The 56,671-nt window shown below is 57.0% G+C and carries 57 protein-coding genes, 1 tRNA gene and 1 pseudogene (1 of these 59 cut by a window edge); 33 read left to right on the forward strand and 26 right to left on the reverse strand.

Translation table 11 applies throughout. The features are described from left to right. From MHM86_RS10025 to urtE, 6 genes are all read left to right on the forward strand, one after another. Positions 1–285 (forward strand): hypothetical protein (locus MHM86_RS10025; RefSeq protein ID WP_239198690.1); only part of this gene is annotated, 285 nt, incomplete at its 5' end. A 419-nt stretch (positions 286–704) separates the two neighbouring features. Continuing rightward, positions 705–1,985 (forward strand): urea ABC transporter substrate-binding protein, encoded by a 1,281-nt coding sequence (gene urtA / locus MHM86_RS10030; RefSeq protein ID WP_239198693.1) that lies wholly within the window; start codon positions 705–707, stop codon positions 1,983–1,985. A 123-nt stretch (positions 1,986–2,108) separates the two neighbouring features. Then, the gene (gene urtB / locus MHM86_RS10035; protein WP_239198696.1) at positions 2,109–4,076 is read left to right on the forward strand and encodes an urea ABC transporter permease subunit UrtB; all 1,968 of its coding nucleotides are present in this window, start codon (positions 2,109–2,111) and stop codon (positions 4,074–4,076) included. 196 nt (positions 4,077–4,272) lie between these two features. Next, complete coding sequence (urtC, locus tag MHM86_RS10040; RefSeq protein WP_239198699.1) at positions 4,273–5,445, forward strand: urea ABC transporter permease subunit UrtC; 1,173 nt, start codon at positions 4,273–4,275, stop codon at positions 5,443–5,445. Next, on the forward strand, positions 5,442–6,182 hold the full coding sequence (gene urtD / locus MHM86_RS10045; protein WP_239198702.1) for an urea ABC transporter ATP-binding protein UrtD: 741 nt from the start codon (positions 5,442–5,444) through the stop codon (positions 6,180–6,182). Before urtC ends, urtD begins: the two co-directional genes overlap by 4 nt. Before the next feature lie 3 nt (positions 6,183–6,185). Continuing rightward, a complete protein-coding gene (gene urtE / locus MHM86_RS10050) occupies positions 6,186–6,881 on the forward strand; it encodes an urea ABC transporter ATP-binding subunit UrtE (RefSeq protein ID WP_239198705.1) in 696 nt (231 codons plus the stop codon). A gap of 6 nt (positions 6,882–6,887) precedes the next feature. Here the strand turns inward: urtE and MHM86_RS10055 are convergent, their stop codons facing one another. Together MHM86_RS10055 and MHM86_RS10060 are read right to left on the reverse strand one after the other, a co-directional pair. Beyond that, positions 6,888–7,499 carry a glutathione S-transferase family protein gene (locus tag MHM86_RS10055; RefSeq protein ID WP_239198708.1) on the reverse strand — a complete coding sequence of 204 codons (612 nt, stop codon included), beginning with the start codon at positions 7,497–7,499 and terminating at the stop codon, positions 6,888–6,890. 110 nt (positions 7,500–7,609) lie between these two features. Further along, positions 7,610–8,398, reverse strand: coding sequence for an enoyl-CoA hydratase (locus tag MHM86_RS10060; RefSeq protein WP_239198711.1), 789 nt, complete (start codon positions 8,396–8,398; stop codon positions 7,610–7,612). A gap of 382 nt (positions 8,399–8,780) precedes the next feature. On the opposite strand from MHM86_RS10060, the gene MHM86_RS10065 reads away from it, so the two are divergent. After that, positions 8,781–9,254, forward strand: a complete 474-nt coding sequence (locus MHM86_RS10065) for a helix-turn-helix domain-containing protein (protein ID WP_239198714.1) — start codon at positions 8,781–8,783, stop codon at positions 9,252–9,254. Between the two features lie 4 nt (positions 9,255–9,258). On the opposite strand, the gene MHM86_RS10070 is transcribed toward MHM86_RS10065, so the two are convergent. Continuing rightward, positions 9,259–10,164, reverse strand: coding sequence for a bestrophin family protein (locus MHM86_RS10070; RefSeq protein WP_239198717.1), 906 nt, complete (start codon positions 10,162–10,164; stop codon positions 9,259–9,261). Positions 10,165–10,662: 498 nt separating this feature from the next. Between MHM86_RS10070 and MHM86_RS10075 the strand changes: the two genes are divergently transcribed. Continuing rightward, positions 10,663–12,111, forward strand: coding sequence for a DNA cytosine methyltransferase (locus tag MHM86_RS10075; RefSeq protein WP_239198720.1), 1,449 nt, complete (start codon positions 10,663–10,665; stop codon positions 12,109–12,111). Here MHM86_RS10075 and MHM86_RS10080 read toward each other — a convergent pair. Beyond that, the gene (locus MHM86_RS10080; RefSeq protein WP_239198723.1) at positions 12,108–12,977 is read right to left on the reverse strand and encodes a hypothetical protein; all 870 of its coding nucleotides are present in this window, start codon (positions 12,975–12,977) and stop codon (positions 12,108–12,110) included. The genes MHM86_RS10075 and MHM86_RS10080 overlap by 4 nt on opposite strands. A gap of 624 nt (positions 12,978–13,601) precedes the next feature. Between MHM86_RS10080 and MHM86_RS10085 the strand changes: the two genes are divergently transcribed. Then, positions 13,602–13,910 carry a hypothetical protein gene (locus tag MHM86_RS10085; RefSeq protein WP_239198726.1) on the forward strand — a complete coding sequence of 103 codons (309 nt, stop codon included), beginning with the start codon at positions 13,602–13,604 and terminating at the stop codon, positions 13,908–13,910. Further along, positions 13,903–14,931, forward strand: a pseudogene (locus MHM86_RS17145) (recombinase family protein); the annotation flags it as partial. The gene MHM86_RS10085 and the pseudogene MHM86_RS17145, both read left to right, overlap by 8 nt. A 499-nt stretch (positions 14,932–15,430) precedes the next feature. Here MHM86_RS17145 and MHM86_RS10090 read toward each other — a convergent pair. From MHM86_RS10090 to MHM86_RS10105, 4 genes are all read right to left on the reverse strand, one after another. Then, positions 15,431–15,506 (reverse strand) — tRNA-Thr (locus tag MHM86_RS10090). Positions 15,507–15,552: 46 nt separating this feature from the next. Next, complete coding sequence (locus MHM86_RS10095) at positions 15,553–17,091, reverse strand: heme biosynthesis protein HemY (RefSeq protein ID WP_239198729.1); 1,539 nt, start codon at positions 17,089–17,091, stop codon at positions 15,553–15,555. A 10-nt stretch (positions 17,092–17,101) separates the two neighbouring features. Next, entirely contained in the window at positions 17,102–18,397 is a 1,296-nt protein-coding gene (locus MHM86_RS10100; RefSeq protein ID WP_239198732.1) for a COG4223 family protein, read from the reverse strand. A 59-nt stretch (positions 18,398–18,456) separates the two neighbouring features. Beyond that, positions 18,457–19,182 (reverse strand): uroporphyrinogen-III synthase, encoded by a 726-nt coding sequence (locus MHM86_RS10105; protein WP_239198735.1) that lies wholly within the window; start codon positions 19,180–19,182, stop codon positions 18,457–18,459. 81 nt (positions 19,183–19,263) lie between these two features. Here MHM86_RS10105 and tsaD point away from each other — a divergent pair, with 81 nt between their 5' ends. From tsaD to MHM86_RS10130, 5 genes are all read left to right on the forward strand, one after another. Beyond that, a complete protein-coding gene (gene tsaD, locus MHM86_RS10110) occupies positions 19,264–20,361 on the forward strand; it encodes a tRNA (adenosine(37)-N6)-threonylcarbamoyltransferase complex transferase subunit TsaD (RefSeq protein WP_239199644.1) in 1,098 nt (365 codons plus the stop codon). Continuing rightward, complete coding sequence (locus MHM86_RS10115; protein ID WP_239198738.1) at positions 20,358–21,320, forward strand: NAD(P)H-dependent glycerol-3-phosphate dehydrogenase; 963 nt, start codon at positions 20,358–20,360, stop codon at positions 21,318–21,320. The genes tsaD and MHM86_RS10115 overlap by 4 nt, the downstream gene beginning before the upstream one ends. A gap of 2 nt (positions 21,321–21,322) precedes the next feature. Beyond that, on the forward strand, positions 21,323–21,595 hold the full coding sequence (locus tag MHM86_RS10120; RefSeq protein ID WP_239198741.1) for a YciI family protein: 273 nt from the start codon (positions 21,323–21,325) through the stop codon (positions 21,593–21,595). Then, positions 21,595–22,023, forward strand: coding sequence for an EVE domain-containing protein (locus MHM86_RS10125; protein WP_239199646.1), 429 nt, complete (start codon positions 21,595–21,597; stop codon positions 22,021–22,023). Before MHM86_RS10120 ends, MHM86_RS10125 begins: the two co-directional genes overlap by 1 nt. Positions 22,024–22,126: 103 nt before the next feature. Beyond that, positions 22,127–22,522, forward strand: coding sequence for a DUF1761 domain-containing protein (locus MHM86_RS10130; protein ID WP_239198744.1), 396 nt, complete (start codon positions 22,127–22,129; stop codon positions 22,520–22,522). Here MHM86_RS10130 and glmM read toward each other — a convergent pair. From glmM to MHM86_RS10160, 6 genes are all read right to left on the reverse strand, one after another. Next, complete coding sequence (gene glmM / locus MHM86_RS10135; protein WP_239199648.1) at positions 22,519–23,805, reverse strand: phosphoglucosamine mutase; 1,287 nt, start codon at positions 23,803–23,805, stop codon at positions 22,519–22,521. The genes MHM86_RS10130 and glmM overlap by 4 nt on opposite strands. 218 nt (positions 23,806–24,023) lie before the next feature. Further along, positions 24,024–24,365 (reverse strand): DUF2853 family protein, encoded by a 342-nt coding sequence (locus MHM86_RS10140; protein ID WP_239198747.1) that lies wholly within the window; start codon positions 24,363–24,365, stop codon positions 24,024–24,026. A gap of 165 nt (positions 24,366–24,530) precedes the next feature. Beyond that, complete coding sequence (locus MHM86_RS10145; RefSeq protein WP_239198750.1) at positions 24,531–25,031, reverse strand: DUF922 domain-containing protein; 501 nt, start codon at positions 25,029–25,031, stop codon at positions 24,531–24,533. A 24-nt stretch (positions 25,032–25,055) separates the two neighbouring features. Then, positions 25,056–26,441, reverse strand: a complete 1,386-nt coding sequence (gene ahcY, locus MHM86_RS10150) for an adenosylhomocysteinase (protein ID WP_239198753.1) — start codon at positions 26,439–26,441, stop codon at positions 25,056–25,058. A gap of 92 nt (positions 26,442–26,533) precedes the next feature. Beyond that, positions 26,534–26,881 carry a hypothetical protein gene (locus MHM86_RS10155; RefSeq protein WP_239198756.1) on the reverse strand — a complete coding sequence of 116 codons (348 nt, stop codon included), beginning with the start codon at positions 26,879–26,881 and terminating at the stop codon, positions 26,534–26,536. A 341-nt stretch (positions 26,882–27,222) separates the two neighbouring features. Then, positions 27,223–27,537 (reverse strand): hypothetical protein, encoded by a 315-nt coding sequence (locus MHM86_RS10160; protein ID WP_239198759.1) that lies wholly within the window; start codon positions 27,535–27,537, stop codon positions 27,223–27,225. 222 nt (positions 27,538–27,759) lie between these two features. Between MHM86_RS10160 and MHM86_RS10165 the strand changes: the two genes are divergently transcribed. Both MHM86_RS10165 and MHM86_RS10170 read left to right on the forward strand, forming a co-directional pair. After that, the gene (locus MHM86_RS10165) at positions 27,760–28,356 is read left to right on the forward strand and encodes an HD family hydrolase (RefSeq protein ID WP_239198762.1); all 597 of its coding nucleotides are present in this window, start codon (positions 27,760–27,762) and stop codon (positions 28,354–28,356) included. Further along, positions 28,346–28,840, forward strand: coding sequence for a GNAT family N-acetyltransferase (locus MHM86_RS10170; protein WP_239198765.1), 495 nt, complete (start codon positions 28,346–28,348; stop codon positions 28,838–28,840). Before MHM86_RS10165 ends, MHM86_RS10170 begins: the two co-directional genes overlap by 11 nt. 125 nt (positions 28,841–28,965) lie before the next feature. On the opposite strand, the gene MHM86_RS10175 is transcribed toward MHM86_RS10170, so the two are convergent. After that, entirely contained in the window at positions 28,966–29,517 is a 552-nt protein-coding gene (locus tag MHM86_RS10175; RefSeq protein WP_239198768.1) for an ActR/PrrA/RegA family redox response regulator transcription factor, read from the reverse strand. Between the two features lie 84 nt (positions 29,518–29,601). Then, complete coding sequence (locus MHM86_RS10180) at positions 29,602–30,222, reverse strand: SCO family protein (RefSeq protein WP_239198771.1); 621 nt, start codon at positions 30,220–30,222, stop codon at positions 29,602–29,604. Between the two features lie 97 nt (positions 30,223–30,319). Between MHM86_RS10180 and regB the strand changes: the two genes are divergently transcribed. From regB to trxA, 8 genes are all read left to right on the forward strand, one after another. Next, positions 30,320–31,726 (forward strand): sensor histidine kinase RegB, encoded by a 1,407-nt coding sequence (gene regB, locus MHM86_RS10185; RefSeq protein ID WP_239198774.1) that lies wholly within the window; start codon positions 30,320–30,322, stop codon positions 31,724–31,726. Positions 31,727–32,082: 356 nt separating this feature from the next. Continuing rightward, the gene (locus tag MHM86_RS10190; protein ID WP_239198777.1) at positions 32,083–33,408 is read left to right on the forward strand and encodes a PAS-domain containing protein; all 1,326 of its coding nucleotides are present in this window, start codon (positions 32,083–32,085) and stop codon (positions 33,406–33,408) included. Between the two features lie 48 nt (positions 33,409–33,456). Beyond that, the gene (tsaE, locus tag MHM86_RS10195; RefSeq protein ID WP_239198780.1) at positions 33,457–33,930 is read left to right on the forward strand and encodes a tRNA (adenosine(37)-N6)-threonylcarbamoyltransferase complex ATPase subunit type 1 TsaE; all 474 of its coding nucleotides are present in this window, start codon (positions 33,457–33,459) and stop codon (positions 33,928–33,930) included. Continuing rightward, positions 33,927–34,934, forward strand: a complete 1,008-nt coding sequence (locus MHM86_RS10200; RefSeq protein WP_239198783.1) for a phosphotransferase — start codon at positions 33,927–33,929, stop codon at positions 34,932–34,934. Before tsaE ends, MHM86_RS10200 begins: the two co-directional genes overlap by 4 nt. After that, positions 34,919–35,614 (forward strand): nucleotidyltransferase family protein, encoded by a 696-nt coding sequence (locus MHM86_RS10205; protein ID WP_239198786.1) that lies wholly within the window; start codon positions 34,919–34,921, stop codon positions 35,612–35,614. Before MHM86_RS10200 ends, MHM86_RS10205 begins: the two co-directional genes overlap by 16 nt. Positions 35,615–35,618: 4 nt before the next feature. Continuing rightward, a complete protein-coding gene (gene addB, locus MHM86_RS10210) occupies positions 35,619–38,567 on the forward strand; it encodes a double-strand break repair protein AddB (protein WP_239199650.1) in 2,949 nt (982 codons plus the stop codon). Next, positions 38,564–41,959, forward strand: a complete 3,396-nt coding sequence (gene addA / locus MHM86_RS10215) for a double-strand break repair helicase AddA (protein WP_239198789.1) — start codon at positions 38,564–38,566, stop codon at positions 41,957–41,959. The genes addB and addA overlap by 4 nt, the downstream gene beginning before the upstream one ends. Positions 41,960–42,023: 64 nt before the next feature. Beyond that, a complete protein-coding gene (trxA, locus tag MHM86_RS10220; RefSeq protein ID WP_058319534.1) occupies positions 42,024–42,344 on the forward strand; it encodes a thioredoxin in 321 nt (106 codons plus the stop codon). Positions 42,345–42,407: 63 nt separating this feature from the next. On the opposite strand, the gene MHM86_RS10225 is transcribed toward trxA, so the two are convergent. Continuing rightward, entirely contained in the window at positions 42,408–43,325 is a 918-nt protein-coding gene (locus MHM86_RS10225) for a hypothetical protein (RefSeq protein WP_239198792.1), read from the reverse strand. 140 nt (positions 43,326–43,465) lie between these two features. Between MHM86_RS10225 and hslV the strand changes: the two genes are divergently transcribed. Then, positions 43,466–44,035, forward strand: a complete 570-nt coding sequence (gene hslV, locus MHM86_RS10230) for an ATP-dependent protease subunit HslV (protein WP_058319536.1) — start codon at positions 43,466–43,468, stop codon at positions 44,033–44,035. Positions 44,036–44,097: 62 nt separating this feature from the next. Continuing rightward, on the forward strand, positions 44,098–45,162 hold the full coding sequence (locus MHM86_RS10235) for a hypothetical protein (RefSeq protein ID WP_239198795.1): 1,065 nt from the start codon (positions 44,098–44,100) through the stop codon (positions 45,160–45,162). Between the two features lie 95 nt (positions 45,163–45,257). On the opposite strand, the gene MHM86_RS10240 is transcribed toward MHM86_RS10235, so the two are convergent. Further along, complete coding sequence (locus MHM86_RS10240; RefSeq protein ID WP_239198798.1) at positions 45,258–45,650, reverse strand: DM13 domain-containing protein; 393 nt, start codon at positions 45,648–45,650, stop codon at positions 45,258–45,260. A gap of 162 nt (positions 45,651–45,812) precedes the next feature. Here MHM86_RS10240 and hslU point away from each other — a divergent pair, with 162 nt between their 5' ends. Further along, positions 45,813–47,120: an ATP-dependent protease ATPase subunit HslU gene (gene hslU / locus MHM86_RS10245; protein WP_239198801.1), complete on the forward strand. Its 1,308-nt coding sequence runs from the start codon at positions 45,813–45,815 to the stop codon at positions 47,118–47,120. Positions 47,121–47,159: 39 nt separating this feature from the next. Here hslU and MHM86_RS10250 read toward each other — a convergent pair whose 3' ends face one another. Next, positions 47,160–47,390 carry a hypothetical protein gene (locus MHM86_RS10250; protein WP_239198804.1) on the reverse strand — a complete coding sequence of 77 codons (231 nt, stop codon included), beginning with the start codon at positions 47,388–47,390 and terminating at the stop codon, positions 47,160–47,162. A 12-nt stretch (positions 47,391–47,402) separates the two neighbouring features. Between MHM86_RS10250 and MHM86_RS10255 the strand changes: the two genes are divergently transcribed. Continuing rightward, entirely contained in the window at positions 47,403–48,344 is a 942-nt protein-coding gene (locus tag MHM86_RS10255; protein ID WP_239198807.1) for an alpha/beta hydrolase, read from the forward strand. 30 nt (positions 48,345–48,374) lie between these two features. Here the strand turns inward: MHM86_RS10255 and MHM86_RS10260 are convergent, their stop codons facing one another. From MHM86_RS10260 to MHM86_RS10270, 3 genes are read right to left on the reverse strand one after another with little or no spacing between them, the layout of a single operon-like run. Continuing rightward, positions 48,375–48,971, reverse strand: a complete 597-nt coding sequence (locus tag MHM86_RS10260; protein ID WP_239198810.1) for a Smr/MutS family protein — start codon at positions 48,969–48,971, stop codon at positions 48,375–48,377. After that, on the reverse strand, positions 48,968–50,002 hold the full coding sequence (locus MHM86_RS10265) for a murein transglycosylase A (protein ID WP_239198813.1): 1,035 nt from the start codon (positions 50,000–50,002) through the stop codon (positions 48,968–48,970). Before MHM86_RS10265 ends, MHM86_RS10260 begins: the two co-directional genes overlap by 4 nt. After that, the gene (locus MHM86_RS10270; protein WP_239198816.1) at positions 49,999–50,652 is read right to left on the reverse strand and encodes a Tim44/TimA family putative adaptor protein; all 654 of its coding nucleotides are present in this window, start codon (positions 50,650–50,652) and stop codon (positions 49,999–50,001) included. Before MHM86_RS10270 ends, MHM86_RS10265 begins: the two co-directional genes overlap by 4 nt. A 107-nt stretch (positions 50,653–50,759) precedes the next feature. On the opposite strand from MHM86_RS10270, the gene MHM86_RS10275 reads away from it, so the two are divergent. Together MHM86_RS10275 and secB are read left to right on the forward strand one after the other, a co-directional pair. Next, the gene (locus MHM86_RS10275) at positions 50,760–51,272 is read left to right on the forward strand and encodes an FxsA family protein (protein WP_239198819.1); all 513 of its coding nucleotides are present in this window, start codon (positions 50,760–50,762) and stop codon (positions 51,270–51,272) included. A 56-nt stretch (positions 51,273–51,328) separates the two neighbouring features. After that, positions 51,329–51,820: a protein-export chaperone SecB gene (gene secB, locus MHM86_RS10280; RefSeq protein ID WP_239198822.1), complete on the forward strand. Its 492-nt coding sequence runs from the start codon at positions 51,329–51,331 to the stop codon at positions 51,818–51,820. Between the two features lie 60 nt (positions 51,821–51,880). Here the strand turns inward: secB and dnaQ are convergent, their stop codons facing one another. From dnaQ to MHM86_RS10300, 4 genes are read right to left on the reverse strand one after another with little or no spacing between them, the layout of a single operon-like run. After that, complete coding sequence (gene dnaQ / locus MHM86_RS10285) at positions 51,881–52,621, reverse strand: DNA polymerase III subunit epsilon (protein WP_239198825.1); 741 nt, start codon at positions 52,619–52,621, stop codon at positions 51,881–51,883. A gap of 3 nt (positions 52,622–52,624) precedes the next feature. After that, complete coding sequence (gene coaE, locus MHM86_RS10290) at positions 52,625–53,224, reverse strand: dephospho-CoA kinase (protein ID WP_239198828.1); 600 nt, start codon at positions 53,222–53,224, stop codon at positions 52,625–52,627. A 10-nt stretch (positions 53,225–53,234) separates the two neighbouring features. Beyond that, positions 53,235–54,068, reverse strand: a complete 834-nt coding sequence (locus MHM86_RS10295; RefSeq protein WP_239198831.1) for a shikimate dehydrogenase — start codon at positions 54,066–54,068, stop codon at positions 53,235–53,237. Next, positions 54,065–54,664: a nucleoside triphosphate pyrophosphatase gene (locus MHM86_RS10300; protein WP_239198834.1), complete on the reverse strand. Its 600-nt coding sequence runs from the start codon at positions 54,662–54,664 to the stop codon at positions 54,065–54,067. The genes MHM86_RS10295 and MHM86_RS10300 overlap by 4 nt, the downstream gene beginning before the upstream one ends. 599 nt (positions 54,665–55,263) lie before the next feature. On the opposite strand from MHM86_RS10300, the gene rho reads away from it, so the two are divergent. After that, complete coding sequence (gene rho / locus MHM86_RS10305; RefSeq protein ID WP_239198837.1) at positions 55,264–56,535, forward strand: transcription termination factor Rho; 1,272 nt, start codon at positions 55,264–55,266, stop codon at positions 56,533–56,535. A 19-nt stretch (positions 56,536–56,554) separates the two neighbouring features. Continuing rightward, positions 56,555–56,671, forward strand: the beginning of a protein-coding gene (gene mnmE / locus MHM86_RS10310) for a tRNA uridine-5-carboxymethylaminomethyl(34) synthesis GTPase MnmE (RefSeq protein WP_239198840.1). Its footprint extends 1,170 nt past the window's final position; the window shows 117 of its 1,287 coding nt (coding positions 1–117); its start codon is at positions 56,555–56,557; its stop codon lies off the right edge, out of view.

The raw sequence follows: 56,671 nt of genomic DNA on the forward strand, positions 1-56,671 counted from the left end.
GTGCGCCTCAGCGCCGCCGGTGAAGGGGGTTCTAAGGTGATTGCAGAAGAGCCGCAAGCGGTTTTTAAAGAAAAAACAAAAAAACATGAAACTTTTTTAAAAAAACAACAAAATCAATGGGTTGAGGCTTATGTTGTCGCAAACAAAAACAGCTACCGAACCCCAAAAGTGCCCAAGATAGGCGCAGAACACCAGAATTGCTGCGACTCCTCCCATAAGTCTGGCAGAGACTCGGGAAAAAGGGGGCAGAATCCGACTCGGGCGCGTGTTGATTCCGCTGCTTAGACCGACTCGATTCCGCAAAACCTGCATCTAGGTCGCTGCATAAGCCGTCTTCATCCCAGAGATACGCGTGTTTTCATGGCAATTGCTGCGCTGCGGCGCCAATATCCATGTCATTTTAGCCGTATTATTGTTCAATTGTGATCTTTGCGCCCAAATTTCGCTCAACAGATCGGTAAATCCACGGAGTTCCCCCCCGACAAACTGCCCAAAACCTCAGCAAGAGGTTTGGCTGTGGCTGCCTGCGGGACAGTCAAACGGGACATCAGGGAACGCGGGTGTGTGGCGACCATACGATTTGGAACCTCGGTACAGCCGCCACACGGATCGCAACACAAGTTGCGGGGACAGGTAAGGCGAAAGGTCGACTGCACGCAAGTCGGGACGCGCCACCTTCTATATGAGCCCCGCAGGAGGACTGCATGACACTCTTGAAATCCACTCTGGCCAGCTCGCTTATCTTTGCCTCGCTCACTGGCGCAGCACTGGCAGCAGAAGACACCATTAAGGTTGGCGTATTACATTCGCTGTCCGGCACCATGGCGATTTCGGAAACCACTCTGAAAGACACCATGCTGATGCTGATCGACCAGCAGAACGCAAAGGGCGGCCTTTTGGGCAAACAGCTGGAAGCGGTTGTTGTTGATCCCGCATCGGATTGGCCGCTGTTTGCCGAAAAGGCACGTGAGCTGCTGACCGTGCATGAGGTGGACGTGATCTTTGGCAACTGGACCTCTGTATCGCGCAAATCCGTGCTGCCAGTGATCGAAGAGCTGAACGGCCTGCTGTTCTATCCGGTGCAATATGAAGGTGAGGAATCATCAAAGAACGTTTTCTACACCGGCGCCGCACCGAACCAGCAGGCAATCCCCGCCACCGACTACTTCCTTGAGGAGCTGGGCGTAGAGAAGTTTGCACTGCTGGGCACTGACTATGTTTACCCACGTACCACCAACAACATTCTGGAAAGCTACCTGAAGGGTAAAGGCATCGCCGAAGAGGACATCTTTGTGAACTATACGCCCTTTGGCCATTCCGACTGGTCGAAGATTGTGGCCGACGTCGTAGCGCTGGGTGCGGATGGTAAGAAGGTTGGCGTAATCTCTACCATCAACGGCGACGCCAACATCGGCTTCTATAAGGAACTGGCGGCTGCGGGCATTTCCGCAGATGACATTCCTGTTGTCGCCTTCTCGGTTGGTGAAGAGGAACTGGCGGGTCTGGATACTTCGAACCTCGTGGGCCATCTGGCGGCATGGAACTACTTCCAGTCCGCCGAGAGTGAAGTGAACGCCTCCTTCGTGGACACATGGAAAGCAACCATGGGCGATGAGCGTGTGACCAACGACCCGATGGAAGCGCATTACATCGGCTTTAACATGTGGGTGAACGCCGCGAGTGAGGCTGGAAGCACCGAAGTCGACGCCGTGCGCGCCAAGATGTACGGGCAGGAATACCCGAACCTGACCGGCGGCACCGCGGTCATGCTGCCAAACCACCACCTGGCGAAACCGGTTCTGATCGGTGAGATCCAGGAAGACGGTCAGTTCGACATCATCAGCCAAACCGCTGAGGTCGCAGGTGACGCATGGACCGATTTCCTGCCAGCCTCCGCCGTACTGAAATCAGATTGGAAAGATCTGGAATGCGGCATGTACAACACCGAAACCGGTACCTGCGTACAGCTTTTGTCGAACTACTAAGGTTGACTATATTATGTGCGGAGGGGGCTTTGGTCCCCTCTGCGCACCGCCCTCCTGCGACACCTCGCGGACAGGCGGGTGCCCCTCATATTATACCGGCCCAAGACTGACGGATCCCCGACAATGAGACAGATATATGCAGCGGCTCTGGCACTGCTCTTGTTTTGTGTGACTGCGCTAAGTGCTGCCTCGCAGGACACACAGGATGCGCGGGCCATTCAGCCCCTCTTGCAACAGCATCAGGCGGTGATTGCAAAATCCTCGCGCAAGACAATCGGCCCCGTAATCGACGCCATTGCCGCCAGCGGGCTGCCACAGGCACAACAGGTGCTGCAGGTCTGGGCGGCCAAGGATATGTGGATACGAAAATCCGACGGCCACTTCTTCATCGGGGAGAAGGTCGGGGGCAAAACCTACCGCCTGACTGATTTTGACAGCGGCGATGTGGTAGGAGAGTTTCAGAAGGGGGATCTGAAACAGCTGAAACCCAACAGCGGCATCCGGGCGCTGATCGCCACCGCGCTGGTACAATTCAAGCTCACCGATCCTGACCCCGCCGCCCGCGCCGATGCGCTGCAATCCGTAGCGCGCAATCCTTCCGCCGATCAGCTGGCGCCGCTGCGTGCATCAATCAACAGCGAAGCGAACGCCGCGCTTGCCACGCAAAAGCTGCGGCTGGAACGGCTGCTGACCATTCGCTTTGGCGCCAGTGACGCCGAACGTATCAGCGCAATTGAGGATATGGCGGGAGATCTGGGCGTTGATCTGCGCGCCACGCTTAATCCCGTTGTCACCACCGTGCGCGAAGCTACACCCACGTTGCCGGACGCAAACATCGCCAAAACGCTGACCGTTGGCGAAGACATCAGCACGAGTGAGGCCTACGCCCTGCTGGTCGCCGCCAAACTGGCCCCCGCGCCGGTCAGCGACGATGTGATCCGCACCGCCCTTGCCGACCATATAGATGGGGGCCGCGTCGGTGACGTGCCGGTTGCGCAGCTATCTGATCCCGCCCAGCGCACCCGTGCCTACGAGGCCTTGACCAACGCGGGCAAGGTCGCCCCGCTAGTGGGCGAGGCCGATATTGCACAGGCTCTGGCCAACCACGTTATATATGACCGCTATCTGGACCCATCCGCTGCCGTCACCGCAGCCGCCGCCAAGGCGCTGAAGGATATTGAGGTAAAGGTGGCCTTGAACCAGACGCTGGATCTGGGACTGGATGCGCTCTCGCTCGCCTCGATCTACTTCCTCGCCGCCATTGGACTGGCGATCACCTTTGGTGTGATGGGCGTCATTAACATGGCCCATGGCGAATTTATCATGATGGGCGCCTATACTGGGTATGTGGTGCAACAGATCGTGCCCGATCACACCCTGTCGATCCTGATCGCCATTCCCACGGCCTTTGCCGTGACCTTCGCCGCCGGCGTGGTGATGGAACGCCTGGTGATCCGCCATCTATATGCACGGCCCCTAGAAACACTGCTGGCGACCTTCGGAATTTCCATTGCACTGCAACAGCTGGCAAAGAACATCTTTGGCACGCAGGCCCGCCCGCTGACCGCGCCCGGCTGGCTGGATGGCGCGTGGATGATGAATGATGTGGTGTCGATCAGCTATATTCGCATCGCCATATTTGTACTGGCGTTGATCTTCCTTGCGGTGTTCCTGTTCATCATCAAACGCACCCGTCTTGGCCTTGAAACCCGTGCGGTGACCCAGAACCCGGCGATGGCGGCTCAGATGGGTATAAACCCCGGTCGGGTCAACATGCTGACCTTTGGCCTTGGCTCCGGCATTGCCGGTGTTGCGGGCGTCGCCATTGGATTGTTTGCCAAAGTCACATCTGAACTGGGCAGCGACTATATCGTTCAAAGCTTCATGACCGTGGTTGTCGGCGGTGTCGGCAACATATGGGGCACACTGGCCGGTGCGGCACTGATCGGCTTCCTCCAGAAAGGGATCGAGTGGCTCAACCCGTCGAACACACTGGCGGCACAGACCTACATGATCATCTTTATCATCATCTTCATACAATTCCGGCCACGAGGCATCATCGCTCTTAAGGGTCGCGCGGCGGGGGATTGAGCGATGTACGGATATCTAAAAGGCAGCCCACGAACCGCATGGGGCGGGTATGCCAAACAAACTGCCCGCTGTGCTTCGCACAACAGATCACAAACTCAATACCTAAAGACCGAAACCCCCGCCCCGTTGGGGGGCGGCGGTTCGGAAGCCGCCCGACCTGCCGGCTGGCATAACACTATTTTCGGAGGCACCGCACATGCAGCGTAGTTTCATTGCACGGAACCCTTCGGTTCTGATCTTCCTCTCCCTGTTGGCGCTTTTCACCCTTGTGGTCACGGTGCTGAGTGAAGGGGCTGGTGCAGGTTTCATCTCCACCTCTTTCATCAAAACATTGGGCAAAACGCTCTGCCTCTGCCTCATTGCAGTGGCGATGGATCTGATCTGGGGCTACGCGGGTATCCTCAGCCTTGGCCATTTCGCCTTCTTCGGGCTGGGCGGCTACATGATCGGCATGTGGCTGATGTATGAACGCACCCGTCTGATTGTAGTGGACTCCCTCAACCAGACCGAGATTCCCCCGACAGAGGCAGAGGTGATTGAGGCCATCGGCACGCAGATCTTCGGCGTTGTGGGATCGTCGGACTTTCCGATGATCTGGGCCTTTGCTGACAGTTTGATATTGCAACTGGCGCTCGTGGTGCTGGTGCCAGGCATGCTGGCGCTGATCTTTGGCTGGCTGGCGTTTCGCAGCCGTGTCACTGGCGTATACCTGTCAATCCTGACACAGGCGATGACACTGGCCCTCGCCCTCTACCTGTTTCAGAACGACAGCGGCTTGCGCGGCAACAACGGTCTGTCCGGCCTGCAAAACCTGCCGGGCGTCACCGCGTCACAGGATATCGTATCGCTGTGGTTTCTCTGGGCATCAGCCTTTGCTCTAGGCGCGGGCTACTTCCTTGCGGCATGGGTCGTATCGGGCAAGTTCGGCTCGGTCATCTGCGGCATTCGCGACAATGAGGCCCGCGTGCGCTTCCTTGGTTATTCGGTGGAGGCGTACAAACTCGCCCTCTTCACCCTGACCGCCTGCCTCGCGGCCATCGCGGGGGCGCTTTATTACCCGCAGGCCGGCATCATAAATCCAGCAGAGATTGCGCCGATTGCGTCCATCTATCTTGCAGTCTGGGTTGCCATTGGCGGGCGCGGGCGGCTTTATGGTGCGGTCATTGGTGCAGCTTTTGTCAGCCTTCTCAGCACATGGTTCACAGGCGGGCAGGCCCCGGATCTGCCCATGGGCGTCTATACAGTGAAATGGGTGGATTGGTGGCTGGTGCTGCTGGGCGTGTCTTTCGTCCTCGTAACACTCTTTGCGCCCAAAGGCATCGGCGGGCTATTTGACCTGATCCCAACAAAGAAAGGGTCAGAAGAATGAGTATGCTTCTGGAAGTGTCCGGCGTGTCGGTCAGCTTTGACGGATTCAAGGCGATCAACAACCTCAGCTTCAACATCGGTGAGGCCGAGCTGCGGGCGATCATCGGCCCTAATGGCGCGGGCAAGACGACGTTTATGGATATCGTCACCGGTAAAACCCGCCCGGATGAGGGGCGGGTGATCTGGGGCGAAAAATCGGTGTCGCTGCTGAAAATGTCTGAAGCGCAGATCGCGCAGGCGGGTGTGGGGCGCAAGTTCCAGAAACCCACCGTGTTTGAGGATCAGACCGTGCAAGAAAACCTGCTGGTGTCACTGAAAAACCCACGCAGCTGGCTGTCGGTTCTGACCTATCGCCCGACGGCCGAGGATCTGGGCCGCGTCGATGCACTGGCGGAGGAGATTGGCCTAAGCGATCAACTGACCCGTCTGGCGGGGGAGCTGAGCCATGGTCAGAAACAGTGGCTGGAAATCGGGATGCTGCTGGCGCAGGAACCGCGTCTGTTGCTGGTCGATGAACCAGCGGCGGGCATGACCGTCACCGAACGCCAGCACACCACCGACATTCTGGTGGAGGCCGCGAAGACCCGCGCCGTGGTGGTGGTGGAACACGATATGGAATTTGTCCGCCGCCTGAACTGCAAGGTCACCGTCCTGCACGAAGGCAGCGTTCTGGCCGAAGGATCACTGGACCACGTAACCGCAAATAAGGACGTGATCGACGTCTATCTAGGGCGCTAAGCGATGCTGACACTTGATAATTTGACGCTGCACTATGGCCATTCACAAATCCTGCACGGCGTGTCGATGGAGGCCGCGCAGGGCGAGGTCACCTGCCTGATGGGCACCAACGGTGTAGGCAAAACCAGCCTGATCAAGGCCATCGCTGGCACCCACGCGCGATCAGGTGGCAATATGACACTGGATGGCGAAGCGCTGCCAGTGCTGCCACCACATGCATTGGCCCGCAAGGGCATCGCCACGGTGCCACAGGGCCGCGATGTGTTTCCGCTACTGACGGTCACAGAAAACCTGCAAACAGGGTTTGCCTGTCTGCCCCGCGATCAGCATTTTATTCCAGATGAGATCTATGACCTGTTTCCGGTGCTGAAAAAGATGCAGAACCGCCGTGGCGGCGATCTGTCTGGCGGACAGCAGCAACAACTGGCGATTGCCCGTGCGCTGATCACCAAACCCAAGCTGTTGTTGCTGGATGAGCCAACAGAGGGCATTCAGCCCAACATCATCCAGCAAATCGGCGAAGTAATCCGCCATCTGCGCACCCAAGGCAGCATGGCGATTGTCCTGGTCGAACAGTATTTCGATTTCGCCTACGATCTTGCCGACCGTTTCAGCGTTCTTCGGCGCGGCGAGGTAATTCTGCAAGGCGACAAAAACAACGTCAGCCGTGACGAAGTGCTTGCGGGCGTATCAGTCTAAACTGGCTTAGTTCCCTCCGCCAGCCGCAACCGCCCGCTGATAGGCCGGGCGCGCCATCATCGCATGGGCAAAGGCGGCAAGGCGGGGAAATGCCTCCTCCCGGCCCATGCGCAGCACGCTCATCGCGGGGAAGCTCAGCATAATGTCCACCGCCGACAGCTGATCCAGCACAAAGTGGCCAGAGGGGCGCAGACTGTCCTCCATGAATTGCAGGTGGTTGGTCACCTCCGACTGAATACGCGGCTGCAGCGGTGCGCCAGCATCACCCAAAGTGCCAACGTAGATCTGCAACAACAGCGGAATCATCGCCGACCCTTCGGCGAAATGCATCATCTCCAGATGCGTCAGATAGGCAGCGGATCCTTTTTCCGGCACCATCTGAGGACCATTCAGTGCACAAAGGTGCTCCACAATCGCGCCGGATTCCGCCAGCCGCTGACCGTCAATCTCAACCACCGGTGATTTACCTAGGGGATGCACCTGCAACAGTTCCGGCGGGGCCAGAAAGGTCACCGCGTCCCGTTCATAGCGCTGCACATCGTAGGGCAAGCCCAACTCCTCCAACAGCCAAAGGATCCGCAAGGACCGAGACTGCGACAGATGGTGAACCTTGATCATGATGGGCCTGCTTTCTGAAAGGGCAACGGGTGAAACGACAAAGCGCCCCCAATTTGGGGACGCTTTTCATATGCTTACCAGCCCACCAAGGGGCAAGGTGACACGTTGGCTCATGCCACCGGAATGTTGGAGAAGTCCGGTTCACGCTTTTCAGCAAAAGCGCTGACGGCTTCGGCGAACTCAGGACCTTTCAGACCTTCGTAGAACTGTTTGAACTCCAGCTCGATCCGTTCGGCCAGACCTTCGCCGGCAACATCACGCATCAGGGCACGCGACCGCATCATCGCGTTTGGCGGCTGTTTGACCAGCATTGCTGCGGCCTTTTCAGCGGCAGCAGCCACCTCTTCCTGCGGCAGAACCGAGGAGACCAGGCCAAGGCTTTCTGCCTCAGCGGCAGAGAACATGCGGCCCAAGAGAACCAGCTCAGCCGCCTTGGCAGCGCCCATCAGACGCGGCAGCAGGAAGGATGACCCCGCCTCTGGCACAACGCCGAGGTTTACAAACGGCATGCGGAACTTGGTATCTTCGGCCGCATAGATAATGTCGCAATGCAGCAGCATGGTCACACCGATGCCCACGGCCAGACCTTCAACCTGTGCCACGATCGGTTTGTTGAAGCGGACGATTTCCTCGACAAACTGTACCGGCGCAGGCACCTGGCCTTTGGACGCGCTGAAACCATTTACGTCGTTACCGGATGAGAACACACCACCGGCACCGCGCAGCAGCACCGCGCGGATACTGCAATCAGTCGCCGCTTCGGCCAGGGCGTCTTTCATCTCCAGATACATTTCACGGGTGATGGCGTTTTTCTTGGTCGGATTATCCATGGTCAGACGCAGGATGCCGTCCTGACGTTCGATCCCAATCTTTGCCTCGGGCGCGGTGGCGTTGGTCATGTTATTTACTCCAATAGCGGTCCGCTGGAGCTGAGAGATCAGCGCGTGCGGGAACCGGTTCCTCCGGTGATGGGACGGTGATAACGGCTGGTGACAGGAAATTCTTCCTGTTCGTTGCGTCAATCACATGGTGCCGAAATTCAAACGGATACCGATGTTGAACACCGCACCAATGATCAGGCATACGCCCTTCTTCTGACATCTCTCCTCTTTGTTGTAGAAGTCGCCAGAACAGGCCCTGGTCCTCCCCGACGCTGCGCGCCTCGGCGCTAGAGCGCGAAAGATATGGTCATCAGGACTGGTTTGTATTTTAAACTCAAGTGAATTTGACGGATCGCCTCAACCGCATTACTGATCAATCAGGACATGACGTAGGGGCAAAATGGCCGGTCGACACAAACAAACCTGCTCGCTCGCTGGGTTCCTGAATGTTTTCGGGGACGCGTGGTCGCTGATGATCGTGCGCGAAGCGATCTATGGAACCACACGGTTTTCCGAGTTTCAGCGTAACACAGGTGCTGCCCGCAACCTGTTGTCGGAACGTCTGACTACATTGGTGAATCACGGCATTCTGAAAAAGGTGAACATCGCCAGTAAAGGCGAACGCTACGCCTATGAGCTGACGGAAAAGGGCCGCAGCCTGCAACCTCTGCTGGCAGGTATCATCCTGTGGAGCAATGAACATCTCTATCGTGAGGATAGCGCGCCCAATCGCGTGATCGACACCACCACAGGGGACGAACTGCACGGCATCACTCTCACCCATACCCCCACACAGATGCCCCACGACATCCGCGTGGTTGCCGGACCCGGCGCCAGCTCTGCCGCGCGCAAACGCTTGGCAGAGATCTACTGACCTATCAGCTCAGCACATGATTGCTGGCGGCCAGCCCGTCCGGCACCGGACGGCCCAGCGCCTCGGCCACAGAAATTTCCATCGTCCGGCACATTGCATCCAGCGGCAGCCCGTTCTGCACATTGCGGAAGGGCTGTTCCAACTCGTTCGTCACCGCCTGCAGGCCAAAGAAGACATAGGCCACAACAGCGGCAAAGACCGGGGCAAAGCCACCTGTCGCCTCGATCAACGCGAAGGGCAGCAGCCAGCAATACAGATAGGTCGTGCGTCGCACGAGCAGCGAATAGACAAACGGCAGCGGTGTTGCCGCGATCCTCTCACACCCCGCCTGCGCTAAGGCCAGCGAGGCCAGCGTCTGCGAAACGGTCATCTGGCCAAACCCGTCCAAATCACCCTGACCCGCCAGTTCACTGACCTGATCCGCCATATCCCGCAGCGCCGCATCCGCAGGATTGCGATGGGCCAAAAGCACCTCTGCCTCATTGACGCCGATCCAGCCCACAATCTCATCACGTACGACAACGCCGCGCAGAAACCCGCGATGCAGATGGGCAAAGGCGACAACATAGGACAACATCCGCCCTCGCGCCGGACAATTGCCAGTGAACACGGTCATATGCCGCCCCAACGTGCGCACATCCGCGACCATCCCGCCCCACAATTTGCGCGCCTCCCACCAACGGTCATAGGCGGCGTTGTTGCGAAACCCCAGAAACAGCGACAACGCCACCCCAAAAATTCCCATCGCCCCGATCGAGATATGCGGAAGTGTCACCAAAAAGCGGTCGATCAAAAGGATCAAAACAGTCAACAGCGCAATCCCGATAATCTTGCCAAGGATCATCGGAACGACCGATCCTTGCATCACAAAAAACAGCTGAAGGGAGGAAGGTTGTTCACGAACAATCATTTAAGGGGCCACTGCGAGGTTAAGAGGGAGGACACTGGCCGCACGGCTGGCTGAGTTGATTAAACATCAAGCTGAGCCGGAAACCAAGGCGACACGACTACGCGCCGAACACTCAGATAATCGAATGGGAAAGCTCAAAGATTGGGAAAACTGGTGCACCTAAAAGGAGAAAGCTCGAACCGCATATTTGCTGATCTTCGACGTTATGAAGTCCTACTTAGGCAGTGTGCAGATCGCTCGAATACCAGTTTCCCAGCCCCCGAAACCTCAAGGTGATCTGGCGCACCTTTCTTTTCAACATGGAGAGAAATGGGTCCGGGTGCATGCTGCGCCGTATGCAGCTCCGACCAACACCGGACTACACTGCGATGAAGAAGCGGAGGGTCGTCGCAGCGGCCCTCCAACATTGAAATTCTGTTCCAAAGCTTAACGCAAAATTAGGTGCAGCACGTCATATTGAGGAAGGTTTAGTCGTTCACAATCTGTCGTAAGCTAGATATGCTGCACCAACGCCTCAAACAGCTACATTTTTTGGATATGCTCGAAGCCGTGAACAAAGTTGCCGACATCGAACCTCTTGCCGACGAGAGAACCGACACCAACCGTCGTCCAATGTACATGGTGGACATGTTCGCGGGCTGTGGTGGCCTGTCCATGGGCATGGAGAACGCGGACTTTGTTCCTGTCTTCGTGAACGAACTGAATCCGGACGCGATGGCAACCTATCTAAAAAACCGCCATCACTCCTTAGGAGGATTGCATTTCTCGGCGAATGAGGACCTCCGATGCAACGATGCCAACGACTTGCGTGGTCCGAGGCTTGAGCAACTGGTGTCCGATCTCAGGAATATTCCCGAACTGGGACTTCAATTCGATCTGGGAGCGAGTGCCGAGACAGGCGCTGGCTCCAATCTTGATGTTCTCGCGGGCGGCCCACCTTGCCAAGGCTTTTCCGGCATCGGGATCAGACGCTCTTATGACGTGGATAAGGCAGACTTGCCGTCCAACCACCTGTTCGTTCGCATGGCACACGTCATTCGCAAGCTTCGTCCCCGAATCTTCCTTTTCGAGAACGTGCAGGGCCTACTGAACGCGAAATGGACACGCGGTGGGACTGATAAAATTTTCCCGGATATCCTAGCCGAATTCCGTTCGATCCCCGGCTACACGGTTCGCTATTCACTTGTAAAAGCCAAGGACTACGGTGTGCCTCAGAACCGTCCTCGCGTTCTGCTGGTCGGAATTCGCGATGACATCGCAGCTTCTTGTGAATGGCTAGAGCCGCAAGCCCATAAAGAAGATGCCGTGACATGTGGCTTCCTCCCCAAGCCTACAGGAGGCTTTCCAGACCTTATCGACCTTCTGGGTGATTTGATCGACGATAATGTTGCCGATATCTTGCAGAGCGGAGATTTCGCGAAGGGGCCATTCATAACTGACAAATATCCTTCGACGCCAAAGACTGATCTTCAGAGGCAGCTTCGCACGGCCCCACACTGGTTCCAGAGCAAGACCGTGCCCTTGACCGAACAAGAGTACAGCAAACACAAGCCCAATATCGTTGCCAAGTTCCAGCACATGCTGGACAACAATGGCGAGATCCCGGTTCACTTTAAAACCAAAAAATTTTCCCAACGCGTTCTTCGGGCACGTTGGGGTAATACTGAACCCAACATTACTGCTACGTCACTGGCAGATGACTACGTTCATTTTAGCCAGCCGCGCGCCCTGACGGTACGTGAATGGGCACGTCTTCAGTTGTTCCCTGACTGGTACCAATTCGCGGGTAAGCGAACCACAGGTGGCCTGCGGCGTGCAGGCAACCCGCGTGAAGGTCTGTTCGACCGGGAAGTTCCGAAATACACCCAAATCGGAAATGCCGTTCCTGTTCGGCTAGCTGAGGCCGTGGGTGAACATTTTCGCAAAATTATCGACGCATCAGTTTAAGGTCCAAACAGTCCTATTTGTGCGTCGATTGATTGCTGTATGCTTGCCCGAACGTTCAAGCCGAACGCACTTGCGAAATTACTGTCAAAAATCTCTGACAAGGAAAGCGCGACACCAGACTTTGTGGGTAAGCCCCAGTAGTTTCCCCCGGTGAGATTGGCAACGCGCTTCACGGCCATCTGGGTGCTCTTACTTGGCATACGTCCTTCTTTTTGCGAAGGGACGGTCACGAATGAATAAGTGAACCTCTGGAGGTTCTTTACACTATATCCATTTTTTCCAATGTGGATACCTGTGCCTGGTCCAAAACTGGCTCGATACACCATATCCCACAACATCGGCACTTGGGCGTTGTCGTTCCAGTTTGTCTTGCACTGGATAATCCCCAACTCGATGTCACCGATGCGCTTGGCAACCTCGGCATCCAGATTCTTCATGAAATCCTTATCGAGCACTGGGAAATTGAAATTCTCAGGGTACACGACGACACAAACATCCGACTCTGTATTTGTCTGGTGGTTCCCGTATCGGATAGTTGTCGCATCCAGCAAGGTTCTAGGTACAACGGCCTGAGATTGCCGCATCGCAACCGCGTTGGTTCCCGAAAACACCAAGTTTAGATACCAAGTGACTAGGCTTTCCCAACCAGCCCCACCTCCGGACAATGACCCTTGGTCTCGCGCTCCAGTGTTGGTTGCGAAAAAGACCTCGCGAAGGTGATCACCAAGCTGATGTACCTTGATTGCATCGGAGAAATTGTCTGAGAGATTGGATAGAGCCCCCTCCCAAACAGGCCAGCAATCCTGCCACGTTTTGATCGAGGCCACAGCCTTCATAGCCAAATGTCTATGGTGCTCAGCGGTCATCGATTTACCCTCGATTGCGCCCTGTCTTTGGAGCGGTATATGCGAAACTCAAACACGAATTTACGGTTCAAAACGGGCCTCATGCTATTCCACGGAAATGAATTGTTATTCCGCGTCGAGACAGCAGAAAAACCGAGTGAACCTGACGGCATCACACGTCCATTGTCAACTTATATGACATTGTCAGCGAGACTGACACACGCCCTACGTGAAGCTCAAAAGCCGCGTATACGCCAAATTGCGACAGACATGCCCGATGACAAGCACCAAATTAGCCTTGCTTCTATGTCGTTTTCTTCACCATTGAGCATAAAGGGACAGTTAGAATGACATTATGCGATTCGTGTCATTTTTTGTGACATTGTCTTCTTCCAAGGAGACCGCTCGTCAAAGCCGCCAATCTCAGAGAGTTTAGCGGTTCGACTCTGAGCAAAGCTCCCAACCCTATTTATCAGGTGCTTAGCATCCCATCCCCCCGATGGCTCTCGGGGGGAGTGTACTCTGGGGGGCGCAAAATCGTGTCACGAACTCTTACCTTTCCAAGCGTCCCGTTCTTTCCTTAACCATTTGTAATAGCGCGATTTCATGGCGCAAACCTGATCTAAATCCAAGGAGAGTTCGAACATGGAGAACGAATTGAACCATGGAAAAATCATCGACTTCGTTGAGGCAAGGAACCGTCGGCACCTGAGTGGCAAGAAGCTCGAGATCGACGTAGAACGCTATCAAGGATACCTTGATGAGAACAATTTATCAGACGAACAACGAAAGGACTTCGTTCAGGCCCTATGGACAGTGATTGTAGCATTTGTCGACCTTGGATATGGCGTACATCCCGTTCAAGCTGCCGGAGCTGAAATAGTCTCTATCTCTGAACACCGGCCTCTCTCTGCCAAACAGAATCCTGAATTTGAAGGTGCCGCCCATGTTTGAAAAAAACCAACAGAAGCGGGCGAAATGCGTCATCTATTGCCGAGTTTCCTCAGTGAAACAGACCATGGATGGTGCAGGCCTTTCCAGTCAAGAACGAAGCTGTCGTGATTATGCTCAGCAGTGTGGCATGGCGGTGGAAGATGTTTTCACGGACGTCATCTCAGGGGCCAGTTCGAACCGCCCCGGCATGAACATGCTTTTGGCTTTCTTGAACCGCGTCGACGCCCGGGACTACATGGTGATCGTCGATGGCGTGTCGAGGTTTGCTCGAGACGTTGGCGCTCATACCGAACTACGCAACAAGATCATGACCGCAGGCGCTGCAATCGACAGCCCAAAGACCAAATGTGGTGTCGATGCAGAAAGTCGATTTTTGGAGATGCTCTGGGCCTTGTTGGCATCCCGCGACCGGGAGAAGAACGCGGAGCTATCTAAGACGCGAACCATTGCACGTCGAAAAAACGGATATTGGACCTTTTCGGCACCGATTGGATATCAGTACACCAAAGCCCCCGGTGGCGGTAAGCTCTTGGTCCGCAAGGAACCTGAAGCATCGATTATCCAAGAAGCTCTGGACGGCTTCACCTCTGGACGATTTCAGAGCCAAGCAGAGGTTAAGCGCTTCTTGGACAGCAAGCCTGAGTTCCCACGTCATCGTGGGTCCACGGAGATTAAGTTTGATCGCGTAACGGCCCTGCTTACACGGTTGGTTTATGCAGGTTATTTGGAAAAGGCGGATTGGGGTGTGCCGCTTACCAAGGCACAACATGAACCTTTGATTTCCTATGAAACGTACCTGATCAATCAGGATCGCTTGGAGGGTAAGAAGGTCGCGCCTGCTCGTAAAAACCTTGACCGGGATTTTATCCTGCGTGGTTTTCTGACCTGCAACGAATGTGGTTATAGTCTCACATCTTGTTGGTCGAAGAGCGGCACCGGAAAACGCTACCCCTATTACCTTTGTCACCATAGAGGTTGCAGCCAACGCGGCAAGTCAATCGCCAGAGGCAAACTGGAAGCCGAATTTGAGGGGCTTCTAAAGAGTCTTACGCCGACAGAAAAGACGTTCGAACTCGCCAGCGAAATGTTCAGAGATGCTTGGGGTCGCTATAAATCCAACTCCAAGGAGGAGGCGACGAGACATCGAACTCGCTTAAGGCAAATCGATGCCGAGGTAAGTTCGTTGCTCGACCGCGCAGCTCGAACTCAACATGAGGAAACGGCTCTGGCGTACGAAACGCGGATTGCCGAACTGCGTTCAGAAACAGCTATTCTGGAAGAAAAACTGTTGGATCGCGACGCTTCTGAGGAAAATTTTGACAAGATGTTCGAACTTACAATGCAGTTCCTCTCAAGTCCTTGGAACATATGGGAAAAAGGATCCTACGAACTGAAAAGAACGGTCTTAAGGTTGGCCTTTGCAGCACCTATTGACGTGTGCCGCGAAACGGGACTTCGAACTAGAGAAACGACCTTACCTTTCAAGGCGTTGCAGTTTCTATCAACGTCAGAAAGCAAAATGGTGCCTCAAGAGGGACTCGAACCCCCGACCTTGTCCTTACGAAGGACCTGCTCTACCAGCTGAGCTATTGAGGCACTTTGGTGGCGGGGCTATAGCACCCCGCCGGGTCTGGGAAAAGACCTATTTTGATCCCTCATTGGCGGCCATTTTCTGCGGCGCCTCATCGGGATCAGCTGCGTTAGCAACCTCTGCATCAACCACCTCTACCTCATCTGTGGTCAGCGGGATAATCTCTGCCTCAGGCAACTCTTCAGGCGCGTCCGACTGGTCCTCAACCACGCCGACGATCAGGGGCAGCATGTCCACACCGGTCACGCTGTCGCCTGTACCCTCGCTCCCCGCCGGCGGCACCTGCCAGCTGAGCGTGTCAAAGGCCTGACAGTTGCCGCAAACCGGCGCCCAGTCGCTGTGGATGTTGTGACAGTTGCCACAAACCCACTGTGGGCCACGCGGGGCGGACAGAGCCTGCGTCAAGCGTGCCTTGACCACAGTATCCGATGCGCCTTCGCCACGTTCAACGGCGGCCATCACGGTCAACACACGACTGTCGGGATCGCGGTCCACCAGATCGCCCAGCGCCTTGCGGGCGGCGGGGAAATCTTCGGCTGCAATGTTCAGTTCGGCCAGCACCAGACGGCTTTCGCGATGATCGGGCATCAGGCGCAGCAGCGGCTGGAACCGTTTCAGGCGCGCCGCCGGATCCTCATCCGGTGCAATCGCCGCAAAGGCCGCGGCCAGATCGGGATGGGGCTGTGCGGCCCATGTTTTCTTTATCAGTTTGGCAGCTTTGCGAGCCTGTCCTTTTTCAATCATGTTACGCGCAGCCAATGCGGCAGCAGGCACCAGATCTGGGGACTGACGATTTGCCTCCACCGCAGCCTCTAGGGCGGCAGCGTCCTGACCCTCGGCCAAAATCGCCTGCGCCTCGGACAGGGCCAGAACCGCATCACGACGCTTGTGAACATCACGCGGCAGGGTGCCCTGTTTCAGCTTCAGCGTCAGAGTGTTACGCGCACCAGACCAATCCTGCGCACGGGTTTGCAGATCGAGCAGTGTGTCTTGGACCCCCTGATGTTTGGGTCGCAGCGCGATCGCCTTTTCGGCCAGTTGGCGCGCCACCTCATCCTCGCCCGCAGCGAGTTTCTGATTCATGATGCCGCGCACACCGACGAAACGGGTACTGTCATCCTTCAACAGGCGTTTATAGACTTCTTCGGCCTTTTTGCTATCGCCTGCCATCTCTGCCGCCTGCGCAGTCAGGAGGTTGGTCAGCTCAGGACGGCGCAGAAACTTCTCTGCCTTGCCAGCCTGACGCATAGCGGCGCGTGGTTCACCCGACGCCAATGCCATCATCCCGTCGGTCAGCGCCTGATAGCCCTTGCGTTCGCGGTTGCGATCAAAATAGCGGCTCAGCGCAGTTTCATCACCATTGATAAACTTCAACACCGCGACCGTGAGGGACGCCAATTTCAGCAGCACCCACAGCGCGGTGACCAGAACCAGTAGACCGATTGCGGTACTAAGCGGCGTCAAGGTCAACTCAACCCCACCAAAAGCGATGCGCACACCGCCGTCGATTTGCATCAGGTAATCCGCGCCCAGCGTGACAGCAGCAACGAAGAGGACAAAAACAACAATTTTAGTAAGCGACCACAGCATAGGATCCTCCTCAGTTGGTCTTCAGGGACTGGCGCAGATCGGCCAGTGCTGTTTCAGCGGCTTGGGTTTGCGCGACCGAGGCCCCCCAAGGCGCCAGAACAGCCGCTGCCGCCTCTGGCAGCGCTTCTACTTCAGCCAATGTCGCAGACAGATCACCGGCTTTCAGCGCAGCCTCCACACGCGACAGAACCGCATCGGCGTCATCCCCATCCTGCGGGGTCAGGGAGCGGACACCCAACTGTTCTTTGAGGAAGCTCACAGCGCCAGAGCTACTACCATTCGCCCGCTCTGCCGCCAGTGCCTGACGTGCCAAATCGGGGAAAGCCTCCTGCAGCCCGGCAAGGCTGGGTACACCGCCACGCACAGCGCTCAGCGCGGCAGGCACCGGTTGACCGGCGGCGGCCAGCGCATCCAGACCGGGCGCCAATGCAGTGCCTTCGACGAAAGCCTGATCCAACAGGATCAAGGCATCACGCGACGCAGCCGTCTGCGCCTGTGCGGCAGAAACGGCAAGTTTTTCCTCAACCTCAGCCCGTTGCAGCGCCATCGCCTCTTGCAGACCGGTCAGTTCACGCTGGTAAGCTGCGATCGCTTCGGGCGCCAAAACACTATCAAGAGGACGCTTTTCCAGATCGCCCACCAGCTGCGACAGCATTTCGATACGCGTCTGCTGTTCAGCCTGTTGTGCAGTTTGGACAGACAGTGCATCGTTCAACGCTGCAATTTCAGCACTTTCCTCTGCATCCGCCAGCTGCGCCGTCAATTGGCCCTGCAAAGCGGCGACCGCTTGTTTCTGCGCCTCCAGATCGGCAAGAATCTGCGCCTGCACCGGATCTTCAGCGTTGCTCAGCCCATTGGGAAACAGGGTCAGCGCGGCGCCGGCACCGATCGCGGCAGCAATCACACCACCCAGAACCATCGGCACAAAGCCGCCGCGTTTTGCGGGGGCTGGCGAGGGTGCAGCAGGTGCAGACCCCGACACCTCAGATGCTTCGGATGCGGTTTCATCTGCCTCAACCGCTTCGGCGATGTCCTCAGCCTTTACCGGCTCTACATCCGCGGCATTCGCTTCGTCGGGCAGGCTCTCTTCGGATGCCTCTTGGGCTGCATCCTCTGCGGCCTCAGGCGATGCCTCTGTGTCCTGCGATGCCTCTACAGCGCCATCACCCTCTTCAGCCCCCTCTGCGTCAGCGTCAGTGACATCTGCCGTGTCTTGATCGGCTGTCTCTTGATCGCGGGTTGTCTCGTCGGTCTCAACAACTTGGCCATCAATCTGGCCATCGTCGGAGGTCTTGGGATCGGACACCTGGGCCTTCCTTTCGATTCTGAAAAAATGAACTGTCTACAGATGTAAAGCTAAACGCCTTAGATTTCACCCTCAAGTCGCCGTAGATTACGCAACTGTCGGCTGAGGGTGTCAATCATCAAAGAAGTCTCCGGTTTGGGCAGGACATCGCATTGCACCACGGGCAAGGGGCCCAGCGCCTCTGCCACTGCGGGGCTGAAGGCCGCAACTGTGAGCGGTGCGCGCACCTCGATGCGCTGGCATTCCGCGGCAAACAGCGACGCGCTGCGCGGAGAAAACAACGCAACCATCAGGTTTTCATGGCTTTGCAGGCGCTTTTCTATTTCAGAATCAAAGTGTTGGGCGACCTGTTCATAGGCAACCGTTTCTTCCGTAGGCACCCCTGCATCGGTCAAACGTGCGGCCAGATTGCCGCGTGCATGACGGCCGCGAATGTGGTGCAAACCACCCTGAAAGGTGCCCGCCGCATGATCGGCCATAATCCGCCGGAACAGCGCCTCTGCATCCCCGTCGGCTACGCGTGTGATATATCCGGCCTTTTGTGCCGCTGCGTCAGTTGCCGCGCCTACAACATAGGCCAGCCGCCCTGCCCCATCCGGCAACGCCCACACCCCGTTGCGAGAGGTGAAGATCACTGCCTGATCCCCTGACAGTTCTGGCACAGGCAGCCTCTCGATCCGCATCAGGGGCGCGATCATTGGAACCGCCTCCACTGCTGCGGCCTGCAATTGGGCGGCAAAGCGGGCGCTGTCTGCCTGTGGCCGGGTCAACAAGAGCTGTACCATTTTGCCTGCCGGGATTGTTTGAGCCTCTTTGCGGTGTTACCTGCCTTACGATAGTCTTGCAACGATTGGGACATGGGCACCGTGACGGATACACTGACAGTTCTGGGTCTGGAGAGCAGCTGCGACGACACAGCCGCCGCCGTGGTACGCGATCAGACAGGTGAAATGCCAGAGATCCTAGCCTCTACCGTTTATGGCCAGACCGACCTGCACGCCGCCTTTGGTGGTGTGGTGCCCGAAATCGCCGCCCGCGCCCATGCGGAAAAAATCGATTTTTGTGTGCGTCAGGCAATGGATCAGGCCAACGTGAGTTTTGACCAGATCGACGCCATCGCTGTCACCGCTGGCCCCGGGTTGATCGGCGGCGTGTTGTCCGGTGTTATGTGCGCCAAGGGGCTGTCTGCCGCGACCGGCAAACCACTGGTGGGGGTAAACCATCTCGCGGGTCACGCACTGACACCACGGCTGACGGACCAGACAGCCTTTCCCTACTTGATGCTCTTGGTTTCTGGCGGGCATTGCCAGTTTCTGATCGCCCACGGACCAGAGCAGTTCACCCGCCTTGGCGGCACCATTGATGATGCACCGGGCGAGGCGTTTGATAAAACCGCGCGCCTGTTGGGCCTGCCGCAACCGGGCGGCCCATCGGTGGAACAAGCGGCAAAATCCGGCGATCCCAAACGTTGGCGTCTGCCGCGCCCGCTGCTGGATCGGGCAGGGTGTGACATGTCATTCTCCGGCCTGAAAACCGCGATCCTGCGCGCACGGGATGAGGTTGTGGCAGCCAAAGGCGGGCTGACGGAAAAGGACCGCTGCGATCTGGCCGCCAGTTTTCAGGCCGCAGTGACTGATGTGCTGGCAGAAAAAACCCGCCGCGCACTGGCGCTGTATCTGGCAGAAGATCCTGCCACCCCAACCATCGCCGTCGCCGGTGGTGTTGCCGCCAACCAAACCATACGTGCTCGTCTCGAACAGGTCTGCGCCGACCACGACACAGACTTTACCGCGCCACCCCTGGCATTGTGCACCGATAATGCTGCGATGATCGCCTATGCAGGGATAGAGCGATTTCGTCTGGGCCACACCGACGACATGACACTGGCCGCCCGCCCGCGCTGGCCGCTGGACAAAACCGCGCCCGCACTGCTGGGATCGGGGAAGAAGGGAGCAAAGGCATGATAGCTGTTTGCGGATCCGGCGCCTTTGGCACCGCACTGGCGATTTCCATTGCGGCGAAGGGGACCGAGGTACTCTTGTGGGCGCGAGACGCTGACCATGTAGTGGAAATGGCAGAGGCACGCGAAAACAACCGCCGCCTGCCCGGCCTCCCCTTCCCCGCCACATTGCGCGTGACCGCTGACATCACCGACATCCCTGCCGATGTGCCCATACTGCTATCAATCCCGATGCAGAAACTGCGTATGATGATTCAGGACCATAGCACAACGCTGGCACATCGCCCGCTGGTCGCCTGCTGCAAAGGGGTGGAGCTGTCCACCGGCCTTGGCCCTACAGCGTTGATCGCAGAACTGGTCCCCAGCGCCACGCCCGCGGTGCTGACCGGCCCCAGCTTTGCCGCTGACATTGCACGCGGTCTACCCACCGCGATCACACTGGCCTGCGCTGATGCAGACCTTGGCGCAACCTTACAAGAACAGATCAGCACCCCTGCCTTGCGCCTTTACCGCACCACCGATACCACTGGCGCGGAATTGGGTGGGGCATTGAAAAACGTGATTGCCATCGCCGCTGGCACCGTGATGGGCGCCGGCCTTGGCGACAGTGCGCGCGCGGCGATCATGACACGCGGCTATGCGGAAATGCAGCGTATGGCGCTGGCATTGGGGGCGCAGGTAGAAACGCTGGCGGGGCTTTCAGGCTTCGGCGATCTGACTCTAACCTGCACTTCTGAGCTATCGCGCAACTACCGTTTTGGCCTGTCGCTGGGCCGTGGCGACGGCTTCGACACCTCCGTCACGGTAGAAGGGGCCGCCACCGCGCGCGCCGTACAGAACCGTGCCGACGCAATGCAAATTGATATGCCTATTACTGCGGCTGTGGTCGCGCTACTGTCAGGCAAATACGACCTTAGCGATCTGATCAACGGGTTGCTCTCACGTCCCTTGAAGGAGGAATAACCATGTTCATCGCCCTGATTGGCAAAGATAAACCCGGTGCGCTGGAAATCCGCAAAGCTAACCGAGACGCCCATGTTGCCTACCTGAAAAGCACTGGCGTGGTTGCTCAGGCCGGGCCGCTTTTGGATGATGCGGGCGAAATGTGCGGGTCACTCGTTATTCTGGACGTCGAAAACATGACCGCCGCAGAGGCATGGGCCGCAGCGGATCCTTATGCACAGGCGGGCCTGTTCGCCGATGTGCAACTGATCGCATGGAACCGGGTGATCGGCTGATGCGCTACTGGCTGTTCAAATCCGAACCCGATACGTGGGGCTGGTCCCAGCAAGTTGCCAAAGGCGACGCGGGCGAGGAGTGGGATGGCGTGCGCAACTACCAAGCGCGCAATTTCATGCGCGATATGAAGATTGGCGACCGTGGTTTTTTCTATCATTCCCAAAAAGAAAAGGCGGTCGTCGGCATTATTGAGGTCTGCGCCGAAGCGCATCCTGACAGCTCTACCGATGATCCTCGCTGGGAATGCGTCGATATACGCGCCCTTGGCCCGGTGAAACATCCTGTCACGCTGGAAGAGATCAAGGCAGAGGAACGACTGGCAAATATGCCACTTGTCAAAAGCCCACGCCTGTCGGTGCAGCCTGTGGCAGCCGAAGAATGGGCGCTGATCTGTCAGATGGCCGGCGTGCCTGAATGGGCAGAATAAATCGGAACCTGCGCTCGGCGGCGAATCTCCTACCGTCTGGTAGGGCTCTCCTGTAGGTTACGTAAAGTAAGCCTAACAACACCGAAGAAAAGGGAGAGGCGCGATGGAATTTCTATCCGTAATCGCAGCGGCGGCGGCCAGCTATATGTTCGGGGCCATCTGGTACATGAGCCTGTCGCGGATCTGGGTCACAGCCTCTGGCGTCGCCACTGATGCCGAAGGCCAGCCCGCCAATCGCAGCAACCCCCTGCCCTATATGGTCTCCCTGCTGTGCGCGGTAATTGTGGCGGGGATGATGCGCCACATCTTTGGCCTGTCAGGCATTGAGGGCATCGGGGAAAGCGCACTGGCCGGATTGGGCGCAGGCCTGTTTCTGGCCTGCCCTTGGATTGTCACAAACTACACGTTTGCCGGCCGTCCCGTCGCGTTGATGGTGATTGACGGCGGCTATGCCGCCATCAGCTGCACGGTGATCGGAACGGTTCTGGCGCTGGTTTAAGACGCCGCAGACTGCACGGCCTTACAGATGCTGGTGATTACCTCATCCAGCTTGGCCTGATCGTTAGCCTCACCCATTACGCGGATCAGTGGCTCAGTTCCGGATTTGCGGATCAGCAGGCGACCGTCACCTTCCAGCGCCTTTTCACCAGCGGCAATCACAGACTGCACCTGATCACTGTCCAGCGGCGCTTTGCCTGAGATGTAGCGCACATTGCGCAGGATCTGCGGCACAGGCGTAAAGACCTGCGCCAGCTCGCTGGCTTTTTTACCGGTTTCGACCATTTCCTTCATGAACTGCAGGCCAGCCAGCAGACCATCTCCAGTCGTGGCGTAATCGGTCATCACGATGTGACCGGATTGTTCACCACCCAGATTGAAGCCGTTTTTACGCATGTTTTCTACAACATAGCGGTCGCCAACAGAGGTGCGTTCCAAATGGATACCATTGTCCCGCAGGTGGTTTTCCATACCAAGGTTAGACATCACCGTGGCCACCAGCGTGTCACCGCGCAACCGCCCGTCACGCTGCCAACTCTTGGCCATCAACGCCATAATCTGATCACCATCCGCGACATTGCCTTTTTCATCCAGAATGATGATGCGGTCCGCATCGCCATCCAGACAAATGCCCAGATTGGCACGCACTTCACGGACCTTCGCCGCTGCAGTGGCAGTGCTGGTGGAGCCGCAATTGTCGTTGATGTTGTGGCCGTTGGGGGTAACACCCACAGGGATCACCTCTGCCCCCAACTCCCACAGGATTGCAGGCGCGGCTTTGTAGGCGGCACCATTGGCGCAATCTAGCACCACACGCAGGCCATCAAGGCGCAGCGCGTTAGGGAAGGTGGTTTTGGCATATTCCACATAGCGACCCAGTGCGTCGTCAATCCGCTTGGCCCGGCCGATATTTTCAGGTGCAGCCAGACGGGCACCTTCGTTCAGGATACGCTCAATCTCTACCTCTGCCTTATCGGACAGTTTAAAGCCATCGGGACCAAAGAACTTGATCCCATTGTCATAGGCCTGATTGTGGCTGGCGGAAATCATCACCCCCACGTCGGCGCGCATGGAGTGGGTCAGGAAACCCACCGCCGGTGTCGGCATCGGGCCAAGCAGCAAGACGTTCATCCCCGTCGAGGTAAAACCAGCGGTCAGCGCGTTTTCCAGCATATAGCCTGACAGACGGGTATCCTTGCCGATCACCACGCGGTGTTCATTCTGATCGCGGCGAAAATACCGGCCCGCAGCGGCGCCCAGCCGCATCGCCATTTCAGCAGTCATCGGATGGGTATTGGTCAGCCCCCGCACACCATCGGTGCCAAAAAGGGAACGTTTCGGTGCAGATGCCTTTGCCGCAGATTGTGTCACTGTAAGAACTTTCGCTATATATCGCTTTGGCGCCTTCCTAGGCGCAGCATTGCCACCTGTCCAGCACCCCAGCAGGAAAGCGCCGCCCGAAGGCGGCACATTGTTTCAATGCGTTACAGAAACACAGCAAATCAGGCGTAATGCGCTTCTTTGCCAAAGTGTTTGACCAGCATATAGTAAACCACGGCGCGGTACTTGTTCCGCTCGGACCGGCCATAGGTTTCAATCACACTGTTGATCGCATCCATCAGCGCAGGGCCGTCTTCCAGCGCCAACTTCTTGATGAGGAAATTGTTTTTAACCGTCTCCAGCTCCGCTGGCTGACTGGCCGCCACGGTGGAGGCATCAGCATTATAGATCGCTGGACCACAACCAATGGTCACTTTGGTCAGCAGGTCCATATCGGGTTCCATACCGCACTTCTGGCGCAGGTCTTCTGCATATTGCGCAATCAAATCGTCCCGTTTTCCCATCATCTTCTCCTGAAATTGGCTGAAGGCTCAGGCTACATCCACGCGCCCTGCCCCGTGCCTGTTAAAATCCCGCCCCGAAAAGGCAGGGTAACGGTAGCGGAGGTAACCGCATCGCCAAAAGGAAAATTTGCGCCAAAATTTCCCCCGTGCCCAACCGTGAGAGATTTATCGCAGATAAACGCCGTCCGCGCGGCCATGATTGGTACGGCGGTCCAGCTCTACGTCTTCTGCCGCCCAGTGGTCGATAATCTCATAAGGAGTCTGGCACTTATCCGCGGCAACCGCAGCTGCCGCCTGCCTGCCGTGATCCAGATGCATCCGTTCATGCTTCAATAGCGCATCCGTCATCCGCAACCATTCGCGGCGCAGATCTGCTGGCATATCATCCAGACGGGTGTGGCGCGGCATGTCGATGGTCAAAGTCAACGTTACTTCACATTGTGCTGTCCACGACACCCACCACTGCGCATAAGCCCAATAGCCACGCGGCCCCTTGCGGGTCAGCTCACGACGAATGTTGTGCAATTTCAGTGAAGAAACATCGTAATATCGGATCTCTTCATCCCCGCCCTTAAGCGGTGTGGGATCGGCAGCAGCAGAAACGCCAGCGGCGGCCCAAAGGACCGCCGACAGCAGAATATATAGAGGCAGCAGGTGACGTTTCATCAGATCCCCCTGCCCATGTGCCGCTTAATAGCGGTAGTGTTCCGGCTTGAACGGACCTTCGGGTGTGACGCCGATGTAGGACGCCTGTTCCGAGGTCAGCTTGGTCAGCTTCGCGCCCACTTTGGCGAGGTGCAGCGCGGCCACTTTCTCATCCAGATGCTTGGGCAGAATGTAGACCTCATTGTTGTAGCTGTCGCCTTTGGTAAACAGTTCGATCTGCGCCAGCACCTGGTTGGTGAAAGACGCCGACATCACGAACGATGGGTGGCCAGTAGCATTGCCAAGGTTCAGCAAGCGACCTTCGGACAAGAGGATGATCCGCGCGCCCGAAGGCATCTCGATCATGTCAACCTGATCCTTGATATTGGTCCACTTGTGGTTTTTCAGCGCAGCAACCTGAATTTCGTTGTCGAAGTGACCGATGTTGCCAACGATCGCCATATCTTTCATCGCACGCATATGTTCGATGCGGATGATGTCTTTGTTACCGGTGGTGGTGATGAACACATCTGCGTCCAGCGCCTCTTCCAGCAGGACAACCTCAAATCCGTCCATTGCAGCCTGCAGGGCACAGATCGGATCCGCTTCGGTCACTTTCACACGGGCACCAGCCCCTTGCAGCGATGCGGCGGAGCCTTTGCCAACGTCGCCATAACCGCAAACCACAGCAACCTTACCGGCCAGCATAGTGTCAGTCGCGCGGCGAATACCGTCGACCAGCGATTCCTTACAGCCATATTTGTTGTCGAACTTCGACTTGGTCACGCTGTCGTTTACGTTGATCGCAGGGAACGGCAGCTGACCGTTTTTCTGCAATTCATACAGACGGTGCACACCAGTGGTGGTTTCCTCTGACACGCCCATGATCGCATCGCGAGTCTTGGTGAACCAGCCGGGGCTTGCCGCCATACGCTTGGCGATCTGCGCTTTGATCACCGCTTCTTCCTCGGACTGCGGTACGGGGATGATATCTTCACCCGCTTCGGCGCGTGCGCCCAGCAGGACGTACAGCGTCGCGTCGCCCCCATCGTCAAGGATCATGTTCGGGCCTTCGGCAAACATGAAGGATTTGTCGAGGTAATCCCAATGCTCTTCCAGGGACTGACCTTTGATCGCAAACACCGGAATGTCCGCCGCCGCGATCGCCGCTGCCGCGTGATCCTGGGTGGAGAAAATGTTGCAGGATGCCCAGCGCACGTCCGCGCCAAGCGCCACCAGCGTTTCAATCAGACAGGCGGTCTGAATGGTCATGTGCAGCGATCCAACGATGCGAGCGCCTTTCAGCGGCAACTCTTCGCCGTACTCTTCCCGCAGCGCCATCAGGCCCGGCATTTCGGTTTCAGCAATGTCCAGCTCTTTGCGGCCAAAGTCGGCAAGGCTGATGTCCTTAACAATATAGTCGTTCGCCATCTGCGAGGTTCCTCATACCAAGTTTGGCAAGGCAGATAGCACTGCCCCCCCCACCCGGCAACTTGTCTTTAGGCGGAATGACCTATTCTTTACTAGCTTTTTACACCTTTAGCATTGGTCACAGCCATAGAAGACCAGTTCTGACCGGTCGCCATGATGCAAGCCATCCCGTCTGCACGGGTGATAAAAACGGTAAAACTGCCAGTTTTCGGCGATGTCCAGACCTCTAGCAACTGCTTGGCATTCTGCAATCCACCACCGGACAGTTGTTCGCTATAGCGGCTTTGCAGCTTTTCGATCAGCACGGTGCGCGGAAAACACTTGGGGGACTGCGCACTGGCCTCACTAAGGGGCTGTGCAATAGCCATCTGGGGCAGGGCGGTCAGCGCAAGCGCCGCCAAGGTCAGGATGGTTTTCGGAAGGGGGGCCTTTTTACTCATAAAACAACACTCCTTGGTTTGAACCCGATGCCGTCCAGCACAACGCGGAGGAGGGGATGCGGTGCCTGTAGGGAGGAGGGAAGGGACAGGCATCGGGTTCATATAAAGAGTACGACAGGTACAGGTTTTTTTTCGCGCTCTCTTATGGGGAGATGACGGGAAAATGACGTATTTTCTGACAGACGACGATCAATTGACGCCGCCGTAATCTCTAAAATCCAGGGCTAAGTTTCTGGAAATACGGGCATATTTTTACCCCCATACTTTTGGGGGGCTTGCCCCCAAAAAGAGATTACTCGTGCGGAAAAAACCCTTAAAAACCAGAATGATCACAGAGGCATTTAGCTGGAAACGCCTTTCAGCGGCAGGTCGTAGCCAATCCAGTTCTTGCCAGTGGCCACAATACAAGCCTGCCCATCAGGGTTGGTGACAAAAATGGTGAAACTGCCGGTACTATCCGAACTCCAGATTTCGAGCAGGGTTTGCGGGGTCTGCAGGCCGCGGCCCAAGAGATCCTCGCCATAGCGTTTGCTGAGGTTATCAATAAGAACCTCACGAGTCATACAGCTGATACTATCAGCGCTCTGCGCAGTGGCGGGTGGGGCGAGAGCAGCGGTGCCAAAGATTACCGCAGTCGAGATGAGACGTTTGAACATCGGTCTTCCTTTCAGGTCATGGTCGTTGATGCGACCGGACCACCTGCCCGGCCGTCTATACTATATATAGGGGAAAAGTGGTCTCATTACGAGATATAGCGTCATAACAGGCCAACACATCGCCGTGGCAGACTTGAAACATTCATGACAAGCAGTGCGCAGCGTTGCACGGTGCAGGGCAGGGCGCTACTGCTAGGGTCCACACCAAAGGACACCGCTGAAATGCCCCCGAAAAAAACCCGCGCATGGCAACGCATGCTGTCTGGCCGCCGCCTTGACCTCCTCGACCCGACTCCTGTGGATGTAGAGATTGAGGATATCGCCCACGGTCTGGCTTTCGTCGCGCGCTGGAACGGGCAGACAGCAGGGGATTTCGCCTATTCGGTCGCCGAACACTCGCTGCTGGTCGAGACGCTTTATGGTCGAATGTATCCCGGCCAACCCACCAAATGGCATCTCGCCGCGCTGCTGCATGATGCGCCGGAATATGTCATCGGGGACATGATTTCACCAGTAAAGGCGGCTGTTGGAGCCGGTTACGATGATCTGGATAAACGCCTGACTGCCGCGATCCACATCCGGTTCGGCCTGCCTGCCACAATTCCGGTGAAGGTCAAACGCCAGATCAAACGGGCCGATAAGGTCAGTGCCTGGATGGAAGCTACCCAAATCGCTGGTTTCACAGAGGCAGAAGCGAACAAATTCTTTGGCAAGGTCGATCCCGCGTTGATCGATGGGCTGACCATACGCCTGCGTCCACCCGTTGAGGTGCGTGGTGATTTCACCACACGTCACCAGACGCTGCTGAATGCGCTCTGATCCCACCATACGGCAACCTGCCACCTTTGACACCGGCCCGATGGCGCAGCTGTTGTCAGCGATCATCAGGGCAGGGGGCACCACTGCGATGACCGCGCCGGTCAGCGCACAGGATATGGCGGCGATGATTGGACAAGATGCAGACCGATCCGCGTGGTTTGTAGCAGAGGTGGGCGGGGAGATCGCCGGTTTCCAGCACATCAATCCTTATTCCGGCCTGCCACCAGAAGCCTGCGATATCGCCACATTTGTCGGGCAGGGGCGTCAACAACTGGGGGTGGGATCAGCGCTGTTCACCGCCACCGCACAGGCGGCGCGAGATCTGGGCTATGACTGGATCTGCGCCTGCATCCGAACCGACAACGCCGGCGGCCGCGCTTACTATCAAAGTCGCGGCTTTCGCGACTATCAACTGCTAGAGAATGTGACGCTGGCCAATGGTCAGCAGGTCAACCAGATGCTGACTCGCTTTGATTTGGATTGATCCGGCCTTTCAAATCTCTGAGGCGTAGAGTCTCAGCGCCGCCCCATTTGGCGGAACGACACGGCCCAGCTGTTTATTGGATGGGACATCTAAATCGGTACCCGCTGGGTCAGCGGCGCCTTCGCTCAGCGCGGGCTGCGTTTGGCCAGAATGCGCTGCAGAGTGCGGCGGTGCATGTTCAGGCGCCGTGCGGTTTCCGACACATTGCGGTCACACAGCTCATAGACGCGCTGGATGTGTTCCCAACGCACGCGATCGGCACTCATCGGGTTTTCAGGCGGCGGCGGCAGTTCATCACCGTTGGCCAGCAAAGCATTGGTGATGTCAGTGGCATCTGCAGGTTTCGACAGATAATCCGTCGCGCCGATTTTCACCGCAGCTACAGCGGTTGCAATCGCGCCATAGCCGGTCAGCACGACAACGCGGCAATTGGGGCGCTTTTCACGCAGCACCTCAACCACATCCAGACCATTGCCATCCTCTAGGCGCAGGTCACAGACGGCATAGGCCGGGGGACGCGCGGTGGCGATGGCCTTGCCCGCAGCGACAGAACCGGCGGTCTCAACCTCGAAACCACGTTTTTCCATCGCCTTCGCCAATCGTTTCAGAAACGGCTCATCGTCATCAAGCAACAACAGCGTCTTGTCTTCGCCAATGTCTAGCAACGGATCTGCCATGTTCTATCTACCTTCGCGCGTCTTGTTTTTAATGGTTCTATAGGCGCCATTCGGCCTCGTCAAACCTCTGCCCTGAACTGCGGGTCACTTATTCTCGATAAAGCACTCAACCGAATTAGCAATTTGCTCTGCCGTTGCTTCGCGGCGGTAGAACTCGGCAAATCCGGTCTCTGGGAACATCAGATAGGTGAAGGTGGAGTGGTCGACCAGATAATATTCTTCATCCCCATCCTCAGGCTGTTGTTTTTTATAGTAAGTTTTATATGCCTTCGACGCCACTTTAACCTGTTCAGGACTGCCAGTCAGGCCGACCATACGGGGGTGCATGTAGCTGGCGTAATCGCTGACAGTTTCCGGCGTATCGCGATCAGGATCGACCGAAATGAACACAGAATTGATGGTGTGGCCACGCTCTTCCAGTAGGGTCACGGCCTCACCGTTGCGGGCCGCGTCAAAGGGGCACACGTCGGGGCAGAAGGTATAGCCGAAATAAATCAGCGTTGGCGCAGTGATCACATCGCGTTCGGTCACCGTCTGGCCTTCGGCGTTGACCAATTCAAACGGCCCACCAATCGCGGCCCCAGCAACAGACGAGGCGCGACACTCTGCCAAGGCGTCACCGGTGCGCATCGTGACGTAATACGTTCCTCCCAAGAGGGCGAGGGCAGCAACGGCAGCAGTCGAGGCGATCAAGGCGCGGTTCATTTGGTTTTCCTTTATAGGTGCGGCAACATATGATTGGTCTTAGGTGCATATTTAACAGCTACTGACAAAGATCAACGGGACGAAGGCGCACAGGCAAATGACAGACGGCGGATTTGATATCCTGAAGGATCACAATCGTGGCAACTGGATCAAATTGCGCACCATCACATGGCTGCGCTGGGGGGCGATCAGCGGTCAGCTGATGGCAATACTTGTCGCCCAGCAGGTGCTGGGATTGGATCTGGAGGTCGGGCTATGCCTTTTGGTGATTTCGGTGTCGGTCATCGGCAACCTGATTGCCATGTCGATCTTCCCTGAATCCAAACGCCTGACGGAAACCGAAAACCTACTGATGGTGCTGTTCGATCTGGTGCAGCTTTTACTGCTTCTTTACCTGACCGGCGGTCTGCACAATCCATTTTCGATGCTAATCATCGGCCCTGTTGTGGTATCGGCTTCGGCGTTTTCACCCCGCGCGACGATCTTCCTTGGCAGCACCACGCTGCTGGCAGTGACCTTGCTGACCGAATTTCACCTGCCACTGCGCACACTTGATGGCAAGGTACTTGAGGTGCCTGATATCTTTGTCTTTGGCAACTGGATGGCAATTGTGATCGCGGTTCTGTTCATGGGGGTTTATGCGCGCCGCGTGACCGCCGAAATGCACGCCATGTCAGACGCGCTACAGGCCACCTATATGGCGCTCAGCCGTGAACAGAAACTAACGGATATCGGCGGTGTCGTCGCAGCTGCAGCCCATGAGCTGGGCACGCCGCTGGCCACCATCAAACTGACCAGTGCCGAATTGATAGAGGATCTGGATGATCGCCCAGATCTACAAGAGGACGCCCGCCTGATCCGCGAACAGGCCGATCGTTGCCGTGACATCATGCGGTCTATGGGCCGCGCTGGCAAAGACGACCTGCACCTCAAACGCGCGCCCCTGGAAACCGTCCTGCGCGAGGCGGCCGAACCGCATCTGGACCGCGGCAAAACGGTGCATTTCGACGTCCATTGCGCATCCGATGATTATGACGGCACGGATCAACCCATCATCCTGCGTCGGCCAGAGGTGATCCATGGGTTGCGCAATCTGATCCAGAATGGTGTTGATTTCGCCGCCGCGCAGGTCTGGGTAGAGGCTGAATGGTCTGAGGAACGCATTTCCGTGCGCATCATGGACGACGGCAAAGGCTACCCACCCCATCTGATCGGTCGCATCGGAGACCCGCTGATGCGGCGTCGGCGTCAGGCCGACAGCACCAAACAGCGGCCCGAATATGAAGGCATGGGTCTGGGCCTGTTCATCGCCAAGACGCTGCTGGAACGCTCGGGCGCCGAGTTGAGCTTTGCCAACGCCCATGATCCTTTTGACCCTCTGCCCAGCGACATGGAAAGATGCGGCGCCGTGGTCGAGGTTATCTGGCCCCGGGTCAAGATCGACGGTCAGCCGGACACGGCGGGGGATGGCTACCTCGGCCCAAACCAGCCTTTGCAAATCTGACAGCCTTATTTCCCGCTGAAGTATCACGATACTCTGGAGACATACCGTTATTCAGCAACCGAATAAACGGCGCATTAACCTTTTGTTAACCTTCTGACACAACCCTTAATGGTGCAAATTAAGGGGGTGCAATGATCGAGTTTACAGATATCGCTGTTATTTGTGTGATTTCAGGCCTGGTGTCTGTGATCAGTGCACTCGCATCCCGTCGCCCTGCACCAAAGGCGGTAGCGCAACCGTCAACCGCACCTGCAAGGGCAGTTTTCCTTTTTGATAACAATACTATAGTTGATGTAAGCCAATCCGCAGAACCATTTTTCCAGGCCTATGGGATAGAAAGCCGATCATGGTCCACGTTGCATGAAGTACTGGCAACACGCTTCCCCAACCTACCCGAAGCGCCCCCACAAGAGACCGCAACCTTGCCGATGATCCTCGAATCGCAAGACGCTGGTCCGGCCTCCCGTCTGTTTATCGAAGCTGCGGGCCATCGTCTGCGGATCACACTTCTGGAAAAACCGATCCTTGCCCTTACTACACTGGAACTATTTCAGCAGCGCGGCTGGGAAAGTCAGCTGGCGCGGATGCGTGCGGCGGTAAACTATGCGCCATATCCGATCTGGCAGACCACAACGAATGGTCGCATCCTATGGACGAACCGCGCATATCAGGACCTGATGCAGGCCTGCGGCCGCACCGTTCAGCGCGGCCCCCGTGGCGTTACCTACCCTGAGCTGTTCAGTGATACCAACCGCAGCGGACCGCAGGCTGACCGCTACCGCGCCTGTGTCACCCTTAGCCCGGGTGCCGAAACCCTGTGGTATGAGGTGAAGGCCGTACGCAGCGATCTGCACACCATGCATTACGCCACCGACATCAACGCCATCGTCCAGAGTGAAAAGACACAGGCCGAGTTTGTGCAAACTCTGACCAAAACCTTTGCCCAGCTTTCTATCGGCTTGGCAGTGTTTGACCGCAACCGCAACCTCAGCCTGTTCAATCCGGCCCTGACCGATATGACTGGCCTTGCGCCCGCATTTCTCGCGCGACAGCCGGATCTGCGCAGTTTCTTCGATGCGCTACGCGATGCGCAAGTGATGCCAGAGCCGCGCGATTATCACACGTGGCACGCCGACCTGGCCACCCTGATCGACGCCGCCGCCGATGGCAGGTATATGGAGACATGGACGCTGCCCTCCGGCCAGATGTATCGGGTGTCAGGACGTCCTCATCCCGACGGAGCGATTGTCTTCCTGTTTGAAGATATCAGCGCAGCCATTATGCTCAGCCGTCAGTTCCGCGCAGATATGGCACTGAACCAATCGGTGCTGGACCAATTCATCCAACCGATCGCAGTTTTCGGCCCCGATGGCACAGTGCAATTCACCAATGCCGCCTATGATCAGCAATGGACCAACCCGTCCGGAGACGCTAATCCACAGGATCTAGCCAACCACCTGACCCTCTGGCAAACTGCCAGCGCTGGCCCTCAGGATTGGACACAGATCAGCCAGAATATCGCCCAATCCGACCCTAGCGCCCTGTCGGGCAAGGTCATCACCCTCAACGACGGCACAACCCATTCGATCTGGGTGCGTAAAATCACCGGCGGTGCCAACCTGATCTGCTTTGCCAAACATGGCCATACGACGCCGGATCTGGCACTGGTGGAAACCGCCTGAGCACACCTCCGGTCTTGCGGTCCGCAGCGCAGCGGATATTGTTGCGCCATGCTGTCCCTACACCTCCCTTCGGCTGAGGCCACCGCCGATCTGGCGCGTCACCTCGCCCCCCGCTTACGACCCAGTGACACCCTATTGTTAGAGGGTGGGATCGGCGCGGGAAAAACCCATTTTGCCCGCAGCCTCATTCAATCCCTGATGGCAGAGGTGGAGGATGTCCCCTCGCCCACCTTCACGTTGGTTCAGGTCTATGCAGGACCGGAGATTGACGGCAAGGAGTGTGAAATCTGGCACAGCGACCTATACCGGCTGTCCGACCCGGATGAAGCCGTGGAACTGGGACTGGAGGAGGCGTTTGAAACCGCGATCTGTCTGGTGGAGTGGCCAGACCGCCTGGCCGAACTTGCCCCTGCAAATGCGCTGCATATGGCCTTTTCGGTCACGCAAGAACAGGCGCGCGACCTAACGCTGACATGGCAGGATGAACGCTGGGACGACCGCCTCAAAGGGATCAACCCGTGACCCGCAGCATCACGGCATTTCTGGCCGCAACCGATTGGGCAAACGCCACACGCAGCCAACTGGCAGGCGATGCTTCTAACCGGCGCTACGAACGCCTACATATGGGGAACAACACAGCTGTTCTTATGGACGCCCCGCCAGACCGTGGCGAAGACGTGCGCCCGTTCATACAAATCGCCCGCCGCCTCAGCACACTTGGGCTGTCGGCACCTGAAATTCTTGCAGAGGACATCGAAAATGGTTTCCTCCTTCTGGAGGATTTCGGCGATGCACTGCTGGCACGATTGGTGGCTGAAGATCCGGCTGCACAAATCCCGCTCTACACCGCCGCAACGGACGTGTTGATCACGCTACACCAATCGCCAGCGCCCAAAGAGATTGAGGCGTTTACCCCGGCAGTCATGACCGATCTGATCACGCCACTATGGAATTGGTATATGGGGCAGGGTACCGCGCACCGTGATCTGGCACATAGATTTTCAATCCTATTCCTGCCTATTTTGCAGCAATATGCCAATGACACGTCGGTCATGATCCTGCGTGATTATCATGCTGAAAACCTGATCCACCTGCCAGATCGCTCAGGTGCTGCACAGATGGGGCTGCTGGATTTTCAGGACGCAAAGGCAGGACATCGCGCCTATGACCTCGTCTCCCTCCTACAGGACGCGCGCCGCGATGTCGCCCCGGAGATCGAAGCGCAGATAATCAACCACTACCTCTCCGAAACGGGCATTGAGCGAGACAGTTTCACCGCCGCCTATGCCACGCTGGGCTTGCAACGCAACCTGCGAATCCTCGGCGTTCTGACTCGCCTTTGCCTGCATGCAGACAAAGCGCATTACGTCGACTTCCTGCCCCGCGTCTGGGGCTACGTGCTACGTGATCTGGACCATTCTGCGTTGGCCCCGCTAGCGCCGTTTCTGTTTGAACACCTGCCCGCACCTACCCCTGAGTATTGCACCACATTGAAAGCGAAAGCCGGAACATGTCCAACGCCCTGATGCCTGACACCGCCATGCTGTTCGCCGCCGGATATGGCACCCGCATGGGGGCACTGACCGCTGACCGTCCGAAACCACTGGTGCCCGTAAAAGGTCGTGCGCTGATTGATCACGCGCTAGATCTGGTGGAGGACGCCGCGGTGACAAAAACCGTGGTCAATCTTCACTACCGTGGACAGATGATCCGCGATCATCTGGTAGGACGAGATATCACCTTTTCGGAAGAACCAGAGATCCTAGAAACCGGTGGTGGGTTGAAGGCCGCGCTCCCATTGATAGGGGCAGGACCAGCACTAACCCTCAACTCTGATGCAATCTGGCAGGGGCCGAATCCGATTAAGATGCTGCGTGCCGCGTGGGATCCCGAAAAGATGGACGCTTTGATGATGCTGATCCCACCGGCACAGGCGCGCGGTTATCAGGGACAGGGCGATTTTCACCGCACCGACAGCGGCCAGCTGACCCGTGGTGCAGGTGCGATTTATGGCGGCGTTCAAATCCTGAAAACCGATGGTCTGGCAACGATTGATCTGAAGGCATTTTCGCTCAATCTACTGTGGGATCAGATGCTGAAAGCAAGGCGACTATACGGCATCACATACCCCGGCACATGGTGCGACGTCGGCAATCCCGCTGGTCTGACACTGGCCGAAGAGATATTGCAGGACACCGATGTCTAAACCCATGTTTGCCCACAGCGACCGCCCCCGCGTCTATGGCATACCCTCTGGTGCGGACTTCCCCAAAACCCTAGTGCAGGGACTGATGGCCCGCGCAAATCCAGCACAGCCTGAAGCGCTGGCCAATGCCCATATGTTGGTAAACTCTACACGTATGGCACGGCGTGTGCGTCAAGTCTTTGATGCAGGCCCCGCCCTGTTGTTACCGCGTCTGGGGCTGGTGACGGACCCTGCCCGCACCCTCGACAGTGCCCGCACTCTGCCGGACCTGCCCGATGCCGTATCCCCCCTGCGCAGACGGTTAGAGCTGACACAACTGGTATCGCAACTCTTGGACAGCCAGCCGGATCTGGCCCCGCGCGCCTCGCTCTATGATCTGTCGGACAGTCTGGCGGCCCTGCTGGATGAAATGCACGGCGAAGGCGTCGATCCCGACGCACTGCGGCAGTTGGATGTCAGCGATGAAAGCGGCCACTGGCAGCGCGCGCTCAGATTTCTCGACATTGTGCAGCACTATTTCAGCGACACGCCGGAGGCGCCGGATAAGGAAACCCGCGCCCGTATGATCGTGAACGCGCTGGCGGATCACTGGACCACCGCACCGCCACAACACCCGTTGATCATCGCCGGATCAACCGGATCGCGCGGCACCACGATGCTGCTGATGAAGGCGGTAGCACAACTGCCGCAGGGGGCGATCGTGTTGCCCGGCTTTGATTTCGATATGTCACCGCAGGGCTGGACCGATCTGAAGGATGCGCTGACCAGCGAGGATCATCCGCAATACCGCTACGCCAAACTGCTGGATGAGTTGGACCTAACGCCACAAGAGGTGGCGCCATGGCACAGCCATGACGCCCCCAGCCTGGCGCGGAACAAGCTGGTCTCGCTTGCCCTGCGTCCCGCACCAGTGACTGATCAATGGCTGGAAGAGGGACCACAGCTCACCAGTCTTGATACTGCATTTGCCGATGTCACTCTGGTAGAGGCACAATCCCAACGGGACGAAGCCCTCGCCATCGCCCTACGCCTGCGCCAAGCAGCAGAGGAGGGCACAACAGCCGCCCTCATCACCCCCGACCGGATGTTGACCCGTCAGGTCAGCGCCGCACTCAGCCGTTGGAATATCACGCCGGATGACAGTGCGGGTATCCCGCTACAACTGACGGCGCCGGGGCGCTTCCTGAGACATATTTCGTCTCTATTCCACCGGAAATTGACATCTGAGACACTGTTGGTCCTATTGATGCACCCGCTCTGTCACACCGGCGGCGCCCGTGGTCAACATCTGCTGTTGACCCGTGAATTAGAACTAATGATCCGTCGTCGCGGCATGCCCTTTCCTGATGCCGAGGTGCTACGCACATGGGCCATCGCGCGGGATGAGGATATGGCAGAGCCTTGGGTCAACTGGATCATTAGCAGCTTCCTCAATCGTGATCAGGGCGGCAAACAGATGCTGGCACAGCATCTGGACATACACCTTACACTGGCCGAGCAAATCGCCGCCGGTTCCGCCCCTGAGCGGGAAAGCGAACTGTGGCAGGAGCAACCGGGCCGCGCCGCGCGCGCCACAGTCGATCACCTATTAGAGAATGCCGATGCAGGCGGTGAACTGTCGCCGCTGGACTACGCCGATCTGTTCGGCGCGGTGCTGTCTCAGGGTGAACTGCGCAATCCAAATGAGCCGCATCCTAACATCCTGATTTGGGGCACACTGGAAGCCCGCGTGCAGGGCGCCGAACTGGTCATTCTGGGGGGATTGAATGAGGCCGCATGGCCTGAAACACCCAGCCCAGATCCTTGGCTAAACCGCAAAATGCGCCATGACGCTGGACTGCTGCTGCCGGAACGGCGGATTGGCCTATCGGCGCATGACTTCCAGCAGGCGATCGGCGCACCAGAGGTCTGGCTGACCCGTTCCGTCCGATCCGATGATGCGGAAACGGTGCCGTCGCGCTGGCTGAACCGGATGGTGAACCTGATGACGGGCCTGCCGGATCAAGGCGGGGTTGAGGCGTTGAACGATGCCCGAGCGCGTGGTCAAAACTGGCTGTCAATGGCACGAAAACTGGAAGAGCCGGGCAAAACCACCCCCGCGCCGCGCCCCTCGCCCCGTCCGCCAGTGGCCGCGCGCCCGCGCCAACTGTCGGTGACAGAGATTCAGCGTCTGATCCGCGACCCTTACGCGATTTACGCCAAACATGTGCTGCGTCTGCGCCCATTGGATCCGCTGATGCGTGCGCCGGATGCGCTGTTACGAGGGATCGTCACCCATACGGTATTAGAACAATTCATCGACGACACACAGGCCGACCCTGCATATATGACCGCAGACCATCTGCGCAGCCTTACAGGCTCTATCCTTGCTGAAAACGTCCCGTGGCCCGACACGCGGGCGCTATGGGAGGCACGCATTCACCGCATCGCCGATTGGTTCGTCGCAACCGAAGCTGAACGCCGCAAGCGCGCCACACCCACCTATTTCGAGGAAAAAGGCGAATTGCGTCTGAAAGAGCAGGACTTTACCCTGACAGCCCGCGCCGACCGGATTGATATCGACGACATGGGCCGGGCCCATATCTATGACTACAAAACAGGCACGCCGCCCACGGCCAAAGCGCAGATCTCTTTTAACAAACAGTTGCTGCTAGAGGCCGCGATGGTCAGCCAGGGCGCGTTTGAGAAACTGGGTTTTGCCGATGTGTCACGCGCGCTGTTCATCGGTCTGGGCGCCAAACCGGCAGAGGTTTACGCGCCCCTAGACGATGAACCGGTCGAGCGTGTGTGGGAGAAGTTTGAAAAGCTGATCACCCGCTATTTCGACCCCGCACAAGGCTACACAGCGCGCCGCGCGCTGTTCAAAGATGATGATTTTGCCGAATATGACCAACTGTCGCGCTTTGGCGAATGGGATGTGACCAGCACATCACAGGCGGAGGATCTGTCATGACAAACCAGGCCAGGCAGCGCAATGAAGCCACTGAAAAGCAGGTGCAGGCGGCGCGCCCCAATCATTCCACGTGGTTGTCAGCCAACGCCGGATCGGGCAAGACCCGCGTTCTGACCGACCGCGTTGCGCGGTTGCTGCTAGAGGATGTGCAACCCCAACACATCCTGTGCCTGACCTACACCAAGGCCGCCGCATCAGAGATGCAAAACCGCCTGTTCAAACGCCTCGGCGAATGGGCGATGCTGGACGATGATGCGCTGCGCAATCAGTTGAACGATTTGGGTGTTGCAGGGGATGTCAGCACTGAGGATCTGCGCGGTGCCCGCACCCTGTTTGCCCGCGCCATTGAAACGCCCGGCGGGCTGAAGATCCAGACAATCCACTCGTTCTGCTCCTCCCTCCTGCGGCGTTTCCCACTGGAGGCGCGCGTCAGCCCACAGTTCGCCGAAATGGAAGACCGCGCCGCCGCGATGTTGCGGGCCGAGATTGTGCAAGAGCTGGCAGAGGATGACCATGCCCCCGTTGTACAGCGTCTGGCACAGTATTTCACCGGCGAGGATTTCGAAGGCCTGACTGCCGCCATCGTCCATAAACGTGCCGCCCTGGCTGAGCCGCTGGATCATGCTGGCGTCATGGCCCTGTTCGACTTGCCCCCCGAATTTGATACTGTTTCACTGGAAAAGAACGTTTTTCTGGGGGGCGAGGATGACCTGATCGCCGCGCTTCTGCCCTATCTGGATGCGGGAAGTAGTACGGACCAAAAGGCCGCAACATCCCTGCGGCTGATCCCTGAACTATCGCTAAGAACACTGCCCATGTTGGAAAAGTTGTTCCTGTTTGGCGGCACCGCAGCCTCCCCTTATGGAGCGAAAATCGGCAAATTTCCGACCAAGAAAACCCAAACCGCGCTGGGAACATTGCAGCCGAAGCTCGACGATTTTATGCGGCGGGTGGAGGATGCCCGTGCCAACCGTCTGGCGCTGGCGGCGGCACAAAAAACACTGATACTACATGAATTTGCCGCGCTGTTCCTGCCGGCGTATGAACGGCGCAAGCAGTTGATGGGGTGGCTAGACTTTGACGATCTGATCCTCAAGGCGCGCGATCTGCTGACAGATCCGGCGGTGGCAGCTTGGGTTCTTTATCGTCTGGATGGCGGCATTGATCACATTCTGGTGGATGAGGCGCAGGACACAAGCCCCGCCCAGTGGAAGGTGATCGAACTTTTGGCGCAGGAGTTTACCTCGGGCGAGGGCGCGCGCACAGATAAAGAACGCACCATATTTGTGGTCGGCGACAAGAAACAGTCAATTTATTCGTTTCAAGGTGCCGATCCGCGCGAATTTGATCGGATGCAGGCAGAGTTTGCTGAGCGTCTGGTTGCCACGGACAAACCGTTGAACGCGATGGAGTTGCAGTTTTCCTTCCGCTCCTCAGCCGCGATCCTCTCGCTGGTGGATGAGGTGTTTCAGGGACGCGATACCTCTGGCTTCCCGGCAGGATCTGAGCACCGCGCGTTTAAAGATCAGATGCCCGGCCGTGTCGATCTGTGGCCGGTGGTGGATCCCAGTCAAGAAGACGAGGACAACGAATGGGAAACCCCCGTTGACCGTCTGGGCGCCAAACACCACACCGTGCAACTGGCCGACCGCATCGCCCGTGAAATTCGTCGGATGATAGACGAAAAGGTCACGATTCCAGCTGAAATAGACAATTCCGGCACCTATCAGATGCGTCCGGTAAGCGAAGGCGACTTCCTGATCCTAGTGCAACGGCGATCTGCCCTGTTTGCTGAGGTGATCCGCGCCTGCAAGGAACAGAAACTGGCCATCGCTGGTGCCGACCGGCTGAAAGTGGGCGCCGAACTTGCAGTACGTGATCTGGCGGCGCTCATGTCTTTCCTCGCCACACCGGAGGATAGTTATTCACTGGCCGTGGCACTGAAATCGCCACTCTTTGGCTGGGGGGAACAGCAACTCTTCGACCTCGCCCACCGGCGCAAGGAACGCCATCTGTGGCAGGCCATGCGGGGACGACGGGCGGAGTTTCCGGTGGAACTGACAGTGCTGGACGATCTGCGCAGCAAGGCCGACTTCCTGCGCCCCTACGATCTGATCGAACGTATCCTGACCCGCCACGACGGGCGGCGCAAACTTCTGGCACGGTTGGGGGATGAAGCGGAGGATGGCATCAATGCCTTCCTCGCCCAAGCGCTGAGTTATGAGCGCAGCGCCGTGCCCTCGCTGATCGGGTTCCTGCAATGGATGGAAACCGATGAACTGGAGATCAAACGCCAGATGGACGCCGCCTCTGACCGTATTCGGGTGATGACGGTACATGGCTCCAAGGGGTTAGAGGCGCCGATTGTCATCATGCCCGACACCGCCCAACGTCGGGTCCAGCTGCGTGATGATCTGTTAGAACAGAACGGGCAGGTGATGTGGCGTATGGGATCCGACCAGATGCCCGCCACGATGCAAGAAGCCCGCGATGAACGGCTTGCTGCGGAAGAAGCAGAGCGCGACCGTCTGCTCTACGTTGCGATGACACGGGCGGAAAAATGGCTGATCGTTGCCGCAGCTGGCGATTTGGGCAAGGATGGCCGGTCTTGGTACGATCAGATCAGCCGCGCGATGGACCGTCTGAAGGCTGCGGAACAACCTTTTTCCTTTGGGACCGGCAAGCGCCTCAGCCACGGTAATTGGGATGCTGAACCGGCACCAATTCAGACCAAGCCTGTGCAAACCACGGTGACGCTGCCCGATTGGACAGAAACAGAGGCCACCGCGCCCATTGCAACACATCACACGCTCAGCCCCTCAGACCTTGGCGGGGCCAAAGCGCTGGCGGGTGACGCGGGGTTGGATGAGGAGGCGGCGAAAAAACGCGGCCGACAGATCCACCTGTTGCTGGAACACCTTCCCCTAATACCACCAGAGGACTGGGAGGTGCGCACCGCACGCCTATTAAACAACGGCGAGGATGCGGCAGACCCCGCCGATCATCCTGCCTTATTGGCAGAGGCCGCGCAGGTATTAACGTCTAATGTGCTGAAACCACTGTTTGATCCAACCGCATTGGCGGAGGTTTCAGTCACGGCAAATCTGGACGCATTGAATGGCAACCGCATTCACGGCACAATCGACAGACTGGTGATTGATCACGAGCGCGTGCTGGCCGTCGATTTCAAAACCAACGCCACCGTGCCCGCCACAACGCAGGACTGCCCGCTGGGTCTGTTGCGGCAAATGGGGGCCTATGCCCATGCGTTGAAACAGATTTATCCGGATCGGCAGGTGCAAACCGCCCTCTTGTGGACCCGCAACGCCACATTGATGGAACTGCCTGACACATTGATCACAGAGGCGTTGATGGACGTGCAGGCGTCTTGACCTATTGCAGGGCGATACCTACGTTCTGCCCTAACACAGATTAACAATCTCTAGGAGAGAGCACATGGCCACCGTCGCTGCCACCGATGCAACCTTTGAAGCCGAAGTTAAAAATTCCGATGTACCCGTTGTCGTAGACTTCTGGGCAGAATGGTGCGGTCCCTGTAAACAGATCGGCCCAGCTCTGGAAGAGCTATCGGCAGAGATGGAAGGCAAAGTGAAGATCGTCAAAGTAGACGTCGACAGCAACCCACAATCCGCCGCCGCAATGGGCGTTCGTGGTATCCCTGCGCTGTTCATCTTCAAGGACGGTCAGGTGATTTCCAACCGCGCCGGCGCTGCACCAAAGGCCGCGCTGCAAAGCTGGATCAACGACTCGATCTGATCCCTGCCTAGGGAAGAGCAAAGAGATTTTGAGAACCCCTGGCCTAAAGGCTGGGGGTTTTTGCTACAAAGGCCAGCCTGCCCGCCGGATCGCCTGCCGGATCTTGCGATCCGCACCATCACGGCCCGCATTGATCGACATTTCCTGCCAGAACCACCAGATATAGCCTGCGTAATCCGGCGCATGACCTGACAGCACTGTTTCAAAGGCCGCATCGCGGCCGTTACGGAACACATCGCCTGCAATGTGGTGGAAATCAACACGGGCGAACAGAACGCACGGCTTGCCGAAGAAATAGCCGTTGAACGCAACCGACGAATTCTGCGTCACCACATAATCGCAGCGCGCCAGCGCCTGCTCCATCGGGATTTTCTGCACCTTTAGCCGCGGGAACCGCTGGGTCAGCGTCTTCAGCTGCGCGTGTTCTGCGGGGGTGATCACCTCATTGGGGTGCAGGGTGGCAACCACTTGACGGGCTGGATCACGTTGCAGCACGGCAACCAGCATTTCGATCGGCGAACACGTCTGGAACGACCGCCGTTCCAATAACCGCCCCTGCAGCGGCACGTAAACAAACCCATCGTGACCAATGTCCTGCACAGCGTCGCCAAACAACCGTTTGCGCCAGAAATTGTAGAAGGGACGCGCCTCTTCCACCTCGACCTTTTCGGGCTTGAAACGCGCTTTGGCCACCCGCCAGTCCCAGCGTTCCGTAGTCGGCTCAATCTGCCAGAACGGATAGTGATAGACCCGCCGCATGGTCAGCCCGCGATCATTCAGCGGCTGGTCCATGTGAAACATTGCATAAGAATTGCGCCGCATGCTTTCAGCACGCTCTCCGGCGCTGTTGCCGTGAATAGCAGTGGTAAATCCGCCTTTTTCCAGCACCTCGACCACTCTGCTGATGAAATTATGCTGCCCAGCAAGAGCGGAGGATTTCAGCCCCGGTTCAAGATAAAAATCAACGTGTTTATTAATCATAATGAGGCGAAGCTACGGCGTATCATACCCTAGGGCAAGGGTGCTGTGGCAGGTATGGTGGCAGGGCCAAGAGCCTTGTGCTGATGCGTTCCAGCTTCCATATAGAAACGCAACGAACAGCCAGATAAGCGGAGGCAAAGATGGCAGAGACGCATTCTTCGGGACAATTTCCCGGCTGGCACGGCACCACCATCATCGGGGTGAAGAAAGACGGTGAAGTGGTCATTGCAGGTGACGGCCAAGTGTCGTTGGGCCAGACGGTGATCAAAGGATCCGCCCGCAAAGTGCGCCGCCTCAGCCCCGGCGGCCATGACGTGATCTGCGGCTTTGCCGGATCCACTGCGGACGCGTTCACTCTCTTGGAACGGCTGGAGGCAAAGCTGGAGGCAACGCCCGGCCAGCTTGCCCGCGCAAGTGTGGAACTAGCCAAGGATTGGCGCACCGATAAGTATCTGAAAAACCTAGAGGCGATGCTGATCGTCACTGATGGGCGCGATATGTTCGTGATCACTGGCGCGGGCGACGTCTTAGAGCCGGAACATGACGTAACCGCCATTGGATCGGGCGGCAATTTCGCCCTTGCTGCTGCGCGCGGTATGATGGACAGCGACCGCAGCGCTGAACAGGTAGCGCGTGATGCGATGGCGATCGCCGCTGACATCTGCGTTTATACCAACGGTCGCCTGACTGTGGAAACAATCAAGGGTTAAGGCCTCTGAGGCTGACCTTGGGGCCAGCCTTTCAATTTAAAACAGCTATTCAGGACACCGCCATGATTGACCGCGACGATATTCGCGCCGCTGTGGGCGCAGGGCTATTGACCGAAGCACAGGCCGCCTCACTGGGCGCTTTGGCCGACAGCCGCCGTGGCGCACGCGAAGATCTTGAGCCGGGTGATGAACCGTTTGAGCTGTTCAAAGGCTTTAACGAGATCTTCATCGTCATCGGCCTGATGATCCTGGCCAGCGGCTGGGTGGCAGTGAACTCGCTTGCGGCCATATCTGAGATCACCAACATCCAGCTGCAAGTCGGCACCACCGCCGCCGTAGGAGCGGTGATCCTCTGGGCGCTGTCGGAATATTTCATCCGCCGCCGCCGTATGGTGGCCCCCGCGATAGCACTATCCCTTCTGTGGTCGGCCAATGCGGCGACCGGACTAACAACCTATTTCGCCCAGCCATTTATGCTGGGGCAGCAGGATTTTTCATCGCTACAATTGCCGTTGGCCCTGTCTGTGGTCGCCACCGGTGTGCATTGGCTGCGGTTCCGCGTGCCCTTCGCAATGGCGTTGATTGCCCTTGGGGTGTTTGCGTGGGCCCTGATGGTGGCGGCGAACCAATCTGGCACACCGCATAATTTCAGCGATTTGTTCCTCCTGTCTGCCGATGGTCCCTTCGCACTGATCACACTTGTGGTGGGCGGGTTGACCTTCGCAGTGGCGATGATGTTTGACATGTCCGATCCGCACCGCGTGACCCGCCGCTCTGCCCAAGGGTTCTGGCTGCATGTTGTGGCCGCTCCGGCGCTGGTCAACACCGTGGCCCTGTCGCTGTTGGACAGTGACAGCGACGCCGCTTATACGCTGCTGCTAGCGGGGCTGATCGGCTTTGCCGTAGTGGCAATTGTGATTGACCGCCGATCCTTCCTGATTGCTGCTATTGGCTACACCGTGACGCTGGCCGCGATTGTGTTTGATGGCGAGGGCGCGGCAATGAGTGTGCTGCTGCTTGGCGTGTTTCTCGTCTTCCTTGGTGCGTTCTGGGCACGGATCCGCGCGGCGCTGCTGCGTCCCTTGGGCGTGATCCTGCCGTTGCAGAAACTGCCGCCATCGCACTAACTATCCAACATAGCCATGTCCCAATACGAAAACCGCCCCAGACAGGTACTGGTGCGGTTTTGGTGTTCTGGGCATAAGAAACGCCGAAGTTTCGCTTAGTTCAGTTTGGCCACACCCAGTGGCACACCGGCGACCTCACACCAGATGTAAACCTCATTGTACTGAGAAATCCCCTTGGTCTTGGGAACCGCATAATACTGTTTACCCTTCAACCGCAGCAGAGCGCCAAGAGCACTTTCAGGATCATAGGTACCATCCGCACCCAGACCAACGCGCGGATCCGGCCCACCATCAAGGGAGAAGTCATCCCCCAGCTCGACCACATATTTCCCCTCAATCTCAACAATCTGAACGGATCCGGTGGTCACATGGTTCGACCGGCCCTCAAACGTACCGGATTGACCGGTCTCTGCAGCAACGGCCTGTTGACCTAGGGCCGATACAGCACCGGCGGCAGCGCTGGCGGCAAAAAATTGGCGACGGTTCATAGGAAATCCTCCTCTGGAAAACACTGCCTTAGAAAACGACACTGCGGCGGGAATGGTAAGAGGCCTCACCTTGCTGTGATCCGTTGTGTAAATACCGCGCTGCCTTGTCGTTTGCCCCTCGCATGCTTAGGTTTGCTCAACACAGACAAGAGCCAGAGACACATGACCGATCTGACACCGCGCGAAATCGTATCCGAGCTGGACCGTTTTATCATTGGCCAGAACGACGCCAAGCGTGCCGTTGCCGTAGCCCTGCGCAACCGCTGGCGCCGCAAACAACTGCCGGATGACCTGCGCGACGAGGTTTATCCGAAAAATATTCTGATGATAGGCCCGACTGGCGTCGGCAAAACCGAAATCTCCCGCCGCTTGGCCAAGCTGGCCCGCGCCCCCTTCATCAAGGTGGAAGCGACCAAATTCACCGAGGTGGGCTATGTCGGGCGTGACGTGGAACAGATTGTGCGTGATCTGGTGGACTCCGCCATCGCCATGACCCGTGACCACATGCGCGAAGATGTGAAAGCCAAAGCCCGCGAGGCTGCAGAGGAGCGCGTCATTACCGCCATCGCCGGTGAAGATGCCCGCGAAGGCACCCGCGACATGTTCCGCCGCAAACTGGTGGCGGGTGAATTGGACGATACTGTGATCGAGCTGGATCTGTCAGACACCTCTAATCCTATGTCGATGTTTGACATTCCCGGCCAGCCCAGCGGACAAATGGGGATGATGAACCTTGGCGATTTGTTCGGCAAAGCGATGGGAGGCCGCACCACGCGCCGCAAAATGACAGTCGCCGAAAGCTATGACATCCTGATCGGCGAAGAGGCGGATAAGCTACTGGATGATGAAACCGTTACCAAATCGGCGTTGGAAGCGGTAGAACAAAACGGTATCGTCTTCCTGGACGAGATCGATAAGGTCTGCGCCCGCCAAGAGGCCCGTGGTGGCGACGTCAGCCGCGAAGGAGTACAGCGTGACCTGCTGCCTTTGATCGAGGGTACAACAGTCAGCACCAAACATGGTCCCGTGAAAACCGACCATATCCTGTTCATCGCCTCCGGTGCTTTCCACATTGCCAAGCCCAGCGATCTGCTGCCTGAACTGCAGGGCCGCCTGCCGATCCGCGTTGAACTGCGCCCGCTGACCGAAGACGATTTCGTCCGCATCCTGACGGAAACCGACAACGCCCTAACCCGCCAGTACACCGCGCTGATGGGCACTGAGGAGGTTACCGTCACCTTTACTGACGACGGCATAAAAGCGCTGGCCAAGATCGCAGCAGATGTAAACCAGGCAGTGGAAAACATCGGTGCACGCCGTCTCTACACTGTGATGGAACGGGTGTTTGAGGAGCTGAGCTTTACCGCGCCTGACAAATCCGGCCAATCAGTCAAGGTCGATGCTGCATTCGTTGACGAAAATCTGGGGGAGCTGACTAAGTCCACCGACGTCAGCCGCTATGTCCTCTGATGTGTCAATTACAATGACATAACCAGCGACATAAACACGTCACTGGATAGGATACGCAAAACGCGTTAGCTCTGGGGAAGATAACTTTCCCGGAGCTTTCTTTTGCGCGCGTTTCTGATGTACTGCCTCCTGATCCTGACCGCCTGCGGCGATCGCACTGCCCTGCCCCTCGCGCCAGAAGCAGCAAATATTGGCACTCATCAAAAGGTTTTTGTTGCCACGCAACGTGAGCGCGACGAACAGGGCTGGTTCAGCGGTGAGCGCGCGCAACAGATCTCCTTTATGGATGTGGGCGTATCGATCCCACCAGAGCGCGATGCCGGCAGTCTACCGCGTCGGAATGGCCCCGATCCCGACCCGCAACGCCATTTCGCCATCACCGACCGTCAGGACTACGCCGACGCCAGCGCCTTCACCCACGCGATCCGCAACACGCTGCAACAGCTGCCAGTCAACGAGCGGGACGTTTTGATTTACGTGCACGGATACAACAACACCTTTGTCGACGGGCTGTTCCGCGTCGCACAGATGCAGACCGATTTTGAACTGCCCGGCATTGCAGTGCATTATTCATGGCCCTCGGCGGCGAACCCGTTAGGCTACACCTATGATCGCGACTCGGTGCTTTATAGCCGCGACGGGCTGGAACAGATGCTGCGCACCGTCAGCGCCGCCAACCCGCGCAAGATCGTGCTGGTGGGCCATTCGCTGGGCACGATGCTGGTGATGGAAACCATGCGCCAGATCGAAATTGCCAGTCCTGGATGGACTGATCGTCACATTGGCGGCGTGGTTTTGGTGGCGCCGGATCTAGACGTCGATCTGTTTAATGCTCAAAGCCAGCGCTTTACTACACTGCCGGACCCGTTTGTTATCTTTACCTCTTCACGAGATAGAGCACTGCAGCTCAGCCGCCGCCTAAACGGCAGTGTCAGTCGTCTGGGCGGCCTGCAGGATGCAGAAGCCATCGGCGATCTTCCAGTCACGTTAGTGGACGTCAGCGAGTTTGCAAGCGGTGTCGGCATCGATCACTTCACCCCCGGCACATCGCTGTTGCTGATCCAACTGCTGCAGAAAAGCGTTGAACTGCAAGAATCGTTCGACGGCGATAGAGCTGGGCGTTCTGGCCTGTTGCCGGGAACAGTGATCACTGCCCAGCAGGCGACCCAAATCATCCTGTCGCCACTTTTGCTGACGCAGTCGATGCCCAAGCTCAGTCCTTAGGGAACACGGGTCGGATCTGCTTCACTGTCCTTAGCGACTCTTGCGCAGATAAACGTAGTAGGCACCACTGCCACCGTGGCTGATGTGCGCCTCTTGCACCTGCATAACGATGTGGCTCAGTGGGGCCATGCGCAGCCATTGCGGCACGTTATGTTTCAACACACCATAGCGCACCGGAATGGGACCGCCTTCATCACGATGCTTGCCCTTACCAGTGATCACCAACACCAGACGTTTTCCCTGCGCATGGGCGCGGCTGACAAACCCGATGAGCGCCGGATGCGCCTTGTCCATCGTCATACCGTGAAGGTCTATGCGCCCTTCAGGCACCATCTTGCCGCGCTTCATTTTACCAAACTGTTTGCTATCCATCTGCACCGGCGTCTTGCGCAGGGCATCGCCGACTGATGGGGCCAGATTATGCGGCGCCCCTGCACTTTTAGCCTTCGCACCAACGCGGAAGGCCTGCAGATCCTCCGGCCCCTGATGGGCGCGTGGTTTCTTCACCGGCTTGGGTTTCGGTTTCGGCAGCTCCGCACGTGTCAGCTCCGGGTGCATTTTTTCGGTGGTTTCAGCAACCCGTTTCCAAAGAGCCACCTCATCCTCACTCAACCGGCGACGGGTCATAGCGCATCCTCCTCTGGCAGGGAGGCATAAGCACGCTGAATAGGCATCAAGACATACATACGACCCGGATCACGCAGGCGACCCGCAGCCTTGCCCGCTATATCACCAGTTCCAAAGAAGATATCGGCCCGCTGCGCCCCCTTAATAGCCGATCCGGTATCCTGAGCAATCATCAGGCGACGCATTGGCCCATCACCATCCTTTTCCACCCAGACCGGTGCCCCCAACGGTGTGTAGCGTGGGTCAACTGCGATCGACCTCAACGCAGTGATCGAGCGGTTCATCGCCCCCAGCGGCCCCTGTTCCGGTGATACCCGTGTCACCTTGCGAAAAAACACATAGGACGGATTGGTTCGCAACAGCGCAGCACCCTCTACCGGATTGCGCCGCACCCAATTCTGAATGACCTGTGCCGAGACTTGGTGTGATTTATAAGTGCCGCGACGGATCAATTCCTGCCCGACAGAACGGTAATTATGCCCGTTATTGCCGCCATAGCCGACGCGGATATGCCCACCCGACGGCAAGCGGATCCGACCAGATCCCTGAATTTGCAGGAAAAACAACTCAACCGGATCATCGACCCAGGCGATTTCCAAACCACGCCCTTTCATTGCCGGGCCGGTTTCGATCTGTTCGCGGGTCAGCCACTGCCCCTTCGCCTCAGGCGGTTTGGCATAGACCGGATAGCGGTAGCGGGCCGAAGGTTGCAGCGATCCGTCCAGTTCAGGCTCAAAGTAGCCAGTGAACATCGCATCTTTACCCGCCTCTTCGATCATGACAGGGCGAAAGAAAAGCTCAAAGAATGCACGAGGATTTTCGATCGTGTCAGCCAGATTGCACAGGGTGGCATAATCCGGCTGATCCATATCCATACAGGTGTTGCGAAACGTTGCCAAAGCGCTGGCATGATCATCCTTGGCCCAGCCATCAAGGTCCTGAAAATTCAGTATCTTGTAGGATAGCTCTGCCTGCGCCGAACTGGCCGCAAGCAGTCCTGCTAAAGACGCTGCCGCCAGTCGTTTGATCATTCGCCTGTGGCCACCAGTTGCCAGTTCGGGTTGTCACTGCCCATCTTGCGGGCGAAGGTCCAGACGTCCTTCTGGCGCTTGATCACGTCCACCTTGCCTTCGACAATCTCGCCGCTGGCATCCTTCACAACAGACGTCATCTCACCAACGAAACGCACGGTGATTTCGCCCAGACCATCGTTGATCTCTGCATCCATCAGCTGAGTTTCACGCACGCCAAAGAATTCGGCATCAACGCTCAGACCGGCAGCGTTACGGGCTTCGATCACCTCGGCGAAGCTTTCATAAACGTCGGAGCCAAGGAAAGGCTTCAGCTCTTCCAGATCGCCGCGTTCGAAGCCCATCAGGATCCACTCATAGGCAGAACGCGCGCCGCCAATAAATTCACCGACGCTAAATGACGGTTCCAGCCGTTTCATATCCGCCAACGCAGCGGCAGCGGAACTATTTTCGTCCACGTGATCGATGATGTCGCGATCAGGGCCACCATCAATCACCTCAAAGGTGTTCTGACGACGTTCCTGTTGCGGTGCATCGCGTTGGACAGGTTTTTCAAAACCTTCCCGCGTGCCCAGCACATTCTTCAACCGCATAACCAGAAATACAGCGATCCCCAGCAGTACCAGTGTTTGCAACATCGCAGAGTCCATTCCATCCCTTTCGACGCAAAGCCGTTTAAACGTCCCGTTAGGAACCTTATGTAGGTGACGCGGGGGGTCAAGTCCACCGCAGGCGGCATAAAGAAAAGGTCAAACTCATGTGGCTTCTCCTTGCGTTCATCGGTGTCCCGATCATCGAAATTGCACTGTTCATTCAGGTAGGTGGTGCAATTGGTACGTGGCCAACACTGCTAATTGTGGTTCTGACAGCAATATTGGGCACATATATGGTTCGTGCACAGGGACGTTTGGCCATTGGCAACCTGCAACGCTCATTTTCGGAATTGAACGACCCGACAGAACCGCTGGCTCACGGCGCAATGGTGCTGATTTCTGGTGTTCTGTTGCTGACACCCGGTTTTTTCACTGACGGGATCGGCTTTGCCTTGCTGATCCCAGCGGTTCGTTCGGCGGTATTCCGCTACGTCCGCGCCCGCTTCACGGTCCAGAATTTCAGCATGGGCGCCGAAATGCACCACGGCCCGCAATCCCAGCGTCCCCAAAATCACTCGCCACATCCCACTGATGAAACAATCATCGAGGGTGAGTTTACCGAAGTCGATCCAAGTAAAAAGCCAACGCATAAACCCTCCGGCTGGACCAAGCATTGAGGCAACTCTTCCTAGCTGATAAGGAAGGTCCGAAAGTCTATTCTTGGAGATAAATAATGGCTGACAATGGCGCCGCCCAACCGCAGGCCCCCGCGGTCAAGATGAACATCCTAAACCAGTTCATCCGCGACATGTCCTTTGAAAACATCCTGGCGCAAAAAGGCGCCACGGGTGAGGTGCAACCGGACGTCAGCGTTCAGGTAAACCTCGACGCAAAAAAACGCGCGACGGAAAACCAGTACGAAGTGGCGATCAAACTGCAGGTCAAATCGACCAACAAAGACGGCGGTGAAAACCTGTTCCTGCTAGAAGTTGACTATGTTGGCTTGTTCCACATTGAAAACGTTCCAGAAGATCAGCTGCACCCGTTCCTGTTGATCGAATGCCCGCGTCTGCTGTTCCCGTTCCTGCGCCGTATCGTATCTGACGTAACCCGCGACGGTGGCTTCCCGCCGCTGAATCTGGAAAACATCGACTTCATGGCGCTTTACCGCAACGAATTGAGCCGTCGCGCGCAATCCGAGGCAGCAGAAGCACCTGCAAACTAAGACCTGACGGGGGGCGGTTATACCGCCCCTCATCAGTAATAATTAATCATTGTCCGTGATTTAATGACTGGACAGCTTTTTCCAAAGCGCATCATCACCCATTTTATCGATGAATGTCGTATGAGCGGCCGTTTCTTCATCAGTGATACGTGACGGCAATGTCGCCGGCCGCGGAAAGGGACGCCAATCGTCGCTCTCAGATCCTTCAGCGCCGCCAGATCCTGCAACTGCTGACAAACCGAAGTCCGGCTGCCGGCCTCCGATCATCTCCAGATACACATCCGCCAGAATTTCTGAGTCGAGCAGCGCACCGTGCAGCACACGATTGGAGTTATCTATGCCATAGCGGCGACACAACGCATCCAGAGTCGCAGGTGAACCAGGAAATTTTTTGCGCGCCATCGCCAGTGTGTCCAGCGATTGATCCATCGGTAAGGTCCGGAAACCATTGCGCTTCAATTCGGCATTCAGGAACCGCATGTCAAATTTTGCGTTATGGATAACCATCTGGGAATCCTGCACAAAGTCCAGAAATCCCTGCGCCACCTCCTTGAACAGTGGCTTGTCGCGCAATGTGATCTGACCAGGTTTTGCATCCTGCGGTGGTTCCAGCAGATCAGGACCAATGCCATGTACGCCAAACGCCTCATCTGGCATCATACGTTCGGGGTTCGTATAGACGTGAAACGTTTTGCCCGTTGGCATGTGGTTGAACAGTTCAAGACATCCTATTTCAACAATCCGGTCGCTACCTTCCGCCTCAAAGCCAGTAGTTTCCGTATCCAGAACGATCTGACGCATAGGTTATCCCTCATCCTCAACCATACGGGTGCGTATGGTGTGCAGTAATGCCTCGACTTGTGCGCGGGCATGGTCTGGCCTGTCTGTTTCAATCTCATAATCAGCACGGGCACGTTTGTCAGCAATTGGCATCTGTTTGGCGCGGATCGCTTCAAACTGTGCCACACTCATCGTTCCACGTGCCATTACACGCTCGCGCTGCGTATCCTCATCAACATAGACTGTGACAGTAGCGTCCATACCTTTATCACCATCAGTTTCAAACAGCAGCGGAATGTCGAATACCAGTATTTCAGAGGTTGCAGTCGCAATAAAATTCACCCGGTCTGCGGCCAAGAGCGGATGCACAATCGCCTCTATACGCTGCAGTATTGTGGGGTCTTCCATGATATGCTGTTTCAACACCTCACGCGATACCGCGCCGTCAATCACTGCTTCAGGTACCAGCTCCGTCATCGCAGGCACGGCCGCACCCCCAACACCATAAATCCGATGCACCGCCGCATCCGCATCCCAAACCGCGCAGCCAAGATCGGCAAAGATCTGGGCTGTGGTCGATTTCCCCATCCCGATGGAGCCGGTGAGGCCAAGTTTGAACGCCATTACCAGCCCCTCAGCGCAGTAAAATAGCGCGAATGTCTGCCTCTACCTCAGGCCGCTGACCAAACCAGCGCTCAAACCCTGGCACCGCTTGATGGATCAGCATGCCCAGACCATCCACAGTAACGCAGCCCATTTCCTCTGCCTCACGCAGCAGACGAGTTTGCAAAGGGTTATAAACCAGATCAGTAACCAAGGCGCCCTTCTGCAGCCCATCCAGCGGAACGCGCAGTTCCGGATGCCCCATCATGCCCAAACTGGTAGTATTCACCACTGTTGTCGCATCCTCCAGCACATTGCCGGCCTGCACCCAATCGACCACTTTGATCTTGTTACCAAAATCAGCTTTCACCGCTTCTGCGCGCGCCTGGGTGCGATTGCTGAGGTGAATTTCAGGCACCCCTGCATCCACTAGAGATGACAAAATCGCCCGCGCCGCACCACCGGCGCCCAAAACGACAGCAGGGCCAGCCGCAGGATCCCAATCCGGCGCCGTCTGGCGCAAATTGGCGATGAAACCATAGCCATCCGTATTGTCCGCATGAATTCGGCCATCCGCAGTGAAGGTCAGCGTGTTCGCTGCCCCAATCAACGCGGCGCGGTCCGTGACATCATCGGCAATCCGCAACGCCGCTTCTTTATGCGGTACGGTGACGTTCACACCGACATATCCCGCCTTGGGCAGTGCGCGCAGCACTTCCTCGAAATTCTGCGGCGCAACGTCCATCGGCACATAATGCCCTGCCAACCCCAATTTGCGCAGCCAGTGACCATGCAGACGCGGCGATTTGCTATGGGCAATTGGATGACCGATCACACCGGCCAGGGGAATCTTCGCTGCACTCATTGTTGCAAATCTCCTCTCAGAGTCAGGTAGTTGAGCATTTCCATCAATGGCAAACCTAGGACAGTGAAATAGTCCCCGTCTATACGCGAAAACAGACGCACGCCCTCGGCCTCCAACTGATAGCCACCGACGCTGTGCGACACGTCAGGCCAATTGCGATCTAGATAGCCCTCAAGGAAGTCATCGGAAAAATCGCGCATCCGCAAGCGTACCTGCCCAATATGACGCCAGATCGGTTTTCCGGCCTCACATATAACGGCAGCAGAGAGCAGCATGTGCCGTTCGCCACGCATTTCGATCAGCTGGGCACGGGCCTCTTCACGGGTTTCGGGTTTCGACAGCATCCGCCCACCCAAATCCAAAACCTGATCACAGCCAATGACCAGTGCATCCGGTTCCTTTTCGCTAATCTTCAGCGCCTTCATCTCTGCCAGCGTATCGGCAATATCCCTGGGCGGTGCCCCTTCGACCAAAAGCGAATCCTTAACCATGTCTTCATCGACTCGCGGTTTAATGATTCGCACCTGCACACCGGCATTTTGCAGCATCTGGGCCCGGATGGCGGATCCCGACGCCAGGATCAGATTTTTTTTCATTTTATTTTGCACCCCCATGCTTTTCGCTCATGTGGATAACCCAGTGGGAAACCAATTGAACAGACCTGTGGATCGGAAATGAACGATCTGGATACTTTTTCAGCCTGTGTAAAACCCACCCAACTTTCACGCGAATACCCTTTTCTTACCCTCTTGGGACAAGGATAAGCCTTACTGTGTGGATAAATATCCTTACTCAACCAGATTCCAAAGTTTTCCAACAAGGGTATAAACAGGCTAATTCGGACGCTAAGTAACTGATAATATAGTTACAAATCGTGAATTGTATGGCTATGAAAATTTCACTTTTCCTACCAGTTTTCAACAATCCTATTTCCATGTGAAAACACCACCGGATAAGGCGCTAATCCACAGAAATTCTTCCCTCTAAAATCAAATACAAAAAATCTTTTTTCTTATATTTTTTAAGAGGGGTCCTCAGGGCGTTCTCAGATCGAGCTGAGCAGGGATCGCGCCGTTTCTGAGAATTGACTCAAAATCTCGACACGCCTAAGAAGGGGTCACGCCTCATCCGAGGCAAATGTTTCCATGTCATCACAGTAAGTGCAGCGCCTCATGGCGTTGACGCAGGATTTTCTATGAGCGTACAGCGTCTGAACCTTGCCGATCTCAAAGCCAAAAGCCCAAAGGACCTAGTATCCCAGGCTGAAGAACTGGAGATCGAAAACGCCTCAACCATGCGGAAGGGCGAGATGATGTTCCAGATCCTCCGCGAAATGGCGGATGAGGGTTGGGACATCGGTGGTGACGGTGTTCTGGAGGTTTTGCAGGACGGTTTCGGTTTCCTGCGCTCACCAGAGGCAAACTACCTCTCTGGCCCCGATGACATCTACGTGTCACCCGAAATGATCCGCAAATTTTCGTTGCGTACTGGCGATACCGTGTCCGGCGTGATCAAAGCACCGGAAGAAAACGAGCGTTACTTCGCCCTTATCGAAGTTGAAAAGATCAACTTCGAAGAGCCAGAGAAAGCGCGCCACAAAATCGCGTTCGATAACCTTACGCCGCTGTATCCTGATGAACGTCTGCAGATGGAGATCGAAGATCCCACGATCAAAGACCGTTCCGCCCGGATCATCGACCTTGTTGCGCCCATTGGTAAAGGTCAGCGTTCGCTGATTGTTGCACCGCCACGTACTGGTAAAACCGTTCTGCTTCAAAACATTGCGCATAGCATCGAACAAAATCATCCAGAATGTTACCTGATCGTTCTGCTGATTGATGAACGGCCTGAAGAGGTGACGGATATGCAGCGTTCGGTGAAGGGGGAAGTGATTTCCTCGACCTTCGACGAACCTGCAACGCGCCACGTTGCGGTGTCCGAAATGGTGATGGAAAAGGCCAAGCGTCTGGTTGAACATAAACGCGATGTTGTGATCCTCTTGGACTCGATCACCCGTCTGGGCCGTGCGTTCAACACCGTTGTGCCGTCGTCGGGCAAGGTTTTGACAGGTGGTGTTGACGCCAACGCTTTGCAGCGGCCGAAACGTTTCTTCGGTGCTGCGCGTAACGTCGAAGAGGGCGGGTCGCTGACCATCATCGCCACCGCGCTGATCGACACGGGGTCGCGTATGGATGAGGTGATCTTTGAAGAATTCAAGGGTACCGGTAACTCTGAAATCGTTCTGGATCGCAAGGTTGCGGACAAACGCGTCTTCCCGGCGATGGACATCCTCAAATCCGGCACTCGGAAAGAGGACCTGCTGGTCGATGCAAAGAACCTGCAGAAAACCTTCGTTCTGCGCCGCATCCTGAACCCAATGGGCACCACGGACGCGATCGAATTCCTGATTTCCAAGCTGAAACAGACCAAAACCAACGGCGAATTCTTCGATTCAATGAACGGTTAACACTGTCAGGGGCCCTGTAATGGACACGATCTTCGCCCTTGCCACCGCACACGGCAAGGCCGGGGTGGCAGTGGTTCGCATTTCCGGACCACAGGCGTTTGCCGCTGGCGAACGCTTGGCTGGAAGCTTGCCCGGA

The organism is Thalassobius sp. Cn5-15 (assembly GCF_022347685.1).
Classification (GTDB): domain Bacteria; phylum Pseudomonadota; class Alphaproteobacteria; order Rhodobacterales; family Rhodobacteraceae; genus Thalassobius.

What these genes read in the sequence shown, in the direction of transcription:
- hslU (WP_239198801.1), top strand. Translation starts at nt 45,813, where the DNA reads ATGACCGATCTGACACCGCGCGAAATCGTATCCGAGCTGGACCGTTTT.
- MHM86_RS10070 (WP_239198717.1), bottom strand. Translation starts at nt 10,164, where the DNA reads ATGATTGTTCGTGAACAACCTTCCTCCCTTCAGCTGTTTTTTGTGATG.
- MHM86_RS10265 (WP_239198813.1), bottom strand. Translation starts at nt 50,002, where the DNA reads ATGATCAAACGACTGGCGGCAGCGTCTTTAGCAGGACTGCTTGCGGCC.
- MHM86_RS10140 (WP_239198747.1), bottom strand. Translation starts at nt 24,365, where the DNA reads ATGGGAAAACGGGACGATTTGATTGCGCAATATGCAGAAGACCTGCGC.
- trxA (WP_058319534.1), top strand. Translation starts at nt 42,024, where the DNA reads ATGGCCACCGTCGCTGCCACCGATGCAACCTTTGAAGCCGAAGTTAAA.
- MHM86_RS10085 (WP_239198726.1), top strand. Translation starts at nt 13,602, where the DNA reads ATGGAGAACGAATTGAACCATGGAAAAATCATCGACTTCGTTGAGGCA.
- MHM86_RS10145 (WP_239198750.1), bottom strand. Translation starts at nt 25,031, where the DNA reads ATGAAACGTCACCTGCTGCCTCTATATATTCTGCTGTCGGCGGTCCTT.
- urtE (WP_239198705.1), top strand. Translation starts at nt 6,186, where the DNA reads ATGCTGACACTTGATAATTTGACGCTGCACTATGGCCATTCACAAATC.
- urtD (WP_239198702.1), top strand. Translation starts at nt 5,442, where the DNA reads ATGAGTATGCTTCTGGAAGTGTCCGGCGTGTCGGTCAGCTTTGACGGA.
- MHM86_RS10095 (WP_239198729.1), bottom strand. Translation starts at nt 17,091, where the DNA reads ATGCTGTGGTCGCTTACTAAAATTGTTGTTTTTGTCCTCTTCGTTGCT.
- urtA (WP_239198693.1), top strand. Translation starts at nt 705, where the DNA reads ATGACACTCTTGAAATCCACTCTGGCCAGCTCGCTTATCTTTGCCTCG.
- MHM86_RS10125 (WP_239199646.1), top strand. Translation starts at nt 21,595, where the DNA reads ATGCGCTACTGGCTGTTCAAATCCGAACCCGATACGTGGGGCTGGTCC.
- regB (WP_239198774.1), top strand. Translation starts at nt 30,320, where the DNA reads ATGACAGACGGCGGATTTGATATCCTGAAGGATCACAATCGTGGCAAC.
- MHM86_RS10275 (WP_239198819.1), top strand. Translation starts at nt 50,760, where the DNA reads ATGTGGCTTCTCCTTGCGTTCATCGGTGTCCCGATCATCGAAATTGCA.
- MHM86_RS10300 (WP_239198834.1), bottom strand. Translation starts at nt 54,664, where the DNA reads ATGAAAAAAAATCTGATCCTGGCGTCGGGATCCGCCATCCGGGCCCAG.
- MHM86_RS10065 (WP_239198714.1), top strand. Translation starts at nt 8,781, where the DNA reads ATGGCCGGTCGACACAAACAAACCTGCTCGCTCGCTGGGTTCCTGAAT.
- MHM86_RS10165 (WP_239198762.1), top strand. Translation starts at nt 27,760, where the DNA reads ATGCCCCCGAAAAAAACCCGCGCATGGCAACGCATGCTGTCTGGCCGC.
- MHM86_RS10055 (WP_239198708.1), bottom strand. Translation starts at nt 7,499, where the DNA reads ATGATCAAGGTTCACCATCTGTCGCAGTCTCGGTCCTTGCGGATCCTT.
- glmM (WP_239199648.1), bottom strand. Translation starts at nt 23,805, where the DNA reads ATGACTGCTGAAATGGCGATGCGGCTGGGCGCCGCTGCGGGCCGGTAT.
- MHM86_RS10180 (WP_239198771.1), bottom strand. Translation starts at nt 30,222, where the DNA reads ATGAACCGCGCCTTGATCGCCTCGACTGCTGCCGTTGCTGCCCTCGCC.
- MHM86_RS10205 (WP_239198786.1), top strand. Translation starts at nt 34,919, where the DNA reads ATGTCCAACGCCCTGATGCCTGACACCGCCATGCTGTTCGCCGCCGGA.
- MHM86_RS10115 (WP_239198738.1), top strand. Translation starts at nt 20,358, where the DNA reads ATGATAGCTGTTTGCGGATCCGGCGCCTTTGGCACCGCACTGGCGATT.
- MHM86_RS10105 (WP_239198735.1), bottom strand. Translation starts at nt 19,182, where the DNA reads ATGGTACAGCTCTTGTTGACCCGGCCACAGGCAGACAGCGCCCGCTTT.
- coaE (WP_239198828.1), bottom strand. Translation starts at nt 53,224, where the DNA reads ATGGCGTTCAAACTTGGCCTCACCGGCTCCATCGGGATGGGGAAATCG.
- tsaE (WP_239198780.1), top strand. Translation starts at nt 33,457, where the DNA reads ATGCTGTCCCTACACCTCCCTTCGGCTGAGGCCACCGCCGATCTGGCG.
- MHM86_RS10170 (WP_239198765.1), top strand. Translation starts at nt 28,346, where the DNA reads ATGCGCTCTGATCCCACCATACGGCAACCTGCCACCTTTGACACCGGC.
- MHM86_RS10130 (WP_239198744.1), top strand. Translation starts at nt 22,127, where the DNA reads ATGGAATTTCTATCCGTAATCGCAGCGGCGGCGGCCAGCTATATGTTC.
- MHM86_RS10235 (WP_239198795.1), top strand. Translation starts at nt 44,098, where the DNA reads ATGATTGACCGCGACGATATTCGCGCCGCTGTGGGCGCAGGGCTATTG.
- MHM86_RS10270 (WP_239198816.1), bottom strand. Translation starts at nt 50,652, where the DNA reads ATGGACTCTGCGATGTTGCAAACACTGGTACTGCTGGGGATCGCTGTA.
- ahcY (WP_239198753.1), bottom strand. Translation starts at nt 26,441, where the DNA reads ATGGCGAACGACTATATTGTTAAGGACATCAGCCTTGCCGACTTTGGC.
- MHM86_RS10255 (WP_239198807.1), top strand. Translation starts at nt 47,403, where the DNA reads ATGGATGTGGGCGTATCGATCCCACCAGAGCGCGATGCCGGCAGTCTA.
- MHM86_RS10155 (WP_239198756.1), bottom strand. Translation starts at nt 26,881, where the DNA reads ATGAGTAAAAAGGCCCCCCTTCCGAAAACCATCCTGACCTTGGCGGCG.
- MHM86_RS10120 (WP_239198741.1), top strand. Translation starts at nt 21,323, where the DNA reads ATGTTCATCGCCCTGATTGGCAAAGATAAACCCGGTGCGCTGGAAATC.
- MHM86_RS10075 (WP_239198720.1), top strand. Translation starts at nt 10,663, where the DNA reads ATGCTGCACCAACGCCTCAAACAGCTACATTTTTTGGATATGCTCGAA.
- MHM86_RS10225 (WP_239198792.1), bottom strand. Translation starts at nt 43,325, where the DNA reads ATGATTAATAAACACGTTGATTTTTATCTTGAACCGGGGCTGAAATCC.
- MHM86_RS10175 (WP_239198768.1), bottom strand. Translation starts at nt 29,517, where the DNA reads ATGGCAGATCCGTTGCTAGACATTGGCGAAGACAAGACGCTGTTGTTG.
- dnaQ (WP_239198825.1), bottom strand. Translation starts at nt 52,621, where the DNA reads ATGCGTCAGATCGTTCTGGATACGGAAACTACTGGCTTTGAGGCGGAA.
- MHM86_RS10160 (WP_239198759.1), bottom strand. Translation starts at nt 27,537, where the DNA reads ATGTTCAAACGTCTCATCTCGACTGCGGTAATCTTTGGCACCGCTGCT.
- rho (WP_239198837.1), top strand. Translation starts at nt 55,264, where the DNA reads ATGAGCGTACAGCGTCTGAACCTTGCCGATCTCAAAGCCAAAAGCCCA.
- addA (WP_239198789.1), top strand. Translation starts at nt 38,564, where the DNA reads ATGACAAACCAGGCCAGGCAGCGCAATGAAGCCACTGAAAAGCAGGTG.
- MHM86_RS10295 (WP_239198831.1), bottom strand. Translation starts at nt 54,068, where the DNA reads ATGAGTGCAGCGAAGATTCCCCTGGCCGGTGTGATCGGTCATCCAATT.
- secB (WP_239198822.1), top strand. Translation starts at nt 51,329, where the DNA reads ATGGCTGACAATGGCGCCGCCCAACCGCAGGCCCCCGCGGTCAAGATG.
- MHM86_RS10060 (WP_239198711.1), bottom strand. Translation starts at nt 8,398, where the DNA reads ATGACCAACGCCACCGCGCCCGAGGCAAAGATTGGGATCGAACGTCAG.
- MHM86_RS10240 (WP_239198798.1), bottom strand. Translation starts at nt 45,650, where the DNA reads ATGAACCGTCGCCAATTTTTTGCCGCCAGCGCTGCCGCCGGTGCTGTA.
- MHM86_RS10080 (WP_239198723.1), bottom strand. Translation starts at nt 12,977, where the DNA reads ATGACCGCTGAGCACCATAGACATTTGGCTATGAAGGCTGTGGCCTCG.
- addB (WP_239199650.1), top strand. Translation starts at nt 35,619, where the DNA reads ATGTTTGCCCACAGCGACCGCCCCCGCGTCTATGGCATACCCTCTGGT.
- urtC (WP_239198699.1), top strand. Translation starts at nt 4,273, where the DNA reads ATGCAGCGTAGTTTCATTGCACGGAACCCTTCGGTTCTGATCTTCCTC.
- urtB (WP_239198696.1), top strand. Translation starts at nt 2,109, where the DNA reads ATGAGACAGATATATGCAGCGGCTCTGGCACTGCTCTTGTTTTGTGTG.
- hslV (WP_058319536.1), top strand. Translation starts at nt 43,466, where the DNA reads ATGGCAGAGACGCATTCTTCGGGACAATTTCCCGGCTGGCACGGCACC.
- MHM86_RS10260 (WP_239198810.1), bottom strand. Translation starts at nt 48,971, where the DNA reads ATGACCCGTCGCCGGTTGAGTGAGGATGAGGTGGCTCTTTGGAAACGG.